This window comes from Streptacidiphilus sp. PAMC 29251 (assembly GCF_054208735.2).
Genome location: NZ_CM135725.2, coordinates 1,076,682 through 1,133,108 on the forward strand (window position 1 = coordinate 1,076,682; position 56,427 = coordinate 1,133,108).

48 protein-coding genes and 10 pseudogenes (2 of these 58 running past the window's edge) are annotated in these 56,427 nt (G+C 68.0%); 26 read left to right on the forward strand and 32 right to left on the reverse strand.

Features of this window, described 5'->3' with window-relative positions:
* Positions 1-784: the 5' portion of an ISAs1 family transposase gene (locus ACXKR8_RS05040; RefSeq protein ID WP_458266617.1), read on the reverse strand. Its footprint begins 311 nt before the window's first position; only the first 784 of its 1,095 coding nucleotides appear in the window; the start codon lies at positions 782-784; its stop codon lies beyond the left edge, outside the window.
* Between the two features lie 620 nt (positions 785-1,404).
* A complete protein-coding gene (locus ACXKR8_RS05045; RefSeq protein ID WP_458271690.1) occupies positions 1,405-1,911 on the reverse strand; it encodes a cupin domain-containing protein in 507 nt (168 codons plus the stop codon).
* A gap of 67 nt (positions 1,912-1,978) precedes the next feature.
* Between ACXKR8_RS05045 and ACXKR8_RS05050 the strand changes: the two genes are divergently transcribed.
* Entirely contained in the window at positions 1,979-2,884 is a 906-nt protein-coding gene (locus ACXKR8_RS05050) for a LysR family transcriptional regulator (RefSeq protein WP_458271691.1), read from the forward strand.
* Between the two features lie 63 nt (positions 2,885-2,947).
* Here ACXKR8_RS05050 and ACXKR8_RS05055 read toward each other — a convergent pair.
* Positions 2,948-4,209, reverse strand: a pseudogene (locus tag ACXKR8_RS05055) (ISL3 family transposase); the annotation flags it as partial.
* A 416-nt stretch (positions 4,210-4,625) separates the two neighbouring features.
* Between ACXKR8_RS05055 and ACXKR8_RS05060 the strand changes: the two are divergent.
* From ACXKR8_RS05060 to ACXKR8_RS05085, 6 genes and pseudogenes are all read left to right on the forward strand, one after another.
* Positions 4,626-4,880 (forward strand): DoxX family protein, encoded by a 255-nt coding sequence (locus tag ACXKR8_RS05060; RefSeq protein ID WP_458274903.1) that lies wholly within the window; start codon positions 4,626-4,628, stop codon positions 4,878-4,880.
* A 304-nt stretch (positions 4,881-5,184) separates the two neighbouring features.
* On the forward strand, positions 5,185-5,466 hold the full coding sequence (locus ACXKR8_RS05065) for a transposase (RefSeq protein WP_458271692.1): 282 nt from the start codon (positions 5,185-5,187) through the stop codon (positions 5,464-5,466).
* 840 nt (positions 5,467-6,306) lie between these two features.
* Positions 6,307-6,837: pseudogene (locus ACXKR8_RS05070) on the forward strand (reverse transcriptase domain-containing protein); the annotation flags it as partial.
* Positions 6,838-7,006: 169 nt separating this feature from the next.
* On the forward strand, positions 7,007-7,474 hold the full coding sequence (locus tag ACXKR8_RS05075) for a group II intron maturase-specific domain-containing protein (RefSeq protein ID WP_462100660.1): 468 nt from the start codon (positions 7,007-7,009) through the stop codon (positions 7,472-7,474).
* A gap of 283 nt (positions 7,475-7,757) precedes the next feature.
* Positions 7,758-8,213 carry a hypothetical protein gene (locus ACXKR8_RS05080; protein WP_458271693.1) on the forward strand — a complete coding sequence of 152 codons (456 nt, stop codon included), beginning with the start codon at positions 7,758-7,760 and terminating at the stop codon, positions 8,211-8,213.
* Positions 8,210-8,461, forward strand: coding sequence for a transposase (locus ACXKR8_RS05085; protein WP_458271694.1), 252 nt, complete (start codon positions 8,210-8,212; stop codon positions 8,459-8,461). Before ACXKR8_RS05080 ends, ACXKR8_RS05085 begins: the two co-directional genes overlap by 4 nt.
* Positions 8,462-8,513: 52 nt before the next feature.
* Here ACXKR8_RS05085 and ACXKR8_RS05090 read toward each other — a convergent pair whose 3' ends face one another.
* Positions 8,514-9,590, reverse strand: coding sequence for a tyrosine-type recombinase/integrase (locus ACXKR8_RS05090; protein WP_458271695.1), 1,077 nt, complete (start codon positions 9,588-9,590; stop codon positions 8,514-8,516).
* Between the two features lie 565 nt (positions 9,591-10,155).
* Complete coding sequence (locus ACXKR8_RS05095; protein ID WP_458266600.1) at positions 10,156-11,556, reverse strand: IS1380 family transposase; 1,401 nt, start codon at positions 11,554-11,556, stop codon at positions 10,156-10,158.
* 549 nt (positions 11,557-12,105) lie between these two features.
* Here ACXKR8_RS05095 and nicT point away from each other — a divergent pair.
* Together nicT and ACXKR8_RS05105 are read left to right on the forward strand one after the other, a co-directional pair.
* Entirely contained in the window at positions 12,106-13,236 is a 1,131-nt protein-coding gene (gene nicT, locus ACXKR8_RS05100) for a Nickel transporter NicT (protein WP_458271696.1), read from the forward strand.
* 300 nt (positions 13,237-13,536) lie between these two features.
* Positions 13,537-14,430, forward strand: coding sequence for an amidohydrolase family protein (locus ACXKR8_RS05105; protein ID WP_458274904.1), 894 nt, complete (start codon positions 13,537-13,539; stop codon positions 14,428-14,430).
* Here the strand turns inward: ACXKR8_RS05105 and ACXKR8_RS05110 are convergent.
* Positions 14,343-14,543, reverse strand: a pseudogene (locus tag ACXKR8_RS05110) (transposase); the annotation flags it as partial. The gene ACXKR8_RS05105 and the pseudogene ACXKR8_RS05110 sit on opposite strands and share 88 nt — an antisense overlap.
* Before the next feature lie 372 nt (positions 14,544-14,915).
* Between ACXKR8_RS05110 and ACXKR8_RS05115 the strand changes: the two are divergent.
* The 4 genes from ACXKR8_RS05115 to ACXKR8_RS05130 are packed head-to-tail and all read left to right on the forward strand — an operon-like array spanning position 14,916 to position 17,920.
* Positions 14,916-16,166 (forward strand): IS256 family transposase, encoded by a 1,251-nt coding sequence (locus tag ACXKR8_RS05115; protein ID WP_458271697.1) that lies wholly within the window; start codon positions 14,916-14,918, stop codon positions 16,164-16,166.
* Positions 16,163-16,633, forward strand: a complete 471-nt coding sequence (locus tag ACXKR8_RS05120) for a hypothetical protein (protein ID WP_458271698.1) — start codon at positions 16,163-16,165, stop codon at positions 16,631-16,633. Before ACXKR8_RS05115 ends, ACXKR8_RS05120 begins: the two co-directional genes overlap by 4 nt.
* Positions 16,634-16,666: 33 nt before the next feature.
* Complete coding sequence (locus ACXKR8_RS05125; RefSeq protein WP_458271699.1) at positions 16,667-17,203, forward strand: hypothetical protein; 537 nt, start codon at positions 16,667-16,669, stop codon at positions 17,201-17,203.
* 12 nt (positions 17,204-17,215) lie between these two features.
* Entirely contained in the window at positions 17,216-17,920 is a 705-nt protein-coding gene (locus ACXKR8_RS05130; RefSeq protein WP_458271700.1) for a 2'-5' RNA ligase family protein, read from the forward strand.
* 168 nt (positions 17,921-18,088) lie between these two features.
* Here ACXKR8_RS05130 and ACXKR8_RS05135 read toward each other — a convergent pair whose 3' ends face one another.
* The 3 genes from ACXKR8_RS05135 to ACXKR8_RS05145 all read right to left on the reverse strand — a co-directional run bounded on the left by ACXKR8_RS05135 (position 18,089) and on the right by ACXKR8_RS05145 (position 21,783).
* On the reverse strand, positions 18,089-18,835 hold the full coding sequence (locus ACXKR8_RS05135; RefSeq protein WP_462100334.1) for an ISL3 family transposase: 747 nt from the start codon (positions 18,833-18,835) through the stop codon (positions 18,089-18,091).
* An 84-nt stretch (positions 18,836-18,919) separates the two neighbouring features.
* On the reverse strand, positions 18,920-20,155 hold the full coding sequence (locus ACXKR8_RS05140; protein ID WP_458271702.1) for a transglycosylase family protein: 1,236 nt from the start codon (positions 20,153-20,155) through the stop codon (positions 18,920-18,922).
* A gap of 128 nt (positions 20,156-20,283) precedes the next feature.
* The gene (locus ACXKR8_RS05145; protein ID WP_458271703.1) at positions 20,284-21,783 is read right to left on the reverse strand and encodes a PLL family lectin; all 1,500 of its coding nucleotides are present in this window, start codon (positions 21,781-21,783) and stop codon (positions 20,284-20,286) included.
* A gap of 764 nt (positions 21,784-22,547) precedes the next feature.
* Between ACXKR8_RS05145 and ACXKR8_RS05150 the strand changes: the two genes are divergently transcribed.
* From ACXKR8_RS05150 to ACXKR8_RS05160, 3 genes are all read left to right on the forward strand, one after another.
* On the forward strand, positions 22,548-23,219 hold the full coding sequence (locus ACXKR8_RS05150) for a hypothetical protein (protein WP_462100335.1): 672 nt from the start codon (positions 22,548-22,550) through the stop codon (positions 23,217-23,219).
* A complete protein-coding gene (locus ACXKR8_RS05155; protein WP_462100336.1) occupies positions 23,170-23,523 on the forward strand; it encodes a helix-turn-helix transcriptional regulator in 354 nt (117 codons plus the stop codon). The genes ACXKR8_RS05150 and ACXKR8_RS05155 overlap by 50 nt, the downstream gene beginning before the upstream one ends.
* Positions 23,524-24,396: 873 nt before the next feature.
* Positions 24,397-25,677 (forward strand): tetratricopeptide repeat protein, encoded by a 1,281-nt coding sequence (locus ACXKR8_RS05160; RefSeq protein ID WP_458271705.1) that lies wholly within the window; start codon positions 24,397-24,399, stop codon positions 25,675-25,677.
* Between the two features lie 2,021 nt (positions 25,678-27,698).
* Here the strand turns inward: ACXKR8_RS05160 and ACXKR8_RS05165 are convergent.
* From ACXKR8_RS05165 to ACXKR8_RS05200, 8 genes are all read right to left on the reverse strand, one after another.
* Entirely contained in the window at positions 27,699-28,172 is a 474-nt protein-coding gene (locus tag ACXKR8_RS05165; protein ID WP_458271706.1) for an iron chaperone, read from the reverse strand.
* A 64-nt stretch (positions 28,173-28,236) separates the two neighbouring features.
* Positions 28,237-28,869: a glyoxalase gene (locus tag ACXKR8_RS05170; protein ID WP_458271707.1), complete on the reverse strand. Its 633-nt coding sequence runs from the start codon at positions 28,867-28,869 to the stop codon at positions 28,237-28,239.
* Between the two features lie 5 nt (positions 28,870-28,874).
* Positions 28,875-29,162, reverse strand: a complete 288-nt coding sequence (locus tag ACXKR8_RS05175; protein WP_458271708.1) for a hypothetical protein — start codon at positions 29,160-29,162, stop codon at positions 28,875-28,877.
* A 128-nt stretch (positions 29,163-29,290) separates the two neighbouring features.
* Positions 29,291-29,722, reverse strand: a complete 432-nt coding sequence (locus tag ACXKR8_RS05180) for an ATP-binding protein (protein ID WP_458271709.1) — start codon at positions 29,720-29,722, stop codon at positions 29,291-29,293.
* A gap of 189 nt (positions 29,723-29,911) precedes the next feature.
* Positions 29,912-32,245, reverse strand: coding sequence for an SAM-dependent methyltransferase (locus ACXKR8_RS05185; protein ID WP_458271710.1), 2,334 nt, complete (start codon positions 32,243-32,245; stop codon positions 29,912-29,914).
* Positions 32,246-32,580: 335 nt separating this feature from the next.
* Positions 32,581-33,402, reverse strand: coding sequence for an ABC transporter permease (locus ACXKR8_RS05190; protein ID WP_458271711.1), 822 nt, complete (start codon positions 33,400-33,402; stop codon positions 32,581-32,583).
* Complete coding sequence (locus ACXKR8_RS05195; RefSeq protein ID WP_458271712.1) at positions 33,399-34,325, reverse strand: ABC transporter ATP-binding protein; 927 nt, start codon at positions 34,323-34,325, stop codon at positions 33,399-33,401. Before ACXKR8_RS05195 ends, ACXKR8_RS05190 begins: the two co-directional genes overlap by 4 nt.
* Before the next feature lie 102 nt (positions 34,326-34,427).
* Positions 34,428-34,784 (reverse strand): VOC family protein, encoded by a 357-nt coding sequence (locus tag ACXKR8_RS05200; RefSeq protein WP_458271713.1) that lies wholly within the window; start codon positions 34,782-34,784, stop codon positions 34,428-34,430.
* A 226-nt stretch (positions 34,785-35,010) separates the two neighbouring features.
* Between ACXKR8_RS05200 and ACXKR8_RS05205 the strand changes: the two genes are divergently transcribed.
* Positions 35,011-37,842, forward strand: a complete 2,832-nt coding sequence (locus ACXKR8_RS05205; protein ID WP_458271714.1) for an ATP-binding protein — start codon at positions 35,011-35,013, stop codon at positions 37,840-37,842.
* Positions 37,843-37,916: 74 nt separating this feature from the next.
* Here the strand turns inward: ACXKR8_RS05205 and ACXKR8_RS05210 are convergent, their stop codons facing one another.
* Entirely contained in the window at positions 37,917-38,813 is an 897-nt protein-coding gene (locus ACXKR8_RS05210; protein WP_458271715.1) for a LysR family transcriptional regulator, read from the reverse strand.
* Positions 38,814-38,934: 121 nt separating this feature from the next.
* Between ACXKR8_RS05210 and ACXKR8_RS05215 the strand changes: the two genes are divergently transcribed.
* Positions 38,935-39,375 carry a carboxymuconolactone decarboxylase family protein gene (locus tag ACXKR8_RS05215; RefSeq protein ID WP_458271716.1) on the forward strand — a complete coding sequence of 147 codons (441 nt, stop codon included), beginning with the start codon at positions 38,935-38,937 and terminating at the stop codon, positions 39,373-39,375.
* 49 nt (positions 39,376-39,424) lie between these two features.
* On the opposite strand, the pseudogene ACXKR8_RS05220 reads toward ACXKR8_RS05215, so the two are convergent.
* From ACXKR8_RS05220 to ACXKR8_RS05230, 3 genes and pseudogenes are all read right to left on the reverse strand, one after another.
* Positions 39,425-39,673 (reverse strand): annotated as a pseudogene (locus ACXKR8_RS05220) (ISL3 family transposase); the annotation flags it as partial.
* A 627-nt stretch (positions 39,674-40,300) separates the two neighbouring features.
* A complete protein-coding gene (locus tag ACXKR8_RS05225) occupies positions 40,301-41,914 on the reverse strand; it encodes an IS1634 family transposase (protein ID WP_462100337.1) in 1,614 nt (537 codons plus the stop codon).
* A 266-nt stretch (positions 41,915-42,180) separates the two neighbouring features.
* A pseudogene (locus ACXKR8_RS05230) lies at positions 42,181-42,324 on the reverse strand (flavin reductase family protein); the annotation flags it as partial.
* A 300-nt stretch (positions 42,325-42,624) separates the two neighbouring features.
* Here ACXKR8_RS05230 and ACXKR8_RS05235 point away from each other — a divergent pair.
* Positions 42,625-43,152: pseudogene (locus ACXKR8_RS05235) on the forward strand (transposase family protein); the annotation flags it as partial.
* 34 nt (positions 43,153-43,186) lie between these two features.
* On the opposite strand, the gene ACXKR8_RS05240 reads toward ACXKR8_RS05235, so the two are convergent.
* Genes ACXKR8_RS05240 through ACXKR8_RS05255 form a run of 4 tightly spaced genes read right to left on the reverse strand, consistent with a single transcriptional unit; the run spans position 43,187 to position 46,228 of the window.
* Positions 43,187-44,809, reverse strand: coding sequence for a hypothetical protein (locus ACXKR8_RS05240; RefSeq protein ID WP_458271119.1), 1,623 nt, complete (start codon positions 44,807-44,809; stop codon positions 43,187-43,189).
* A gap of 14 nt (positions 44,810-44,823) precedes the next feature.
* Positions 44,824-45,153, reverse strand: coding sequence for a helix-turn-helix domain-containing protein (locus ACXKR8_RS05245; protein WP_458271118.1), 330 nt, complete (start codon positions 45,151-45,153; stop codon positions 44,824-44,826).
* A complete protein-coding gene (locus tag ACXKR8_RS05250; RefSeq protein WP_462100338.1) occupies positions 45,150-45,353 on the reverse strand; it encodes a tyrosine-type recombinase/integrase in 204 nt (67 codons plus the stop codon). Before ACXKR8_RS05250 ends, ACXKR8_RS05245 begins: the two co-directional genes overlap by 4 nt.
* A gap of 53 nt (positions 45,354-45,406) precedes the next feature.
* The gene (locus tag ACXKR8_RS05255; RefSeq protein ID WP_462100339.1) at positions 45,407-46,228 is read right to left on the reverse strand and encodes a site-specific integrase; all 822 of its coding nucleotides are present in this window, start codon (positions 46,226-46,228) and stop codon (positions 45,407-45,409) included.
* Positions 46,229-46,399: 171 nt separating this feature from the next.
* On the opposite strand from ACXKR8_RS05255, the pseudogene ACXKR8_RS05260 reads away from it, so the two are divergent.
* The 3 genes and pseudogenes from ACXKR8_RS05260 to ACXKR8_RS05270 all read left to right on the forward strand — a co-directional run.
* Positions 46,400-46,621, forward strand: a pseudogene (locus tag ACXKR8_RS05260) (transposase); the annotation flags it as partial.
* A gap of 556 nt (positions 46,622-47,177) precedes the next feature.
* Positions 47,178-48,674 (forward strand): group II intron reverse transcriptase/maturase, encoded by a 1,497-nt coding sequence (gene ltrA / locus ACXKR8_RS05265; protein ID WP_458271087.1) that lies wholly within the window; start codon positions 47,178-47,180, stop codon positions 48,672-48,674.
* A gap of 81 nt (positions 48,675-48,755) precedes the next feature.
* Positions 48,756-49,574, forward strand: a pseudogene (locus ACXKR8_RS05270) (transposase); the annotation flags it as partial.
* A gap of 111 nt (positions 49,575-49,685) precedes the next feature.
* Here ACXKR8_RS05270 and ACXKR8_RS05275 read toward each other — a convergent pair.
* The 3 genes and pseudogenes from ACXKR8_RS05275 to ACXKR8_RS05285 all read right to left on the reverse strand — a co-directional run.
* Entirely contained in the window at positions 49,686-50,090 is a 405-nt protein-coding gene (locus tag ACXKR8_RS05275; RefSeq protein WP_458271718.1) for a hypothetical protein, read from the reverse strand.
* Between the two features lie 44 nt (positions 50,091-50,134).
* Positions 50,135-51,322, reverse strand: a complete 1,188-nt coding sequence (locus ACXKR8_RS05280) for a polymorphic toxin-type HINT domain-containing protein (protein WP_458274905.1) — start codon at positions 51,320-51,322, stop codon at positions 50,135-50,137.
* 51 nt (positions 51,323-51,373) lie between these two features.
* Positions 51,374-51,592, reverse strand: a pseudogene (locus tag ACXKR8_RS05285) (RHS repeat-associated core domain-containing protein); the annotation flags it as partial.
* A 22-nt stretch (positions 51,593-51,614) separates the two neighbouring features.
* Between ACXKR8_RS05285 and ACXKR8_RS05290 the strand changes: the two are divergent.
* Positions 51,615-52,091 carry a hypothetical protein gene (locus tag ACXKR8_RS05290; RefSeq protein ID WP_462100340.1) on the forward strand — a complete coding sequence of 159 codons (477 nt, stop codon included), beginning with the start codon at positions 51,615-51,617 and terminating at the stop codon, positions 52,089-52,091.
* Here ACXKR8_RS05290 and ACXKR8_RS05295 read toward each other — a convergent pair.
* Both ACXKR8_RS05295 and ACXKR8_RS05300 read right to left on the reverse strand, forming a co-directional pair.
* On the reverse strand, positions 52,071-53,105 hold the full coding sequence (locus ACXKR8_RS05295) for an IS3 family transposase (RefSeq protein ID WP_458274906.1): 1,035 nt from the start codon (positions 53,103-53,105) through the stop codon (positions 52,071-52,073). The two genes, ACXKR8_RS05290 and ACXKR8_RS05295, sit on opposite strands and share 21 nt — an antisense overlap.
* A complete protein-coding gene (locus ACXKR8_RS05300) occupies positions 53,102-53,500 on the reverse strand; it encodes a transposase (protein WP_458266979.1) in 399 nt (132 codons plus the stop codon). The genes ACXKR8_RS05295 and ACXKR8_RS05300 overlap by 4 nt, the downstream gene beginning before the upstream one ends.
* 75 nt (positions 53,501-53,575) lie before the next feature.
* Between ACXKR8_RS05300 and ACXKR8_RS05305 the strand changes: the two genes are divergently transcribed.
* The 3 genes and pseudogenes from ACXKR8_RS05305 (at position 53,576) to ACXKR8_RS05315 (ending at position 54,645) form a co-directional block, all read left to right on the forward strand.
* Positions 53,576-53,872 (forward strand): hypothetical protein, encoded by a 297-nt coding sequence (locus ACXKR8_RS05305; protein ID WP_458271720.1) that lies wholly within the window; start codon positions 53,576-53,578, stop codon positions 53,870-53,872.
* 33 nt (positions 53,873-53,905) lie between these two features.
* A pseudogene (locus ACXKR8_RS05310) lies at positions 53,906-54,463 on the forward strand (IS256 family transposase); the annotation flags it as partial.
* 29 nt (positions 54,464-54,492) lie between these two features.
* The gene (locus tag ACXKR8_RS05315; protein ID WP_458271721.1) at positions 54,493-54,645 is read left to right on the forward strand and encodes an IS3 family transposase; all 153 of its coding nucleotides are present in this window, start codon (positions 54,493-54,495) and stop codon (positions 54,643-54,645) included.
* A gap of 120 nt (positions 54,646-54,765) precedes the next feature.
* Here ACXKR8_RS05315 and ACXKR8_RS05320 read toward each other — a convergent pair whose 3' ends face one another.
* On the reverse strand, positions 54,766-55,665 hold the full coding sequence (locus tag ACXKR8_RS05320) for a universal stress protein (RefSeq protein WP_458271722.1): 900 nt from the start codon (positions 55,663-55,665) through the stop codon (positions 54,766-54,768).
* A 124-nt stretch (positions 55,666-55,789) separates the two neighbouring features.
* Positions 55,790-56,427, reverse strand: partial view of a type I glyceraldehyde-3-phosphate dehydrogenase gene (gene gap, locus ACXKR8_RS05325; RefSeq protein WP_458271723.1) — the 3' portion only. Its footprint extends 379 nt past the window's final position; only the last 638 of its 1,017 coding nucleotides appear in the window; its start codon lies off the right edge, out of view — the gene reads right to left on this strand; it ends in the stop codon at positions 55,790-55,792.

Genomic DNA, 56,427 nt, shown 5'->3' on the forward strand with positions numbered 1-56,427 from the left:
TCTCCCGCGAACGCTTCCCGGTCTTGCTGTCGGTGCGGTGCCGAGTCAGCCGGGCCACCTGTCGCAGGTGCGGAAAGTCGAGATCGTTCCAGGTCACGGCCTGGATGATGCGGGTCTCCACCCGGCCGTGCGCTCGGACCGTGGACCGGGAGGACGTGCTGACCCGTTCCCAGGGCACCGCCCGGCACGCCGTCCACAGCTCGGGCTGGTTGCGCTTGACCGTGAAAACGTAGTGTGCACCGAACTCCTCGACCAGCACCCGGGCATGGTCACGCTGCGTATGCAGAGCATCCGCCGTCACCACCGCCCCCGCCAGGTCCAGCACCGACAGCAGCGCCGCGAACCCGGTGATCTCGTTCGTCTTGTCGGGAACCCGCTGCTGCGCGACCAGTGTGCCGTCCTGCACTATCGCCCCGAGTACCGTCACCGCCTGCCCGGCCTGGTCCCGCGAGCCCCGCAGACATTTGCCGTCCACCGCCACCTCCCGCGCCTGGACCGCAAAGGCTCGCAGCAGCCCCTCCAGCCCGCCGGGCATCACAGCACCGACTACCCGGCGGATTGTGGACGCACTCGGCGCCCTGACCAGCCCGAAGACCCCGCAGCGGCGCAATCCGAGCCGCTCCAGCGTGGACGCCGGCGCCGCGGCCGCCCACTGCCCCATCGCCCGGAACGACTCGAACCGGCACGACAGCGCGCACAGCGCGACCAGCAGCACCGCACCGAGCGGATACTGCCGCCCACGCGGATCACGCGGGTCACGCAAGCCGTTGACCAGCGCGAACACCGTGGCACCAGGCGACACGCTCCCCGCGCCCCATGGAAGCCGACTGGACATGGCAGACTCAGGAATCACCGAAGCTCCGTTGTTTGTCGAGGACTTGTGAGGTCATCGACCACAACGGAGCTTCGTCTATCCCGGACACGGCACGCTGACCAGCGAGTTCACAAGATTACCCGACCTTGCAACAGCCCTGCTCGCCTCCTTCCGCCTTGGCGCTGGAACGAGTCGGGGGTCTCGTCTTTTCATTCACACTTGATTTCACTTCGGTCTCCGATGGGCAGGAAATCGGCCGAGCGGCACAGCAGGAATGCGACCGCGCAGCGTGAGGAGCAGGCCACGTTGAATGAAGTCCGTACCGCAGCGTGGGGGCCTGCGTTACGAAGGCCGGTCCCCGCCGTGCCCTCCATCCGGCCCGGTGTATGGCACGGCGCCCAGCTTCAGCTCCCCATCGGGAGCGGAGCCGGCCGTGTTCATGAAGTCCGTGCGGGCACACGGCACCCGATGAGGAGTCCCGGTCGCGGACAGGGGGTTCCGGGAGCTCGGAGCCGCGGCTCCGCCTTCACCCGGTGTGGGGAGAGGGCGAAGGCGGAGCCGCAGGCTGTCGACGGGGTCCGCGCCGTGGATCAGGGCGCGGGCGGCGGTCCGAGGATCTCGATCCCGTAGTGGGCGGCCATGCGCGCCAGTTCGGCCGGGTCCGGAGGCAGTTCGCCCAGCGGCGGGTGGCCGGACGCATCGGCGGGGCTGCCGGCTTCCAGGATCAAGCCCTCGAAGCCCGCGGGCGTGTGCAGCGTGAGGAAGCGGGCGGTGGGGCTGGTCACGACGAAGGAGTGAGGCAGGGCACGGGGAAGCACGGCGATCGATCCGGGGCCGGCCGCGTGCTGGTGGCCGTCCACCTCGACACGCAGTTCGCCGTCGAGGACCAGGAACGTCTCCTCGTCGGTGGCGTGGCTGTGCAACGGGCTGCTGTACCCGCGCTCGCCCAGGTGCTCGAGCACGGACAGGTTGCCGTGGGTGTGGTCACCCTTGACTCGCAGGCGAACCAGGGCGCCGAGGAACCACACGGCCTGCTGCTCCTCCTGGCTGAGGATCGAAGGGGTGAGTGGATTTGGTGTCTGCGTGAACAAAGTCATGACTCAGATTCAACGCCACCGATCCCATAGCTGTCCAAGACCCAATAGGTCTATTAGCATAGCGAGCATGCATGAGTTGAGCCTTCCTGCGCCTGTCGAGCTACGCCTCCTCCGTGCCCTGGTCGTGGTCGCGGAGGAAGGAGGGGTCAGCGCGGCGGCCGCCCGCCTGCACATCGCCCAACCCTCGCTGAGCAGGCAACTGCAGGTCCTGGAGCGCCAACTGGGCCTGCAGCTCTTCGAACGGGCCGGACGGCGGCTGCGGGTCACCGCCGCCGCCGAGGTTGTCGTCGACGCCGCGCGGCGAGCCCTGTCCGCAGCCGACGAGGTGGGCCACGTCGCCCGCCAGGTCGCCCAGGGACACGCCGGGCGCCTGACCGTGGCCGTACTGCCCGGAGCCTCCCCCGCGATCCTGGTCAACGCCCTGTCGGCCTTCCGCCGGGACCACCCGCACGTGGAAACCACCATCACCGAACTGAGGGACGAGGACCAGTACCGGGCCCTGCGCGAAGGACGCGTCGATGTGGCACTGGCCCGTGTCAGCGCACCACCCGCCGACCTGTGCCACCGGGTCCTGTTCCGCGAACAGCTGTGCCTGGTCGTCTCCACCTCCCACCGCCTCGCCAACGCCCAGCAGGCAACCATCGAGGACCTGCGCAACGAGGTCGTCGCCTTCTACGGCCGCGACGTCCAACCGATCTCCTACCGCTGGCTGAGCGAGTACCTGGCCAACGCCGGCATCAACGCACCCATCCAGGAGGCCACCCTCAGCATCATCCTCGCCACCGTCGCCGCCGACCTGGCCGTCTCGGTGCTCGTCGAGTCCTTCGAGAACCTCCTCCACCCCGTCGGCGTACGGTTCATCCCCCTCACCGACATGCGACTCGACCTCGTCATGCAATGGCACGAACCACAGCAGTCCCCGGCCGCCACGACCTTCCGTGCGCAACTCCTCCACGCCGCCCGCTTCGCCTGAACCTGTGGGGGGCTGTCTTGATCTTGACTCGGTCCCGTAGTCGTTGGCGATGCTTCGAGTTGCCTACTGGAGCAGGATCCGTTGGCGCAGGAGCTGGAAGCAGGCGCGGACGTGCATCTGCCTCGTGATCTTCTTGGTTCGGGTGTCGACACCTTCGCTGCGGCCGTTGTGGTAGGGGAGAGCGAGGCCGGCGTCGACGGCGGCCCGGTCGAGTTCGAGGCCGTTCGCGAAGGAGTGCAGGTGGGGAAGGTCGACGGCGCAGACCTGGGTGATCCGGTCGGTGAGTTCAGCGTCGTTGCCCTCGGCCAGGGACAGGATCCCGGCGAACTCGCCGACGAGGCGGGCGAGTTCGGTCATCTCGACGCAGGTGGCAGTGGGTTCCCGCAGGAGTTCGGCGTCTTCGCCGCGCAGGTTGTCGGGGCGGGTCAGCAGGAGCCGGGACGGGCGCCGCGCGGTCGTGACGGGCTTGTCGCCCTCGGCGCGGCCCTGGGTGATGCAGCGGACCAGGAGGTTCGCGCTCCCGGTGCAGACCAGCTCCTTGATCTCGCGCAGGAGGCGGGCGACGGGCACGCCGGGATCGTCTGCCCGGCGTCGTCGCAGGTGGTCGCGGCAGGGGTCGAACAGGGTGGACCGGTACTGCGGTGCGCGGCCCTCGGCCGGGGGCTCCTGCCTGCGGGCGTAGCGCTTAACGGTGTTCAGGGCGAGGTCCGGGCGGCGGGCGCATTCGAGCAGGCCGACGCCCTTGCCGGGCAGGTCGTGGACCTGCTGCCGACGCTCCCGGGTGGTCTGCTCGTGAACCCTGCCCGGCCGGGCAGGGTTCACGGCGGTGGCCCGGCAGGTGGTGTGCGAGCGGACCTCTGCCAGGGTCTTTCCGCATAGGTTGGACCAGAGCTGCCATCGGTCGCTGACCGCTTCGGGCAGGGCCCGGCGGATCGGCTTGCCATAGGAGCCGGATCCGTCGCGGCACACGCATCCGGCGCCGGGGTGCTCGCGCAGCCACTTCGCCACCGTCTCGGCGCTGCGATCAGGCAGGACGTCGATGCGCTCGCCGGTCTCGGCGTCGATGACGATCCGTGGCGTAGCGGTGCCGGCGCCTGAGGGCGAAGTAATCGATGCCGATCACCCGCGGCACGCGCAGTGGCGGTGTCGGCAGGCGCATGAGCATTCGCAGCGCCATCGAACCGGAGATTCCACAGATCAGGATGCGGGAGAGGCGGGCGCCCGCCCGGCCCCAACTCTTTGACTATCGACCCGAGCTGGCTGGTGAGGCGGTGGGCGCGGCGTTGGTGGCGCTTCACCAGGCCCGGGACCTGCACGCGGAACGTCCCTGGCTGTGGAGGATGTGTCGGACGAGGGTGCGGTGATCCCGGGTGGGTGTTCGGACGCGGGGTGGCCGGCAGAAAGACCAGAAAACACCATGAAAACAAGAGAGTTGACATCAGCCATTCCCGATCATGACATCCGCCACTGATCGTCACCACCGATTACGGGACAGAGCCTTGATCTCTATGTATGGCCGGTGTGGTGGTTCTTGGTGTGGTGCTCGGTGATGCCTATTGCTGGGTGACGCGGTCGCCGCAGAACTCGGCGAGGGTGTTGATGGCTTTCTTTCAGCGAGCTTGGCCTTGGCGCCGGTGCCGGGAGCCAGAAGGCGTGGGCGGCCCCCCTTGGCGACCTGACCGATGGTGCGGTCCCCGTGCCGGCAGCGCTCGACGATGTCGGCCTTGAACTGCGGACCTACATGGCGACCGGTGGCGTGAAGATGCTGCCAATCGAGCAGATACCTCCGCAACTGGAGTGGGCACATGTCGCCCCCGCGCGGCGTGTCCACGCAGTAGGGGTGCGCTGCCTCATGGGGGCTGTTGGCATGGTGCTACCCGGCTGGACCGGTATCTGGCACTGGCTTGGAATCGCCGCAGCGATAGGTCTCGCACTGCTTCAGATCGGGGTATCCGCGTGCACGTCCAACTGGGCTCGATCAAGACGATATCGGTGAACGTGTTCCTGCTTCTCGTTGCGGTGTTCGTCGCAGCGGGACGCCTGGCGGGCTGAGGTAACCTCCCGCCGGACGGTCCCTGACGTACTTTTACTGAGGTTGTAAGCGGGATGTCGTCAGGGTGAGTCCGGTTGCAGCCAGGCATCCGTCGGTGATGTCGCTGCGGCATTGCACCTGGCGCAGCGCCAAGGGACAGTTCGATCGGTTCTGATCCACTTGCTGTGGAGCGATGACTCGGCGTCACGGGCCTCTGGAAGGATGGGTGTTCGCGTGACTGCAGCGTGCTCTTGACCGCTTTTTCCATGTGTACGGAACGATCATTCTGGACATGGAGACGGGCAAGCGTGCGGACATGCTGCCCGACCGCACTGCCGAGACGCTGGCTGCCTGGCTGCGCGCGCATCCCGGGGAGGAGATCGTGTGCAGGGACCGGGCCAGCGCGTATGCCGAGGCCGTCCGCACAGCCTGTCCCGCCGCGATCCAGGTCGCTGACCGGTTTCATATCTGGAAGGTGCGCCGTGAGGCGCTGATTGATCGAGTGGAGGTGGGAGACCTTCGCCGCTGTCCTGTCGCAGCAGGGCGGTGAAGCTGGGGCAGCCTGACCCGGGAGGTGCCGGGGAGGGTGGCAAGCGGCCCTGACGAAGCCGGGACGTGTCAGCACTGCCAGATGGTGCGGGTCCGGCGAGCGAGACGGAGAGGTATACGAGAGGAACCGGTGTTCGAAGCCTCCTAAGGTGACATCAGCTCGAACCTGGCGGATCTGGGCTGGTTGCGGTGCGTGCTCGCCGGTGCCAAGGCGGGCAACTTCCCGGCGGTTTCTGCCAGAGCGCCGGGGAGGCCACGGTGAAGTGCTGCGGGGTAGCCGTGGCGATGCCGCGGGGGTATAGCCGGGTGCCTACTCCGACGATCGATCAATCAGTGAACACGGGAACCTCCCCGGCTCTGCCCGGGTTCCGCGCGGCCAGCGCGGGAACCGGGCTGGGTCCACCGTCGGCCGACCGGGCCGGGGAGGGGCGGAGCCGCCGTAGTACTCCGAGCCGGGGAGAGCCCGGCGCATGGGGAAGGGCGGCAGCGAGATTGCAAGGGAGGAACTGCAATGTCCGAAGACACCGGGGTGGATGCCCTGGTCGCGTGGCCCTCGGTGCTGGTTGCCGAGGCGCGGGTACGGAAGATGCAGACCAAGCTGCACCGTTGGGCGGTAGCCGATCACGGCTTCCGGTTCGACGATGTGTTCAACTTCGTCTGTGACCCGGCCGTCCTGGTGATGGCGTTTGAGCGGGTCGCGGGCAACACCGGAGCCCGGACAGCAGGCGTGGACGGCGTTCGCGCCGCCGACGTCCTGGCGTCCGGAGTGACAGCGCACCTGAACCACATCCGCGACCAGCTCCGGGCCGGGGCCTTCCAGCCCCTGCCGGTGCGCGAACGGATGATCCCCAAGGCGGGCGGGAAACTGCGCCGGCTGGGGATCCCGACCGTTGCGGACCGGGTGGTGCAGGCTGCGTTGAAGCTGGTCCTGGAGCCCGTGTTCGAGGCGGATTTTCGTCCGTACTCCTACGGGTTCCGGCCCAACCGGCGTGCACACGACGCGATCGCCGAGATCCACCTGTTCGGCTCTCAGGGATACCGCTGGGTGCTGGACGCGGACATCGAGGCGTGCTTCGACCGCATCGACCACACGGCCCTGATGGGCCGTGTCCGGGCGCGGGTGAAGGACAAGCGGGTGCTCGCGCTGGTGAAGGCGTTCCTCAAAGCCGGGATCATGACCGAGCTCGGCGAGCGGAACGAGACCGATTCGGGAACCCCGCAAGGCGGGATCCTCTCGCCGCTGCTGGCCAACATCGCACTGTCCGTGCTCGACGACTTTGCCGCCGAGCAGTGGACCAGCATGATGGGCAGTCGGCGCGATCGCGAGCGGCAACGGCGGCGGGGCCTGCCGACCTGGCGACTGGTCCGCTATGCGGACGACTTCGTCGTCATGGTCCACGGCACCCGCGAGCACGCCGAGGCGCTTCGCGAAGCATGTGAGCGAGGTCCTGGCCCCGATGGGCCTGGTGCTGTCAGAGGCCAAGACCCAGGTGGTGCACCTTGCGGACGGGTTCGACTTCCTCGGCTTCCGAATCGTCTGGATGCGGAAACGCGGAACGGACAAGTGGCACGTCTACACGTTCATCGCCGACAAACCGGTCGCGTCGCTGAAACGGAAGATCAAGGCACTGACCCAGAAGTTGTCGCATCTCGATTACAAGATCACGCTGATCCGGATCAACCAGATCCTGCGCGGCTGGGCCAACTACTTCAGGCACGCGGTCGCCAAGCACACCCTGCAGACCCTGCACACCTTCGTCTGGTGGCGCATCGTCCGCTGGGTGATGCACCGGCACCGCATGACGTGGACGGCCATCCGGCGATGGCTCCGCGGCCCCAACGGGCGGTGGAAGCCCATCGAAATGGACGGGATCCAACTGTTCGACCTCGGCAGAGTACCGATCACTCGGTATCGCTACCGAGGCACGAACGGCATCCCCAGCCCTTGGCCGGACGCTCTGGGCAGCCCGTTTCCAACGGATGATCTCGTGGAGAGCCCGGTGCGGTGAGAGCCGCACGCCGGGTTCGGAGGGCGGGTCGGGGAAACCCACCGGGAGTAATCCCGGCAGGGCGCCCCGGCCCGACCCATCAACCTGTGCGAGGCAGTCGAGAAGTGCGTCCTTGCGCACCGCACCTGCCTGGCCGAGACCGAGCCGACCGAGAGTCCGGCATCGGACCCGTCCGAGCAGGCGATGGCCCCCGACACGGACGCACTCGGTTCGGACCTTCCTGTGCCTGCGCAACTGGAGGGCCTGCGCGCTGTCCAGCGACGCGAGCGCCATGCGGCGGTGCATGACCTGTTCGGGCAAGGGGGTGGGGATATCGGCGATCGGCGAGGCGCTGGGTCTGGACCGCAAGACAATCCGCCGCCACGCGCACGCGCCCACCCCGAAGGACGTGCCCGCCGGCTCGAACCAGCGCGAGAACCGGGTCCAGCCGCACCTCGGCTACCTGCACCAACGCTGGAACGAAGGATGCACGGACGCCGTCCGGCTCTGCGGGGAGATCCGCGCCTTGGGCTACCGCGGCAGCGAGCGCACCGTCGGCCGCCACCTGCAGACCCTACACGCCAGCGGCCAGCCCGCCCCGACCGCAAGCCGGGAACTGACCGTCCGCCAGGCCACAAGGCGGGTCACCAGCCACCCGAACCACCTCGACCAGGCCAGCCCCTCCGGCTCAAGGACCTACTGGCCCGCTGCCCGGAACTGGACGCGTTCGCGGACTGCGTACACACCTTCGCCGAGATGATGACCGAGCGCCGGGGCCAGGACCTCGCAGCCTGGCTCGTGCGGGCTGTAGCCACCGGCTTCCCCTCCCTTTCCAACCTGGCCCGCGGCCTGCGCCAGGACTTCGCGGCCGTCACCGCCGGCCTCACCCTGGAGTGGAACTCCGGCCGCGTCGAGGGAAACGTGAACCGCATGAAACGGATCAAAAGGGATGGGTATGGTCGCGCGGGTTTCGACCTCCTCCGCCTGCAGATCCTCCACGCCGACTGACCGAATGTCACGCCCAATCATCGTTCCACAGCGAGTGGATAAGAACCGTTTGCTATGTCCGCTGACAGGCCCCCGCGGACGCCCAGTTGCCGACCGCCTTGGCCACAAGCGGGTCCCCGGAGACTTCGATGTCTTTCGACGTCGTCGTATGCAGGAACTGGAGCGGCTTGATCCGACCTGGCAATTCAGCGCGATCGCCGGCCCGACGCAGCATCCCGCGAACGGCATCGGCGGTCATCGGCTCGCCTCGGCGCGAGCCGGCGAGCTGGATCAGGAGCATGCCGTGGTGACCGGCCGAGGGTCGGTATTCGCCGTCCATGTAGGCGAGATAGGATCTGATCATGGTCGGGCTCGCGGGGTAGATCTCTCCTCCGCAGATAGTCCCGTCACGTAGCCACCAGTCCGGCTTGCGCTTGGCCGCGGCCCGGTTCGGGTTGTCCCAGCGGTGGCAAACGTGCAGATGCGGGTCCCGGTACTCTCCGCAGGCGGCGTCGGCCTGCAGGTGGAGATCGCAAAGGTGCAGGCCTGTGAGTCCTCCGACTTGCAGAGTGGTATCGGACAGCCAGGTGATGATCATGGCGTCGCGGGCGGTGTTCGCCTCCATCAGCAGAATGGGGAGAGCACCCTCAGGCAGCACTTTCGGGTGCGGCCTCCGTGTGCCCCCGCTCCCAGCGTTGAGCGGGTTCGCAGCACTCGACCTGAGCGCATGCTCGACGAGCAGAGCCCGGTCCGGCCGTGTAGGCAGCGGGCGTGCCTGCAGTGCAGCCAACAGGGCATCGTTCACGATGCTGCGGGCGCACTGGTGCAAGTAGAACCCGCGCAGGCACGCCGCCGCTGTCTTCAGGCCTGACGCACTGTACGGACGCTTCGGCAGCGTCCTCCACGGCCGACCGAGCGGCAGTTGCACCTTGGCACCGACGGCGCCCATGTATCGCTGCAGGTCATTCAGCGTGATTTTCGCTGTGGTCAACCCCTCGCGGACCCGCCACCTCAGATGATCAACAAGCGTGTAGGCATAGGTCTTCTGCGTGCCGGAGCCCTCGTACTTCCGCAGGAAACTGTCCGCCTCTTCCTCGACCGCACCGTCCGGCCACACGATCGTGTAGGACCAGCCACCGCCTGCCCGCATCGTCGGCTGAACCCGTAGATCCCCCAGGGGATCCCACCCCGCGCCGACCGTGCCCCCTTCAGTTGGGCCCGAGACATACCTTGATCTCCGCCTGCGCTATGGCCCCCCGGTCGTCCTTCTTGGACGTTTCGATGAGCCCTTCTATGCGTACCCAAGTCCCCGAAGTCTCCAGTATCACCTCGGTCCGTCTTGGCATTCAAACGCATCGAAGCTCCGGCGCTTTCATTCAAGCTTGCTCTCACCACGGCACCCTTGCTTCATTCAGCGGCCAACCGGAACCAGCGAGCCGCATGACCTAACGCTCGTCTTGGACGAGAAAAAAGGAGTGAGGGGATTCAGTCTCTTTATAAAAAATCCCTGCCTCAGCCCGAATCCACCGGCTGATCATTTCGGGGTTGCTCTCCTGCCCGTGGACGGTCGGCCGCTGGGGGCAACAGGTTGAGGGTGTGCGGTAGCCGCCGTGCGCGGGTCGCGGCCTGTCCGAGGGGTTGTGCGGGGTCGGGAGCGGTTGGTGGCGCTGTCGCCGGTGGCCGTCGGGCCGTCGCGGTGCGGGATCTTGTGGCGGTCAGGCCGCCGGGCGCGGCGGTGGGGAGTGGACGGCCTCGAACAGGGCGGTGAAGGCGTCGCGCCAGGGCCAGTGCTCGGGCAGATGCACCGTCAATTTGGTGCGCGCGGTGCGCGCGAGCCGGGCCGGGACGTGGACCAGGTGGGCGCGCAGGGTCGCTGTGGTGGCCTTGGCGTGGAAGACCGAGGTCAGCGCACCGGCGGCCCGCAGCAGGTTGTGCGACATCGCCCACAGGGTCAGCCACGCGGCGTTGGCCTGGAAGTTCCCGGACGGCAGGTGGGCCAGAGGCCCGGACTTCCCGTCCGCGATCACCTGCTCCACCACGGCGTGCTGCCGGTGGTGCAGTTCCGCCTGCAGCACCGCGAAGGAGCTGTCGGTGAAGACGGGGTGGTAACGCCAGGCGGTGAACAACTCGCCCTGACCCTGGGCCACTTCGGCGTTCAATCGGCGGACCCGGCGCACGATCAGCCGGGCGGTGACGTGCTCGGACTTCCTTCGGCCGGTGAAGGCGGTGTAGGGGATCTCGGCGACCTCGGCGTCGGAGACCATCTCGCCGGTGTCGGGGTCGACGAAGGCGTCCGGGTAGCGGATCGCCGTCCAGGACTCCTGCGGGATGCGGGAGATCGCGCCCGCGATGGAGGGGTTCATGCCGGTGGTCAGGGAGAATCGGGCGCCGGCCCGGCGGCAGGCGGCGACCACGTCGGCGGTGTAGAACTTGCTGTCCGCGCGGACCAGGCGGATCCCGGTGCCGCCGGTCTCCTTCGCTATGGCCAGGGCCTCGCTCACGAAGCTCTCGGCTCCGCGGACGTCGGCGGCCTTGCCGCGGCGCAGGCGGACCGCGCCGATCACGGGCCGGGCGATCGGGGTGGACAGGGTGGCCAGGATCGGGTGCAGGGTGCGCTGGCCCTTGAGGCGGCCGACCTGCGCGCCCTGCTTGGCGTGGCCGTACACGCGGCGGTGGGTGGGGTCGATGTCGATGAACATCAGTGTGTCGGCGCCGGGCAGCAGTGGGGTGCTGCGGGCCAGTCGGGCCAGGAAGTCGCGGTGAACGCGGTGGAGCTGGCGGTTGTGGCCGTGGGTGAAGGAGCGCAGGAAGGTGCCCAGGGTGGAGGGCGCGCGGACCGAGGTGAAGGCGCGGTCCATCGCGCCGTGCCGCAGCCGCGCCGCGTCGTCGATGCTGTCCGCGCCCGCGCACATCGCGCTGATCAGCGACATCACTTTGGCGGCCGGGTTGGCTCCGCCGCTGTTGTCGGCGCCCTCGATGCGGAGCGCGGACGCGGCCAGTTGCCGCAGGCCGGCCCGCTCGGCCAGCCGGACCAGCGACAGCAGCCCGGCATCGGCGATCAGGTTCGGCTCGTCGAAGACGGCGGAAACCGCTGTGGCGGCATGGCAGGATTGCATCTCGCGGATGTTCTCTCGTTCTGGCGACTTGGTTCTGTAGGAAGTCCCATCGTCCCAGGTCAGAGGGCATCCGCGTCGTTATGTCCAGGCCTCGGACAGGTCATTCATCGGTGGATTCGGGCTCAGAGTCAACACTATCCATCCAATAACTGTCTAAGACCGATTAGGTCTATTCCCATAGCCAACACGCATGAGACGTCCTTCTACACCCGTTTAGCTACGCCTACCCCTCCCGCATACCACCTCATCGCCGTGGAGAAGGGCGGGGTCAGCGCGGCGGGGGCCCGTTTGCACGTCACCCCGACCCTCGCCGGGCAATCAACAGCAGACCCCGAAGCCCAAACTCGGACTGCAATTCTTCGAACGGGTCGGACGGCACCAGCGTGCGACGGCGACCGCAGGGCTCTTGACCTCGAGGCGATCGGACATCATTTCAACCCCATGCAACGAGGGGCGGAGCACCGACTCCTTATTGCATACGTATTGCAACCAATAAGAATTTGTGTCTAGATTGTTCCGTCGTTGTCCCCGCCGAGAAAGTACACGGCCATGACCACCACCCTGACCACCTCCGACGCCAGATCCCGATGGCACCGCGTCCGCACCTCGATGACCCGTCAGGAATGGCTGCGCGCGGGCGGCATGCTTTCCTTCATCGCTCTGCTGCATATCGTTGGTTGGTTCACGCTGATAGCCGTCGTGGTCCCCCAGCACCTAAGCCTGGGCGCCAAGGGTTTCGGCATCGGGATCGGCATCACCGCCTACACCCTGGGCATGCGGCACGCCTTCGACGCCGACCACATCGCCGCCATCGACAACACCACCCGCAAGCTCATGAACGACGGCAAGCGCCCGCTGTCGGTCGGCTTCTGGTTCTCGCTCGGCCACTCCACCATCGTCTTCGCGCTGGCGTTCCTCCTCAGCCTCGGCGTCAAAGCCCTGGCCGGGCCGGTGCAGAACGACGACTCCGCGCTGCACCACTACACCGGCCTGATCGGCACCAGCGTCTCCGGCGGCTTCCTCTACATCATCGCCGGCATCAACCTGGTGATCCTGGTCGGCATCCTCAGGGTCTTCCGCCAGATGCGCCACGGCGACTTCGACGAAGCCGCCCTCGAAGAGCAGCTCAACAACCGCGGGTTCATGAACCGGATCTTCGGGCGGCTGATGAAGTCGATCACCAGCCCGTGGCAGATGTACCCCATCGGGGTCCTGTTCGGGCTCGGCTTCGACACCGCCACCGAGATCGCCCTGCTCGTCCTGGCTGGCTCCGGCGCTGCCTCCGGACTGCCCTGGTACGCCATCCTCTGCCTGCCGGTGCTGTTCGCGGCCGGCATGTCGCTACTGGACACCATCGACGGTTCATTCATGAACTTCGCCTACGGCTGGGCCTTCTCCAAGCCCGTCCGCAAGGTCTACTACAACATCACCATCACCGGACTGTCCGTGGCCGTCGCGTTCCTCATCGGCACCGTCGAACTGCTGTCGATCCTCCAGGACCAGCTCGGCCTCACCGGCCCGTTCTGGGACTTCGTCGGCTCGGTGGACCTGAACACCATCGGCTTCGTGATCGTCGGCCTGTTCGTCGCCACCTGGATCTTCGCCCTGGTGTTCTGGCACGTCGCCCGAATTGAGGAGAAGTGGACCGCGACGCTGCGCCCGGCCGAGGAAGCCGACTGAACAGGTATTCCCGGGTCGCTCATCAGCACCGTGGGCCGACCATCAGGGCCCCTGCTCGGATGCCACCCTTAGCTTGACTCTGAAGCTCCTTTCATGCTCACTGACGCCTGGGTGGCGATGCGCTGCGCGATCGCGCGCAAGTGGGGGCGCGGCGACGCGTCCGAACACACCGCCGACCCGCGAAGCCGCTACATGGCCCATGAGGAGCTGCGCGCCTGGGAGAAGTCGGCGAAGAAGTTCTCCAAGCTCCCCGACGTCACCCGCAAGGCCCTGGGCCACCACTGGAACGCGCAACTGCGGATGATCAAGACCTTCGCCGACGCCGGGGTACCCATGGTCGCGGGCACCGACGCGTGCGGGGCCATCGGCGTCATCCCCGGATTCGCGCTGCACGACGAGTTCGACTACCTCGCCGAGGCCGGACTGGACCCGCTGGCCATCCTGCGGATGACGACGACCGAACCGGCCCGATTCCTCGGCAGGGAGGCCGCTTTCGGCCGCATCCTCCCCGGCATGCCCGCCGATCTGGTGCTCCTGGCCGAGGACCCGCTGGAGGACCACCACGCGCTTCACAAGATCGCAGGTGTGATGCGAGACGGTTCCTGGTGGTCCCGTGCCGACCTCGACGCCGTCCTGGAGCGCATCGCAGCCAATCCCGGCGCCCACCTGACATCAACGCTCCGCACCCTCGGACAGGAGACAACGACCAGGCCTGGCGCATCAGGCGGGCGACGCGCCGACGGCCGCACCCGCTGGGCCCTGGCCCTGGCACTGCAGGACCGTGTGGACGCGCGGGGCGCCGTAGGTGCCGTACGAGCGGGCATGGACGGCTGCGATCTCCTGAGTCAATTCCAGGTCGCGGGCCAGGCGCGGTCCGATGACGGGGCTGCGGCGTGCGTAGTAGGCGGTCCGGGAGACCTTCAGGAGCTCACAGGCGCGTTTGCCATTGTGGCCCAGCTGCTTCTCCGCCTCGATGAACGGGTGCACGTTCACCGGGTCCCCGCTGCGAAGAAAGCTGTCGCGCGCCGCAGGATCTCCACGTCCCCGCGCAGGCGGCGGTTCTCCCGCCGCAGTGCCGCCAACTCCTCCTGCTCGTCGCTGGTCAGCGCTTCGCGTTCACCAGCGTCGATCTGGGCCTGCTTGACCCAGTCCCGCACCGCACCGTCGGTCAGGTCGAAGTCCTTGGCGACCTGACCGACGGTGCGGTCCCCGCGCCGGCAGCGCTCAACGATGTCGGCCTTGAACTGCGGCGTGAACGACCGCCGCGGCCGAGGCTTCTTCTTCCCCATGCCTTCCATGATGGACATCCCTCCGGGGTCGCGACCCCGGATCTCGAATGTCCGTCAAAGCGAACCAACCTCAGAGGGAAGAAGGGGCTCCGCCGATCAGCGGCCACTACTCAGGTGGAAGCTGCCCCTGATGGAGCCGGAGCTGTGGTTCACCGCGTTGTGGACGACTTCGCTTGCGACCAGCTCCAGGTCAGTCAACACCTCTGCGTCGAGTGGGAGGCTCCAGGCCGCGGCCTGATAGGCGATCCGCGCCACGGCGATGCGAAGAGAGCAATGCTCAAGACTTGTGGATCGGTTCCGGGAGGGCACGCGGAGGGCGTACCTTCCCGAATGATCCTTAAGGTCTCCGAGTAGGCCCGCGTTGCAGCGCGGGTCGGGAAGGTACGCCCAGTGCTCAGCGTAGTCACCGACGACGGCTCCACCCAGTCCGGCTCCCTGATCGACGAGATTGTCCGCGAAGGTGCCCGGCGCATGCTGGCCGCCGCTCTGGAGGCGGAAGTCAACCAGTACATAGCCGAGCTGACTGCCGAGACCGACGAGCACGGACGTCGGTTGGTGGTCCGCAATGGCCGCCACCGGCCCCGGACCGTGGCCACGGCCGCCGGGGCCATCGAGGTCACCGCGCCCCGGGTGAACGACCGCCGCGTCGATGAGTCCACGGGCGAGCGCATGCGGTTCTCCTCGAAGATCCTGGCGCCGTGGTGCCGCAAGTCGCCGAAGGTCAGCGAGGTGCTGCCGTTGCTCTACCTGCACGGCCTGTCGTCGGGGGACTTCGTGCCCGCGCTGGAGCAGTTCCTCGGCTCGGCCGCCGGGCTCTCGCCAGCGACCGTGACCCGGCTGACGAGGCAGTGGGGCGAGGACCACACCGCCTTCCAGGCCCGTGACCTGTCGGACCGGGACTTCGTCTATGTGTGGGCCGACGGGGTGCACCCCAAGGTGGGCCTCGGGCAGGCGCACTCGTGCGTCCTGGTCCTGCTCGGAGTGCGCGTCGACGGCACCAAGGAGCTGATCGCCATCGCCGAGGGACTGCGCGAGTCGACCGAGTCGTGGGCCGACCTGCTGCGGGACTGCCGCCGTCGCGGCATGCGCGACCCGGAACTGGTGGTCGGCGACGGCGCGATGGGCCTGTGGAAGGCCCTGGCCGAGGTCTTTCCCGTAGCCCGCCATCAGCGATGCTGGGTTCATAAATCCAGAAATGTGAACAATGCCCTGCCGAAGTCCGCGCAGCCGGGGGCGACGAAGGCGATGCAGGAGATCTACAACGCCGAGGACCGCGCGCACGCCGAGAAGGCGATCAAGGCGTTAGAGAAGACCTACGGCACCAAGTGGCCCAAGGCCGCCGCGAAGATCACCGACGACCGGGAAGAACTGCTGGCGTTCTACGACTTCCCGGCCGAACACTGGATCCACCTGCGCACCACGAACCCCATCGAGTCGACGTTCTCCACCGTCAAGCTCCGCACCAAGGTCACCCGCGGCGCCGGCAGCCCGGCCGCAGCCCTGGCGATGGTGTTCAAGCTGGTCGAGTCCGCCCAGGACCGCTGGCGCGCGATCACCGGCGCCCACCTGGTCGCCCTCGTTCGCGCAGGCGCCACTTTCGAGAATGGTGTCCTTGTCGAGCGGCAGGAGCAGGTCGCATGACCGACGACGCACTCCAATCGGAGGAGCCGGCCGAGCACCTGCGCTTCTGGACCTACCTGAGCGCGCTGGAACAGGTCACTGACGCCGACGAGCCCGGGCTGATCTGCGAAGTCCTTGCCGATCCGGACCAGATGATGGCCGAGTCCGCCGTCCTACGGCACCTGGACCACCGCGCCAGCGCACTCCACCTCGGACCTGGCTACGAGCCCTGGGCCGAGATGATGACCCAAGCCACGACGAGCTCTCCGTTCCTGGCGCAGCGCCTGCAGGAATGGTCCCTCTTCCGGGCCGTCGCGCTGGGTCAGCCCTGGCGCCCGGACACCCTCCTGGGCTCATCCAACTGGCTTCAGCTCATAGTGGCCACCACATCGAACACCGACGCGGTCAGCCTCCTCGCCGAGCAAGGCCGCACCAAACGGATCCGCAACACCGCCAAGACCACCCTCCAGCGGCACAGCTCACACTGAGCCGCAGGTCACTTCATCCACAAGTCTTGACTATTGCTCGCGATCCGGCTGCCGGTCAACGGCCGAGCACGGGCACTCGGCCGACTCCACGACCGCTACGGTGCCGAGGCAGCCATCGGCCAGGCCATCACCCTGGCCGAGAAGACCGACTTGCCCAACGGCCTGACCTCCTGCATCGCCCTGGACGTCCCGTACTCCCACGCCCGCCTACTCGCCAACGCCGTCACCGCCCGACTATCCCTCGGGGACACCGGCAAGGTGCACTCTCTCGCTGCCCAGATCGAAGGCCAGGTAGACTCCTCGGACTCCGCCTGGAGCCGCGCTCTCGTCCGACTCGATCAAGCGACCGCCTGCCTACGGGGGCCGACGCCCGACCTGGAGCGCGCCATGGAGTTGGGCACGCAGGCGCTGCGCGCCGGGGCAGCCACCCCGATCCGGTCGGTACTCCAGCGAGCCCAGGAACTCCAACAGGCAGCCGCTCCCTGGTACACGCATACGGCCGTGCAGGACTACGCCGAAGCCCTCACCGCCTGGCGCGCGGCCCCCGCCGCCAGCACGCTCACCACCTGATCTAGGAAATCAATGCCCTCACTGGCCCATCATCCCGGTACGTTCCCCCCGCATCCCCCGGCTGACTACGACGACCCTGCCGCCATCCTCTCCACGGACCAGCGGGCCTTCGACCAGCTCGACCAGACCAAGAACCACTGGGACCGCACAGGATGGACAAGGGAGACCCGTGTCGTCTACTGGCTGCTGACCTTCAACGGAAATTCTGAGTTGGCTGACTCCGCTCGAACGCTTCAACACGCCCTGGCACGAACCAGTCTCGACCTGATCCGGCCCGCCGACCTTCATCTCACACTGACCCGGGCAGGCAGACGGAGCGACATCACCGAGCAGCAGATCGACGCACTTGCCGAGAAGGCCGAAGGTCGTCTCGGCCCACCCTTCACGCTCACCGCCCACCCACTGACTGGGTCTGCGGGGGCCGTCCGCTACTCAGTCGTCCCCTGGACGCCCCTCATCGCCCTGCACACTGCCCTCACTCGCTTCCAGGAGGAACTGGGACTCCCCGGAGGGAAACCCACAGAGCGCTTCCGTCCTCATCTGGGGCTGGCATACAGCAAGACCGTCCAAGCCGCACAACCCCTCATCGACGCTGTCAGCAGCCTTCGCAGCCACCCACCTGTCACCCTCGACATCACTCACGTCGATCTGGTCGAACTCAGGCGCGAGCCAGGTCGATACACCTGGGACAGGTTCCACTGCTTGCCGTTGACTTAAGCATTGTTGACGGCCGATTTGATGGCCGGCGGATCACCCCCGCGTCGGCAGGTGTCAACGGTCATTGAGATGCCCAGGTGGGCGGTCGTCTGGTGTCCAGGCTGGTGGCCACCAGAAATGGCTCTCATCCACTTTCCGTGGAGTGGTGACACAGGGTCATGTTCTTCGTCAGTAGGCGTAGAGGACCCGGCGTCTCAGGAGGTCGAATCCGGCTCGGCCGTATCCGACTCTTTTGAGCATTTTGATGCGGTTCACGTTGCCTTCGACCTTGCCCGAACTCCACTCGAGGGTCAGCCCGGCGGTGACGGTGGCGAAGTCCTGACGCAGGCCACGGGCCAGAGTTCGAAGCGGTGCAAGCTGGGTGCGCTCGGCACCGATGAGCCAGTCCTCAAGCTCGGCTCCGCGCTTGTCGCGCATCATCTCGGCGAAGGTGCGGACGCACTCGGCGATGGCATCCAGCTCGGAACATCGAGCCAACAACCCTTTGAGCTGGATTTTCTCGGTCTCGTCGAGCGAGGCCGGGTGGCGGGTCAGCAGTTGGGTGGCCTGGCGTACGGTCAGCGCCTGGGCGACCCTGGGCGCGGGCGTTCCTGCGGCGCGTACCGGCTGCAGATGGCGGCGGACCGTCCGCGTACTGCCCCGGTAGCCCAGTTCTCGGATCTCCTCGCACAGCCTGGCACCGTCCGTGCAGCCCTCGTTCCAGCGTCGGTGCAGGTGGGCGAGGTAGGGCCGGATCTCCGTGTCCCGATGGGCATCACCCGTGGGTATCTCTCCAACTGTGGCTGCGTGCGCGTACTTCCCGACCGTTTTGGGATCCAGCCCCAGGGCCTTGGCGATCGCGTAGATCCCGACCCCCTTGTCGAACAACTCATTTACGCCGAGCTTATGGCATGCAGCGGCCCGTCCTTCTCGCACCGCCGCCCCTGTTCGGGGCACATCGGGAACGTTGGCGGGGTCCGTCGGCGTGGTTGCCGGCGAGCCCCGCCTCCTACGTGTGGGTCAGTTGTTGAAGGATCCGAAGCCGCCGCTGGCGATGCTGGTGATGTAGCCGCTGCTGTCGGCGATCGCGGCGCCGGTCCAGGAGCCGTTGGTGTTGCGCTGGTTGTCGTACACCTTGCCGCCGGTCAGGGTCTGGATGTGCAGGGTGCCGTCGTGCAGGCCGGAGGCCGCGATGTCACTGATGCTGCCGCTGCCGTCCACGATCGCGGCACCGGTCCAGGACCCGTTGGTGTTGCGCTGGTTGTCGTACACCTTCCCGCCGGCCAGGGTGTCCACATGCATCGTCCCGTCGGGCAGCCCCGCGGAGGCGATCGCGCTCACACCACCACCACCGTCCACGATCGCGGGACCGGTCCAGGAGCCGTTGGTGTTGCGCTGGTTGTCGTACACCTTCCCGCCGGCCAGGGTCTGCACGTGCAGGGTCCCGTTGGGCAGGCCGGCCACGGAGATCGCACTCACGCCACCACCACCGTCCACCAGCGCGGCACCGGTCCAACCCCCATTGGCGTTGCGCTGGTTGTCGTACACCTTGCCACCCACCACGGTGTCCACATGCATCGTCCCGTCGGGCAACGAAGCGGAAGCCACAGCGGTGATGCTGCCCGAGCCGTCGAGCAGCGCAGGATCGGACCAGGACCCGCCCGTGTTGCGCTGACGGTCATAGACCTTCCCCGCCACCAGGGTCTGCACGTGCATCGTGCCGTTCGCCAGCCCCGTGACCGCCGACTGGGTAATCCCACCGCCCTGGTCCAACTGACTCGACCCGGTCCAGGACCCGTCACCGTTGCGCTGGTTGTCGTACACATTGCCCCCCACGATCGTGTCCACGTGCATCGTGTCCGGAACCCCGGAGGACGGCGGCGTGGTGGGGTAGGGGTTGGCGTGGTCGGCGCCCAGGCCGGCGGCGGGTCCGCAGACGGGCCATGCGCCTTGGCCCTGGCCGGCCAGGACCTTCTCGGCTATGAGGATCTGCTGCTTCTCCGTGGCCTGGTTGGGGTAGGCGGCATACGCCTGGCCGCCGTAAGCGTCCCAGGTACTCAGGGAGAACTGCAGTCCGCCGTAGTAGCCGTTGTGGGTGTCGATGGACCAGTTGCCGCTGCTCTCGCACTGGGCGACCTTCTCCCAGGTGCTGACCGAGGCGGCGCCGGCTGGTCCGGCCGCAGCCAGCGGGGCAGTGACGGCGGCGGCCAGGGCAGCGGCAGTCAGAATCTTCTTCATGCGGTTGTTCACGGACATCGCGGGTCCTCGGGTCCGGGGCGGTTGGTTCGCCCGGTGTGCACCGCCGCCCCTGTTCGGGGCACATCGGGAACGTTGGCGGGGTCCGTCGGCGTGGTTGCCGGCGAGCCCCGCCTCCTACGTGTGGGTCAGTTGTTGAAGGATCCGAAGCCGCCGCTGGCGATGCTGGTGATGTAGCCGCTGCTGTCGGCGATCGCGGCGCCGGTCCAGGAGCCGTTGGTGTTGCGCTGGTTGTCGTACACCTTGCCGCCGGTCAGGGTCTGGATGTGCAGGGTGCCGTCGTGCAGGCCGGAGGCCGCGATGTCACTGATGCTGCCGCTGCCGTCCACGATCGCGGCACCGGTCCAGGACCCATTGGTGTTGCGCTGGTTGTCGTACACCTTCCCGCCGGCCAGGGTGTCCACATGCATCGTCCCGTCGGGCAGCCCCGCGGAGGCGATCGCACTCACACCACCACCACCGTCCACGATCGCGGGACCCGTCCAGGAGCCGTTGGTGTTGCGCTGGTTGTCGTACACCTTCCCGCCGGCCAGGGTCTGCACGTGCAGGGTCCCGTTGGGCAGGCCGGCCACGGAGATCGCACTCACGCCACCACCACCGTCCACCAGCGCGGCACCGGTCCAACCCCCATTGGCGTTGCGCTGGTTGTCGTACACCTTGCCACCCACCACGGTGTCCACATGCATCGTCCCGTCGGGCAACGAAGCGGAAGCCACAGCGGTGATGCTGCCCGAGCCGTCGAGCAGCGCAGGATCGGACCAGGACCCGCCCGTGTTGCGCTGACGGTCATAGACCTTCCCCGCCACCAGGGTCTGCACGTGCATCGTGCCGTTCGCCAGCCCCGTGACCGCCGACTGGGCAATCCCACCGCCCTGGTCCAACAGACTCGACCCGGTCCAGGACCCGTCACCGTTGCGCTGGTTGTCGTACACATTGCCCCCCACGATCGTGTCCACGTGCATCGTGTCCGGAACCCCGGAGGGATCGTCGACGACGCTGTTGTTGCGGACCGGCTTGAAGGTTCCGAATCCCGCGAAGTAGGGATAGGGGATACTGCGGTAGTGGACCCCCGTGCCGGTGAACTCGTAACCCATGTAGGAGGTCTGCGAGGAGTCGGTCCAACCGGCGAAGATCACGATGTGCCCGGCGCTCCCGGCAGCGTCGTTGAGCAGTGCGTCACCGGGCTTGAGCGCCCCCTTGCTGATCCAGGAGGCCACGCCGTCGGGCACGAAACTGGTGGTGTCGAGCGAGGCACCCAGTTCCCAGGCCATCGAGACATAGCCGGAGCAGTCCTCACGATACCCCTGGTATTCGGCCCCGGTGTGGGTGTAGACGAGGCCGAGCCCGACCCAGCCGGCGGCGCGGGAGAGTACCTGGCTTCGCGTCAGCGTCGGTGCACTGACCTGGGGGGTGGCGAGGCTGCGGACACCGGTCCGACCGTTGGTGGGTTGCCCCACGGGGGTGACCGGCCCCTGGCCGGCGCCACCGCGGTCCTTGACGGAAGAGGAGGCCGGGGATGCCCCGGGGGAGGCGAAGGCGGAGGTCGATCCGCCCAGGCCCACCACGGCTGCGGTGGTCACGGCGATGGACAGCGTGAGAAACGTGCGGGTGCGCTGGGGCACGTGCATGGTGCGGACTCCTTGAGGTGGGTTGGAAAGTGCTTGTTCGCATGCGGCGCTTGCCCAGTTGGCGGTTGCGCCGCAGGAACGTCCGTCCTGGGGCGGTCCCAGGCAAACGGGTAGTGCGTAAGGTGGCGTGGGTGGTTCGGCGCCGTTGGCGCCAGGAAACCGCGTGGGCGCGGTCGTCGGCGTGTAGCAGCCCGTCGCCGGTCACAACGTTGGCCCGCAGTGCGTCTGTTGCGTCGTCAGCTAAGCCGACCGGCACCACGCCCGCCGACGGTGGTGCCGTCCGGCGTGGATGATGTCCACGAGACAGTTCAATTTCAATGAGAACTGTCCGGGTGGTGAGACTACCGGCCGCAGGAACAGTGGTACTTGCCGCCAGGCAGCACATTGCGTCCAATATTGATCTTCACGCTCTGCGGTTTCACTGGTTCACTTGCCATTCCTGTGCCCTCCGGCGACGATGGATCCAGCTTCGTTGCCGATGGACGACAGCGCTAGGGATTACACCTGTCTCCAGTCGGCCAGGCCGACTTCGGACACGGGATCATGGGCATGTCAATGGCAGCACCTACTGCTGCCGGCTACCCCCGACGGGGCAGATCCATGCAATGGCCCTTTGGTCGTCAGAGGGCGCCCTATGTGCCCTCTGCCTGCATGGATGCTCGTCAATGGAGACCTTGTTCGGGCACTGCGCGACCTGTCGGCATGAGTGCGCCGGAGGCTGCTTGCAGGCGGCCTCATCAACATCCTCAGGGGGGGAATCGCGGATGCTGCAGGCAGTGGGGCTGAGCACCCAGGCCGAGGCCGTTTACCGAACCATGCTCGACCATCCGGTCCTGGACACGGATGAACTCGCCGTACGCCTGTGCCTGTCAGACGGTCAGATCCGTGACTGCCTGGACGAACTGGCCGCGTTGAAGTTGGTACGTGCCTCCGGCGAACGCCCCGGCCAGATGTGGGCCGTCTCCCCCGAGGTCGGTCTGGCCGACATGCTCGCCCGCGAAGACGCCGCCCTGGCCGCGCGCCAGGCTCAGCTCGCCGCCTCCCGCGCCGCTGTCACCCGCATGGTCGCGGACCGCGCCACCACCCGCGCCGCCCACGGAGAGCGTCTCCTGGGCATGGACGCCATCCAAAGCCGCCTGGCCCAAATGGGCTGCGCCGCCACAGCCGAAGTCCGAGGTATCCAACCTGATGCGGCTCTGCGCCCCACCAGTATCGCCGCCGCCCGTATCGCCGACGACGAAGCCCTCTCCCGTGGAATCAGGTTCAAATCCCTCTTTCCGGACGCTGGACGGAAGGACCCCCTTCTCGCCAGCCACACCCAGTGGCTGGCCAGTCCGCGGCGCCGAGGTCCGCACAGCCCCAACCCTCCCCCAGCGGATGGTCATCGTGGATCGGGTTCAGGCTCTGGTCCCGGTCAATCCCGACAACTCTCGTGAAGGCGCACTGCACGTCACCGAACCTGGCCTGGTCACCGCACTGATCCAACTTTTCGACCTTGCCTGGAACACCGCGGTCCCCCTGGGCGCAACCCGCTCCGAAGACCCCGAAACCGGCCTGACCGACACCGAACGCCAACTCCTTCAGCTGCTCGGCACCGGCCTGACCGACGACACCGCAGGCCAACGCCTGGGCATCTCCACACGCACCGTCGGCCGCCACATGGCCTCCGTCATGGAACGGCTGAACGCCACCAGCCGCTTCGAAGCCGGCATCAAGGCCACCCAGAAGGGCTGGCTCTGACCAGCTCGATCTGTCAGGACTGCCCACCGGCACCGAGCAGTCCGCAGGTCTCAGAGCTCATGCAACCGCACACCAGGCAATCCGCCACCGCGTCCCGCAGGCCCCTGGTCTCCTTGACGAATCGGAGGGAGGCAGCAGGCCGATCTCCTCGTAGTAACGCAGCGGCGACGGCACCAGACTCCTCTGCACCACCATTCGCAAGGTCGTCCCACACCCATCAGGAATCAAGAAGCGCCGGTTGCCGAGCCGCAGCTAGCGTGATATCCATGGCATTCACCACCTCCCATGCTCACCACCGGCTCGCGATCAGGCGGCCACCTCTGTGCTGCCCCCCTGCACCGCCAACGGGGCGGCCGCACAGCAGAGTCGCCACAACGATGCGCCGCCGTGGAATGGTGTCTTTGCTGGACTCGCTCGCCGTCCCTGCTCATGGGGACATCACCCTGACTGGTGGAGTTCCGTGGCTGCCGCTCTGTTCGCCCGCCGGCACTGACTGCCCCCAGCGCTGATCCGATCGCTGCGCCCACCTGAAATCAACGTGCACAGCAACAGGTGAGAAGGACACAGGGCCGGAACTTGCTGTGCAGCGAGTCCTGCTGTTCGAGGACACACCGGCGGGACCCTTCGGGACGGGTAGGTCCTCGCGCCGGCACGGGCCGCGGTGTGCTGTGCCTGCGTACCTGACCGCGGCGTATGTACCGCTCAACGGCACCCGGCTGACGCTTACGCGTCCACAACCGCGCTCCAGCAGGACCTCGCTCGGCACGCCACCCAGCACGACCCGGAGGAGATCGGCAGTGCTCACCCGTGCTCTGCCGCCGCTACACCTCGTCCCCGGGGTCCACACACTCACATGAACGGGACATCCGCTCCATGGCTCGGCCCTCTTCCCAGATCCACTCACATCCCTTGGCGCTGCTGCGCGCCGAGAGGGGATGGACGCACCAGGACGTGGTCGACCTGCTGGCCGCCCGTCTGGGACTGGCCGCGAACAGGGCGAAGTCCATTCGGTGGGAGGCCGAGGTCAGTGTCCCTGACGAGGACACCCAGCGGGCCCTGGCAGCTGAGATAGGCGTGCCCGTCGAACGGCTCAAGGAAGTGCCGTGGCCCGATTGGCTTCCCAAGGGCGATTCTTTGCACACGGAGGCGTCATGGACGCTACGCGGCTGCGTCGACGCTCTGAACAAGGCGGTGGGCGGCACACTGGACCGGCGCGGCTTCCTCACCCTGCCTTCCGGAGCGGGGACGGCGTTCGCCAGCGCCTGGGCCGCGGCTCCCGCACCGGACTTGAGTGCGACCCACCCGCGGGACAGCAACGTGGGCATTGTCGACACGGTCGAGGAGCGCCTGGACCGGCTGCGGGCGCTGGAGGCAACTCACGGCGGACCCACCACCCGGGTCTACCTGGAGCGCGAGCTTGACGCGGCGTGCGAACTGCTGCGGGCCCGGCTGTGCGGGCCGGCCGAGACGCCGCGGCTGCTGGCCGCCATCGCGGAGATCGCCCGGCTGACCGGCTGGGCCCACGTGGACGCCGGCCGGCTCGCCGCCGCAGAGCGCTACCTGGTGGGGGCACTGCGGGCCGCACACGCGGCCGATGACCCGCTGCTGGGCGCGAACGTCCTCAAGTCCCTGGCGCTGGTGCTGCTCGACAGCGGCCGACCGGCCGAGGCCCTGGAGGTGGCGGAGATTGCCTGCCGACGGATCGCGCACGCACCCGCGGCCATGCAGGCCATGCTGACGGTGCGCCAGGCCCGGGCGGCGGCGATCGCCGGCGACATCACACACTGCGACCGTCTGCTGGTACGCGCGGAGACCCTGATGGCCCGGGTCGATCCCGCCGACCCGGTGCCGGCGTGGGCATGGTTCGACGTGGCCGAGTTCCGGGTGCAAGTCGCAACGTGCCACCGGGCGGCGGGCCGGAACGCGGACGCCGCCCACTGGTTCGAGTGGGCCCTCGCCGACCAACCCGGCACCCGCCCACCCGACCGCGTCACCCTCACCCTGCTCGAAGCCGAGGCCGCCGCCGGCCTGGGCGAGGTCGAGCGCAGCTGCGCCCTGCTGGACCAAGTGCTGCCGAACCTCGCCCGGGGAACCTCGCAACGCAACCTGGACCGCTACCGGCGGGTCCGCCAGCTGCTTCCCCCAGCGGATTGAACTCCGACGGTGCAGGAAGCGGACGAGCGGGTGGCCACCTGATCGCACAGGGGCTGTGGAGGCCTCCGGCCCCGCGCGCGTCACCCTGATGACCGGCTCCAGCCGCGGCGGGCCGAGCGCACGCCCGGTCCCCTGGTGGTGGACCACGAGGTCGTGGTCACCGGCCGTGAACCGGGTCGGCGCAGGTGGCCGCGGAACAGTTGCACGATGAAGGCGCCCGCGAGGTGACGGGTCGAACAACGCGGCCATCGCGATCGACCACCACCGGGCCGCCGTCATCGCACCGGATCTGGATAGATGCCCTGCCCACCGCCTGTCCAAGACGGTTCTCAATGCGCCGACCCGGCAGTTGGCGGCCGAGACTGCGCAGGAGGACATCCTGGTCGACGCCGCGAGCTCCGGCTCCGGCGTCAACACCCGGATGACTTACGGCGCCGCAGCTTTGACGCCTGGTCAAGAGACCGTGACGCCGCTGTGGCTGACGCCCCCGAGCGCAGGATCTCCATTGGTTACCCACGGGTAGGGGGAAGCATCAATGAAGCATCACGCTGGCTCTCGCATGACAAGTACGCGAGGTGGTGGGATAGGGGCGCGCCCGAACGAGGGGCCGGTGCGATGGAGGCACGGCCCCGCGGAAGGGTCCCCCTTGATGCGGCCGCGCCGAAGCCGATCCGCCCGAGGTCTTGTCTGCCGCGCCCCGGGAGCCCCTGCGCACCCTGCCCCGCCCCACACTCCAGAAGGCGAAATTCCTTTGAGCAGCCACCACGTCCACGACCCGCAAGAGCGGATCACGCAGGAGCTTTTGCCCGACCGGCGCCTCCGATGCGGCGATTCCACCGGTCGACGACTATGTCCGGACAGGCAATTTGCTCGCCGGAACGGCCCGGGTGGTCGCCGACGAGGTACCCCAGCACGCGGACCTACCGCCTCAGGACGAGGCCCGGCGGGTGTTGCACTGGACCGGCTCGGGGCAGCGATGCCGATCGACGAGGTGGCCACGGCTGCCTCCCCCTGACCGTCTCCCGGCGCCTCCCCCGTGGGCCCGGGCGACGACGAAGCCCCCGGCAGCCACTCCCGCATTGAGCGCTGCCGGGGGTTTCTCCACGTCTACTGACCAGGTTCGGATACCGGCACGGTGGTGTGTGTTCCAATTCATGGTGTTGCGGGAGAGCCGATCCTCGATCCGGTTCCACTTCGATGTACCCGGCCAATGCCGTTGCTTGAGAGGGCAAGCAGTTGAGGGTCACGCCGGGTGGAGCAGTTTGTGGCCGCGCACTCCACGTCCCCGTGTTCGGCACCTTCGATGGGCTCATGCCTCTGAACTCCGGCCCGTACGGCGTAAAACCACCACCGAAAGCTGTGATCGCCTTGAGCCTCTTTGTGCCGGCAGGCTTCGATCTGTACGAGTTCGACGATCGAAATGTCCCGATAGGTCGAGGCGCACCCAGGAAGAGATGGTTCAGCCACTGGGACGGAATGGTCGGTGCACCGGCTGAAGAGGTCACCCTCGGTTGGTCGGCAGGAGACGCCGTCGCGATCGTTTGCACGTCGGGACGGCACTACGACAGGGCGGAAGCCCGAGCTCGGGCCGCTCACCTGGCACTTGGGGGCGACGCCCTCCCCATTGGGAACCGGCCGGAGGGTCCGCTCGCCACACACCAGGCGATCAGTCTGGTCGGGAGTTCTCCGGGCCTGTGGGCCGAGTCAGGAGACGAAGCAGACCCTGGGCGAACCGCAGAGTCGGCAATCTGTGCGGGATTCTCCATCGGCTACCGGAAGCACGAGGGTGGGTTCGTCTTCATTGCGACCGTAAATATTGACCCGGCTCGCTTCGGCGTCCACATGGTTGAAGACTGGCCTGTCTACGACGTGGATCCGCGGAGCGCTTTCCCGCTCAGTGCGCTCGACAGGTGACAGGATCGAACAGGCCCCGCAAACGCCCGAGGTGGGCCAGGATCTGCGTCAGCTCCAGGTTGATGGCTTCCACCGAGTCGCGGATGGGATCGACGGTGACCTCGGCTTCAGCTCAGAGCCTTCGTGACGAGCGCGCTGATGCGCTTCTCGTCAGCCGCGGTCAACTCCTTTACCGCGTAGGCGCTCGGCCACACGGTGCCGTCGTCAAGTGCGGCCTGGTCGCTGAAGCCGAGCGTGGCATACCTCGACTTGAACTTCTGCGCGCTCTGGAAGTGGCAGATGATCTTGCCGTCTCTGGCGTAGGCGGGCATCCCGTACCAGAGCTTGGGCATGAGGTCCGGAGCGGCGGCCCTGACGATGGCGTGGATCCGCTCGGCGAGGACCCGGTCCGCTTCCGGCATCTCGGCGATCTTCGCCAGTACCTCGTTCTCGGTGTCCGCCTTGGCCACGCGCCGGCTGCGGTGACCGGCATTCACCTCCTTGGCGCGTTCCTTCATCGCGTCCCGCTCATCGGCTGTGAATCCGTCGTGCTGCCCGGCGACCGTGCCGGTGCTCTGGGCGGATGACTTCGTGCGCGTCATGGCGCATTTCCTCTCATGCAGGGATGGAACAGGGTGTGGGTCGCGGGTCAGAGCACCCCGCGGGTCAGGGCACCGCGGCGGCTGGCGACGCGGCCTCCCAGGCGAATCCGTCCGGGTCGACGAAAGGCCCCGCGGAGCTGCCGAGCACGATTCGGTGCGAGCCGCTGCCGTCGGCGGCAACGCCGATGTCCTTGGCCAGGGCACGGCGCTTGTAGAGCGCCAACTTGACGCGGCTGGAGTGACCTGGGGAGAACTCGGCATACGTGCCGCCGAAGCTCTTGGCCACGGTCAGACCCCGGCCGACGTAGAACCGCTTGCTGGCCTTCACGTCCTCGACGCCGAGCAGCAGGACGACCTCGTCGATCTCGCGGGTGACCGGGCCGGCGTCCTTCTTGGCCGAGGTCGCGATCTTCCAGATGGTCCCGTCCCGGGCGCGGACGACGCCGCCGTAACCCCACAGCGACTTCTCGGCGGGCTTCAGCACCGTTGCGCCGGCATCCACGGCGTCGTCGATGAAACTGTCGACGGTCGCCGGCCCGGACACCGTGAGGGCCAGCGTGAACCCACGGAAGCCGGTTGTGGGCGCCTCCGATGCCCGCAGGCGTATCCGCGTGTCCACTCCGAAGGCAGCGGTGTGGAAGCGGCGAGTGGCCGAAGGATCGGCCACCTCGAGGGTGACAGAGTCGATGAACGCCATGCCTGTCACGCTATTCGCAGCTTGGCGACCGGCGCTTCTTGATTCCTGATCAGATGTGTCACCTGTTTCGCCGCGCACGGCGGCAACCCCGCCGCAGAGCTCGTCGCGCGATGCCGGAACGCGCTGGGCGGCAGAACGACCGACTGGGTAAAGCGGCTGCTCAAGGTGCCCAGCAACGAGTAGCCGGCCGCGAAGCACACCTCGGTCACGTTGAGGTCGCCGAGGCGCAGTCGTGCGAGGTCGCTCAGGCGCAGCACCTCGCTGCGTGTGCGCCTCCATTCGGGCTGATACATGAAAAGCACTCTCTTTTCGCTGGTGTGCACGAGAAACCGGGGTGCCACCGAGGCAGGCACCGCAGGTGCTCGACGGGGATGTCCGATCAGTCGAGGGGAATGGCCGGAGCAGGGAGAACTGTGGGTGATCAGACTCTGAGAGGCAGGTGAGCCCAGGCAGTGGTGCAACCGGGGCCAGTGGTGTGGCCGCAGGCGATGGCCAGCGCGGTGACGATGGCCAGTCCCCGGCCGTGTTCGGCCTGTGAGCGGGCCTGTCGGGGGGCTGGGGCGCCGTCGCGGTGGTGGCCGTCGGTCACAGCTACGGCCAGGTGCTCGGGGCGCAGGTGCAGTTCCACTGTCACGGGCGTTGTCCGGCCGCGGCGGCTGCCGTGCAGCACGGCGTTGGTGACCAGCTCACTCACGACCAGCAGCGCGGCGTCGGTGACGGGTCCCGGGGTGGACCAGTCGGCCAGGGCGTGCCGGGTGTGATCGCGGGCGGCGGCCGGGGCCGCCCGGTCCGCGGGAAGCCGCAGTTCCACGTCTCTGCAGGGGGTGGTGCTGGTCGGAAGGTTGCTGGTCATGGGACGCCCCATCGTCGCTCTCGGGTTGCCGTGGTACCTGTACCTGCCACGTTAGGAACCGCCGGGGGCTGCGGGGAGGTGACTGGCGCCTGCCGGTGTCGGGACTGGCGCGGAAAATCTCGTGGGGAAAGGCCGCGGGGCGCGGTCGGAGGAACGGCCGGGCCACGGGGATGGTCCCCCGGAGGGGGGTCAGAGCAGGCGGATGAGCATGGCGTAGGCGTGGTAGGGCGGGGGCGCGACATCGGTTCCGGGATCCGGGCGCCACAGCGGCACTCCGACGATGCCCGGTTCGAGGATCTCCGCGGGGCGGCCGATGCGGTCGGCGAACGCCTGCATCTGCACCTTGTCGCGGACCATGACGGACTGCCCGGCACGGTTGTAGTGGGCGATGACAGCGCCTACGACCTCAGGATCGAAGTCCGCGGTGCCGTGGGTGATCGAGAGGCAGCTGCCGGGGGCCAGCGGCGCAGCCAGGTCGCGGACCAGGTCGTAGCCGCTGTCACCGATGACGAAGTGCAGGACCGCGTGCAGGCTGAGCGCCACCGGCCGGGACAGGTCCAGGGTGCCGCGGACTGCGGGCAGGCTGAGCAGGGCCGCACCGTCGCGCAGATCGGCCTCCGCGTAGTCCGTGGCGCCCTGTTTGCTGGAGGCCGGCAGGGCACGGGCATGGGCCAGGACGATCGGGTCGTTGTCGACGTAGACCACGCGCGCGGCCGGGTTCCGGGCCTGGGCGATCTCGTGGAGGTTCGGCGAGATCGGGATGCCCGAGCCGACGTCGAGGAACTGGTCGATGCCGGTGCGAGCGAGCACCCGTACGGCGCGGTGCATGTAGGAGCGGTTCTCCCGGGCGGAGGTCACCGTGTACGGGGCGTCGTGCAGCACCCGCTCAGCGGCTTGCCGGTCCGCGGCGAAGTTGGTGCGTCCGCCCAGGAAGTAGTCGTACATCCTGGCGGTGTGCGGCTGGCTGGTGTCAATGCTCGCGTCGTCCAACGGCACGGGCCTCCCTGGTGTCAGCCGGTCCAGGCGGCGGGCAGGTGTCGGCAGGTCACTGATGCGCACCTGCCCGGCGATGGCGAGAGCCAGAGCGAGTTCCAGCCGGGGCCCGGGGTAGGACAGGATGTCCAGGTGGGCGGCGGCGCCGGCCTTCCGCAGCCGCCGGTACAAGGTTTCGCGCGCAACGCCGAGTTCGGCCATGGCCGGCTCGGGGCGAAAGTCGGCCGTCACCCAGGCGGCCGCACTGCGCAGGATCGTCGCCCCACCGCGCAGGCCACTGATCGGGCCGAGGATCTCAGCTGCCCAGGCCCGAGCCCCGGGGTGGTCCAGGATCTCCGGCAGACTCACGCGCCGGTCCAGCATCATCGGCAGGGGCAGTCCCGCCATCCGCACTGCCAGGTACACCCCCGCACGCTGCCACAGGGCGCCGCGGTCGGCCCCCAGCCTCGCGAACAGCTCGCCCAGCCGGTCAGTGAGGGTGTCGCGGTGCATGCCGACCAGGCGGGCCCCACCCTCCGGACCCCACCACAGCGTCTGCTGCGCCAAGTGCAGCAGGGCGTCGCGCTCCGAGTCCGGCAGGACGTCCAGGGGTTGCAGGGCCAGGGCAGCCCACATCCGGGCATCCGCGCCCAGGCGCTCGGTCAGCGGAGGCCGCCCGTCGTGTACGCACACCTGTCCTGCCGCCCCGGCCGGCCGGGGCGCAGCACCGCGCGTGCCCCCGCGCGCCCGCGCCAGTGCCGCGACCGCGGCCTCGTAGGCGGTCGAGGTCGAATGCCACGGGGTGACCGTACTGAGGCCCGCTGCCCGTCCCGGCGCACGCCCGCACACCGGCTCCAGCAATGCCTCCAGCATCCCCCGGCCGGCCGGGTACACCACGATGACCTGCCGGTCGGAGACCGGGCACAACACCACGAGCCCGGCGTCGGCCACCGCCACCTCCACCTCCACCGCCAGGCCCGCGCGGGTCTCGCCCGTCGCACCCTCCACGATCGCCACCGTCCCGGCACCGGCCGCCAACAGCCCCGGTACCAGCGGCTCCACGGTACGGCCGGCCCGCACCAGATCGCCGGCCATAAGCTGCTGCAGAGCGGCCACCCGCACCCCCGCGGCGGCCCCGCTCAGCCGTTCCTCGCGCGATGCCACGCCGGCCGCCCATCCCAGCAGGCCCATCCCGCCGGCCACCGTCTCCAGCGCCTCCACCTCCGCGGTCGTGAACGGCGCCCCGCGGCGTTCGGCCACCAGCGCACCTCCCGTCCCCGCCCCGACGAAGCACGGCACCACCACCACCGCGGCACCGTCTCCGACGAGCGGACCCGGGACCCGTCCCCGCACCAGCTGCTCGACCTCCGCCCCGGCCACACCCGCCACCTCCACGCCCCGCACCTGATCGGCCGCCACCAGCTGCACCCGGGCCCCCAGCTCTCCGGCGCACCACCGCAGCAGACCCGCCGCACCCGCCCCGCGACGGCCGGCCCCGAGGCCCGCCGCCACCTGGACCGCGCGCAGCACCTCCCGCGCCGCATCATCCACACCTGGCATAGTAGAAGCATCGCCCTGTCACCGGAGATCCGCGCGAGCGGCGCGGCGGCTGCGCGCGGTCGTCCTGGTCCCGGTGTCATGCCGCCAACGCTGGGACCACAGCCGATCGGAACCAAGCGGGTCCCGGGCTGATCCTCATCGGGACCGTACGTTGTGTCATCTGTCCGGTCCGCAGCCGGACGCGACCGCGTTCCGGCCGGACAAAAACCTGCACTGACGACGAGGGGCGAGAAGTGCTGCCGCCGGTGCCGTTCGCCCGACCGACGGGCCGGATCGCCGACTCCACGCCGGCCGGCGGCAGCCCACGGCTGCTCAATCCCACGGGGTCAGGCGTCCCGGCGTCGAAGCAGCACTGCCGCGACGACCAGCAGCAGTACCGTCCAGAGCGTGAGTACTCCGAAGCCCTGCCAGGGCCCGAGCAGGTCGCCTGTCGCGGCGTGCTGCTGCGTGATCAGGTGTCCGGCCTCTGACGGCAGGTAGGCGTGGATGTGTTTGCCCACGCTGCCCGGCAGTTGCCCGGCCATGGGCGCGATCACCAGGACCAGCGCGATGACGCCGGCTATGCCGGCCGCGGTGTGCCGGACGATCGCTCCGACGGCGAGCGCGAAAAGGCTGAGCATGGCCAGGTAGAGCCCGCAGCCGACGACGGCGCGCAGTACTCCCGGGTCGCCGATCGAGACCGGTGCCTTGCTGTTGATGATCGGCGCGCCGATCAGGAAGGAGGCGAACGAGACCAGCTCACCCACGGCCAGGATCAGCAGCCCGAAGGCTGCGGCCTTGGCCGCCAGCATCGGCACCCGTCGGGGCACCGCCAGCAGGCTGGCCCGGATCATGCCGGTGGAGTACTCGGAGGCAATGACCATCACGCCCAGGACGCAGACCGCGAGCTGGCTGAGGAGCATGCCGCTGCCCAGGATGGTGCCGGTCGGATCGAGCCGCATGGCGGCGTGCTGGGAGGCATCGGCCTTGCTCCACTGTGCGACGCCCATCCCGATGAACAGCGCGGTGCCGGCCAGGGAGAGCACGATCAACGAGATCAGCGACCAGACGGTGGAGCGGACCGAGCGGATCTTGGTCCACTCCGACAGCACCAACCGCGCGAAGCCCGGCTCGTGGAACTCGATGGCGGGGACGGTGGGGGTGGTCATTTCTCGGCTCCAGTAGTCGCGAGGGTGGTGTCGTACTCCACGGTGTGCCGGGTCAGCTCCATGAACGCGTCTTCGAGCGAGCCGCGTCGACGGGTGAGCTCGTGCAGCGTCAGGCCGGCGAAGGCGGCGAGTTCAGCGATACGGGGAGCGTCCAGGCCGGTGACGTCAAGGCCGTCGACGCCGTTGTCGGTGACCGTGCCGCCCTCGGCTCGCAACAGCTCGGCGAGTTGTTCCGGGCCGGCGCACTTGACCAGCACGCTCTGCTTGGTGCTGTGCTCGATGAACTCCTCGGTGGAGCAGTCGGCGACCAGTCGGCCGCGGCCGATGACGACGAGGTGGTCGGCGGTGACGGCCATCTCGTTCATCAGGTGACTGGAGACGAAGACGGCGCGGCCCCTTGCGGCTTGGGCCTTCATCAGGTTCCGGATCCAGACGATGCCCTCGGGGTCCAGTCCGTTGAGCGGCTCGTCCAGGATCAGCAACGCGGGGTCGCCCAGGAGCGCGACGGCGATGCCGAGCCGCTGCCCCATGCCCAGCGAGAAGCCCCCGGCCCGCTTGCGGGCCACCGTGGTCAGGCCGACCTGCTCGATGACGTCCTCGACCCGGCGCTTGCCCAAGCCCTGTGTCTGGGCCAGGCAGAGCAGGTGGTCGTAGGCGCGGCGACCGGTGTGCACGGCACGTGCCTCCAGCATCGCGCCGACCACCCGCATCGGCTGGGGCAGGTCACGGTAGTGCTGACCGTTAACAGTGGCCTCGCCGTGGTCGGGCCGGTCGAGTCCCAGCAGCAGGCGCATGGTGGTGGACTTTCCCGCTCCGTTCGGGCCCAGGAACCCCGTGACCCGGCCGGGCCGCACGGTGAAGGAGAGGTCGTCGACGACGGTTTTGCCGCCGTAGCATTTCGTGAGGTTCTTGGCTTCGATCATGGCTTTTCCTTGGCGTGTGGGGAGTATCGTCGCGAGCGGGGATGTCGTGTCCGTGTGGGCGGGCGGTCCACCCGGCAGCTACCGGCCGGGTGGAAGCGGCAGTCATCGGTCCTGAATCAGGCCCAGGACGTTGCCGTCGGTGTCGGTGACGGTGGCCACCAGACGCCCGCCGCCGACGTCGTGTGCGGGTTCTTTCACGGTGGCTCCGGCGGCGGTGACCTCCGCCAGCTTCGCCTCAATGTCGGGAACATGCCAATAAGTCACCGGTGAGGTCATCCCCTGCGGCCCACCGGAGGGCACGAGCCCGATGTGCTGACCCTGCGCCTCGAAGCCGACGTAGTAGGGCGAGTCCGTCTGAGGCGATACGCCGAGCAGGGCCGCGTACAGCGCCCTGGCACCCGCCAGGTCGGACACGGGGTGCAGGACGGTCTTGATTCCCTGGGTGGGAGAACTGGTCATGTCTGCTCCTGAAAACGTGGGTTGTATCGATCCGGTGCGTCGGTCTGATCGGCCGGATCGGACGTTGCCCACAGCCTCGCCTCCGGCGTGGCCGGTCCACATCCGTGGCGACCACGGAACCGGCCACTGAATCGGACACTGATCGGGACCCCGATCGTGGTACCCACCAGGGGAAATCCCCCGCAATTCGATTGTTGGTGCGAAACGGATGCGGCAAAATGAGTCCATGGCAGCAGCGGTGGAGATCTCGGCTCGGGAAGCCGATGTGCTGGCACTGCTCGGGGAGCATCTCAGCAACGCCGAGATCGGGGCGCGACTGTTCATCTCGGTGCGCACCGTGGAGAGCCACGTCTCCTCGCTCCTGCGCAAGGTGAAGGTCCCGGATCGGCGGGCGCTCGCCCTGCGCGCGTCCGAGCCGACCCGCAACGACCGCCTCCACCTGGCACCGGTTCTGCCGACACCGCTCACCTCGTTCATCGGTCGGCTGAAGGAGCAGGCCGAGCTCACCGAGACGGTCAAACAGCACCGACAGGTGACCGCGGTCGGTCCCGGCGGCGTGGGAAAGACCCGGCTCGCGTTGACGGTCGCCGCCCAATCGGCCGACGAGTACTCCGACGGGGTGTGGTTCATCGACCTCGTACCGATCACCAGCCCGGAAATATGCGTGGTCGCCGGCACGGTCGCCTTTGCGCTGGGCCTGGGCGAGCAACCCGGCCGCGGCATGGACGAGGCGGTGCTGGCCGCGCTGGCAGACCGGCACGCCCTACTGGTGCTGGACAACTGCGAACACGTACGGGACGGGGCGGCGCCTTTCATCGAACGGGTGCTCGCGGCCTGCCCCCGAGTGACGGTGCTGGCGACCAGCAGGGCCCGGCTGATGGTGCCGTTCGAACGGGTCTTCACAGTCCCCCCGATGTCGCTGGCAGGTGACGGTGAATCAGACGCTGTCGCCCTGTTCATGGACCGCGCGGCGGCGGCCGGTTGGCCACCGAATCATGCGCTGCGCGACCAGGTCGCCACCCTGTGCGAGCGCCTGGACGGAGTGGCGCTGGCGATCGAACTGGCCGCGGCCCGCTGGACCACCCTCGGGCTGGATGGCCTCACCGCGGGCCTGTCCGACCAGCTCCGGATGCTCGCAGGCGGTTCCCGCGCCGACGACAGGCACCGCTCGGTGCGAGCGGCACTGGACTGGAGCCACGCTCTGCTGGAGCCTGACGATCAAGCGCTGCTGCGCCGCGTGTCGGTGTTCATGAACCGGTTCACCGTCGAGGCGGCGGCGGAGGTGACCGCGTCGGAGAAGGGCGTCGTCGCCGACGAACTGGCCAGACTCGTCGAACAGAGCCTGCTGGTGGTGACCCCGTCCTCGAGCGGGACCGAGTACCGGGCGCTGGCGACCATCCGCCAGTACGGACTGGAGCGACTCGCCGAGGCCGGTGAGCTGGTCGACGCCCGGTCCCGGCACCTTCGCTGGTCCCTGGCCCAGGCTGCCGACCTGGCAGGGGCACGAGCGGACTGGCGGGCCCGATTCGACGTGGTGGCCGACGACCTGCGTGCCGCGATGGCGTGGGTGTGCGACCGGCCGGGGCAGCGCGCCGACGCGCACCGCCTCGCCCGGTATCTGGCGGAACTGCTGTTCACCCGTCACCTGATCGGCGAGTCCCAGTCGCGCTACGAGCAGGCTGCCGCGCTCGCGGACGACCCGACCGCCACCGCGGCCCTGCTGAGGCACGCCGCTGCCGCCGCCGGATGCCAGATGCGGGGCGAGGACATGTACCGCCTCCACCGCGCGGCCGCGGACGCCGCCCGCCGAGCCGGCGACACCGCCGGTGCCGCTGTCGGCCTGGCGACCGCCGCCACCGCCACGTACCGGTTCCGGAGCACGTTCGAACGCGTTCCACCGCGGAAGGAGCTGGTCGCGGCCATCACCGAGGCGCGGGAGCTCGCCGGCGATGACCTTCCCGCTCAGGCCGCCGTGGCACTGGCCGATGCCGTGGTGCTCACCCACGCGTTCGACGTGCCCCAGCACCCGCCCCGCGACGAGGTACTGGAGATTGACGAAGTACTGGAGATGATCGCGCGCGCCGAAGGGGCTGTTGAACTCGCCCGCCGCACACAGGACCCGCTCACCGAATCCGCCGCCCTCGATACCCTCGGCAGCGCGTTCAACCGGGGCGGTGACCCGCTCGCCGCCGCAGCCACGGCACGCGGACGAATGGCGCTCCTCTCGTCCGCACCGTCCGCACCGGACACTCCGGCAGCCACCCATGAGCTGATCGACGCACTCGGCCAGGCCGCCGAAGCGTGCCTTGGTGCGGGGGACCTGCCGGGCGCCCGCGGGTGGGCACGGCAACACGCGGATCATCCGATGCTGGCCGAGGTCGGCCACCGTGCAGCGAGCTGGCTGCTGGTGGCCGACGCGTTGGCGGGCAACGCCGAGGAGGTGCTGACCCGCAGCGTCCGGTTCATGGAGGCGTGGCGGCGGGCCGACAGCCCCACCGGGTCGGACCTCGGTGCGGCCGTGGCGGCTGTCAGGATGATCCACGGCCTGCGCGAGGACCACGGCGCCCGGAGCGAATGGGACGCGATCCGCGATCGGCTCGATGCTCCACAGCGGCATGCCCACGGCTACCAGGCAGTCTTCGACGCGCTGCTGATGCTCCACCACGGCCGGGCCGGGCAAGCGCTGGAACGGATGCGACCGGACCCTGGCGAGGTGCCGAGATCGGGCCCCTCGATCTGGCTCCACTGGTGTGTGGCACTGCGCGCGGAAGCCACCGTGCTCACCGGGGGTTCCGACGCAGCCGAGCGCCTGGCCCGGGCCCGGACCGTCGTGGCCGGGAACCCCGTCGCCAGTGCCATGGTGGAGCGGGCCGACGCGTTGCTCACCGGCAGTCAGGAGCGGCTGCTCGCCACGGCCGAGGCGTTCGACGCCGCCGGTTGCCGCTACCAGTCGGCGCGGACCAGGATGCTCGCCGGCGGCGACCACGCTGCCCGCGGCGCGGCCGCGCTCGCCGCGCTGGGCCTCCCCTCAATGACCGGCTCCCCCTCGGGCCCCTAGGTGGGCACCGACGGAAGTCGGGAGCGCGAGCATCGAAACGGCCCGGTAGCGGAGCGAGCGAGCAACGGGATGGTTCAAGGCTGCTCGCCGTCGGACCGGAGGTCGGCGAGCACAGTGAGGAAGCGCTGCACGAGGGGATTGCGATCATCCGTCCGCCAGACCAGGTGGAGGGTCGTGCGGGTGCCGGCCAGGGGACGCGGGGTGACGCCCACGCGTCGGAGCGCACGGTGCGAGTCGGAGAGGACAGCGGCACCGAAGCCGGCTGCGACCAGGGCAAGCACGGTCTGGACGCTGCGACCCTCGGCTGCGATCCGCGGCGTGGCCCCCGCGCGCTGGCACAGGGCGAGGACCTCGTCGTGCGACTGCGGCGAGACGTCGCGCGGCCAGAGCACCAGCGGGATCTGGCCGAGCGCCTCGAGCGGCGCGGTGCCCTTGCCGTGGGCGAGCGGGTGTCCTGAGGGCAGGAACAGGGACAACGGTTCCTGCCACCAGATCTGGGTGGTAAGGCGGGCATCACGGATCGGCAGGCGCTGGACGGCGATGTCGCACCGACCGCCGAGCACGCCGGAGGACATCTCGGTGTCACTGAAGCTCTCCTCAAGCCGGAGTTCCACCCTCGGCAGCTCCCGGCGAAGCCGACCGAGCGCCGCGCCGAGCGGACCATTGATCCCGGACCCGGCGAACGTCACGGTCAACTGGCCGATCCGGCCGTCGGCTGCCAGCCTGACGTCCTCCAACGCTGCCTCAGCAGTCGCCAGCACGGTCGCGGCGCGCCGAACGAGCGCCGCCCCAGCCGCAGTGGGGACCACCCCGCGTCCCTGCCGTTCGAACAGCTCGGTCCCCAGCCGTGCCTCCAACTCCCTGAGCTGCCGGCTGAGCGTGGGCTGGGTGACGTGAAGCCGCCGCGCTGCCGCGCTGATACTGGCCTCCTCCGCGATCGCCACCACATAGCTGAGCAGTCGCAGCTCCACCGGCATCTCCTTCCCATACCTTCCAGGCATGGGAAGCATATCCATCGATGCCCATTCGGCAGCCATCGGCCCGATGCGAGGCAGTCTTGAGGCAACGCACAGGACAGAAGGGAACACCATCATGACCACGACCACTGACTCGACCTCGACCACGACCACGACCACGAAGCAGGACCGCTACGAGGTCGGCCTGAAGGTGCTCCAGCAGATCGACGGCGAGGCCGGGCAGCGCGTCGTCGACGCCATGGCCGACGTCTCGCCCGAGCTTGGCCACCAGGTGGTCGCCTGGGCCTTCGGCGACATGTACGCGCGGCCGGAGCTCGCGCCCCGCGACCGACAGCTGGTCACCCTGGGCGTCCTGACGGCTCTGGGCGGCTGCGAGATCGAGCTGGAGGTGCACATCAATGCCGCCCTCAACATCGGGCTCACCCCGGTGGAGATCTCGGAGGTACTCCTGCACGCAGCCGTCTACTGCGGGATGCCGCGCGCGATCAACGCGACGCTCGTCGCCAAGAAGGTCTTTGGCGAACGGGATCTGCTGCCAGTTTGCACCCTCGGCTGACGTCCGGTCGGCCCACTGCACTCGGTGGGTCCTACGATCGGACCACCAGCACGGCCATCGCGGGGTCCGCGGACCGGCGGGTGCGCAGGTGATCGCGGTGGGGGTCGACCAGGGTGGGGCGGTATTACGGGGGCTCAGCGCATGGCCTGGGGTTGCTCGTTGCGGGCGTAGCGTTTGACGGTGTTCAGGGCCAGGTTCAGGCGGCGGGCGCATTCGAGCAGGCCCACAGCCCTGCCGAGCAGGCGGCCCAGCAGGTGCTGTGGGAGCGGACGTCGGCCAGGGTCTTGTCGCAGAGGTTGATGGGTCGGGTCGGGGCGCCCTGCCGGGATTGCTCCCGGTGGGTTTCCCCGACCCGCCCTCCGAACCCGGCGTGCGGCTCTCACCGCACCGGGCTCTCCACGAGATCATGCCGTTGGAGCGGGCCTTCCAGGGCCTCCAGCCAAGGGCTGGGGATGCCGTTCGTATCTCGGTAGCAGTATCGAGTGATCGGTACTCTGCCGAGGTCGAACAGTTGGATCCCGTCCAATTCGCCGGGTTTTGTCTCGGGGCAGCCCAGCCGAAAGCATCCGACGTCTAGACGATCACGGATGGGTCGGCACATCCACCGAAGCCATCGCCACACCAATTGGCCAAGGCCCCTGGCCTTGAGGACTGCGGTCAGATCACGCAGCCGGAGTGGGCGAGAGCCTGCCCTGAGCAGGGAGCCCTGGCCGCCCGGCATCTCTACGACCCCACAGGCATAAAGAAGTCTGCCACCGTGGGTGACCATAACCCTTGGGACCACTTTGGGACCACGTATAGCCACGCGCCCCTCGCAGTGGTTCACGAATCACATCGCAATACACGTCAATCCCGTGCACAACGTGCACCACAATGCGACACATGCCCCAACCCCGGCTAGTCCTGTAGTTCGCACTTGGGGTTTTTAGGTCTCCAGCCAGCGGGGTCGTGTTTCGTCGATGCCGAGGAGTTCGAGCAGGTGTGCTTGGACTCCTCGGTTGATGAGGATGGTGGGTGGGTCCAGGGCGGTGCCGGGGCGCATGGTCAGGCTGGCGAGGTGGTAGAAGATCAGGCGGCCAGTGGGGCGGACGGTGCGGTTGTCGGGGTAGAGGCCGCGCATGGCCTGGGCCGGGCCCAGGGCTTGGCGGACCTGGCGTTCGATCAGGCAGAACACCAGCAGGGCCAGGGCGATCACGGTGATCAGGGCCGTGATGCGGCGGTTGTGCTGCAGGAAGATCGGGGCCACCGCCAGCGGGCCCTTGAAGTCGGCGTACCGGCGTTCCACGACGGCTTGGCCCTTGTAGCGCAGGAGGACCTGCGCGGCGGTGGCGTGCTTGGGGGCGAGGTTGGTCAGCAGCGCGTACCAGCCGTCCACGGCTGCCTGGGCGTCGATGACGGCCTGGTCGAAGGACCAGTCAAGGACCGGGCGCCCGTCGGGGCCGGTGGTGATGGTGGTGTGCAGGCAGGACGCGACCCGGTGGGTCCTGGTGATCACGCCGGTGCGGGCGGTGACGTCCTTGGCGGTTGGGTAGTGGTGGCTGCCGGCCCCGCGCTGGAGTCTGCCCAGGTCCTCGGCCGCGCGGCGCAGGCGCTTGTCGCGGGCTGTGCGCTGGCCGGCGGCGTTGGCGGTGGAGTGGACCAGGATCCGCCGCAGGGACAGGTGGGGGTCCCGCTTGCGCGGCCCGGTGAGCGTGTGGACGTCCTCCAGGACCCGGTAGCTGCCGCACTCCTGGGCCGGCTTGCCCGCGTCGCGGTCGGCCGTGTAGTCGACCAGCTGGGCATCATCGGGGTCCAGGGCGGCGTAGACGCTGTCGGGGACCTTGGCCGCCGGGGCTGGGGCCACGAACGAGACCCCGGCTTCCTGCATTGCCGAGATGTTCGGGTAGGACACGAGCTTGGAGTCTGCGACCAGCAGGAACTCCTTCTCGCCCGCCATGGTGCGCAACGCGGTCATCGCGCCCACGACCTGGGCGACCTCGCCCGCACCGCCGGAGTAGGCGCGGTGGAAGACCGGGATTCCGCCGTCGCCGGACACCGCGATCCCGGCCCGGATCTGCTTCAGATCCACCCGGCGGTCCTTCGAGTGACCGTACTTGACCTGCGGGAAGGCCTCGTCCTGGCTGGCGTGGTCGCCGTGCAGGGAGATCGAGGTCATGTCCCAGTGCAGGCGTGCGACGTCGATGCCGAACTCGGCGATGGCCCGGGCGGCGACCGTGCCCGTGATCTGCTCCAGGCGGGGCGCGATGGCGTCCAGTGCCCGGGCGATACGGTCGTCGTTGAGCAGGCCCGGTTCGATGCCGAAGACCGGTTCGACCGCCCACTCCTGGGCCCAGTCGCCCACCCGCACCAGCGAGGCGGGCGCGGACAGCCGGTTCGCCACCAGCACCTCGATGACCTGCCCGTGCGTCAGATGCGCGACCTCACGCACCGGGCACAGATCGTCGATGACCCCGGCCACGTCCAACCGGCGCAGAAACTCGGCAGAGGCAGGCAGAGCGCCCAGACGCCTCTCCACCACGGAGGGAATCTCCACCGCCATCCGAGGACGGTGAACCCGGGACCTACGCGAACGCGATATCGGCACACTCGAATCAACGACCGGTGCCCCACCAGGACACCGGTCGCATCATCACTTCATCCGATTCAGGCATGTGCGAAGGACAGGGCTAGTGAGGCAGCGGGTCTGCTGGGGACGTTCTGTTCATCCTGCTGGCCAGTGGCGTTCGACTTCAGACTGCCACCAGAACCCTTGTGACCGCTCTTGACCTGCGCTAACGTGACGCCTTCGCGACACCCATTTCCTCAGAACATCGCCGGTGCAAGGTTCGCTGAAAAACCGTCGGCGGACACGGTGGACACCCAGGCGATCGGCCTGGGTACGACCACCGCGGTCAGCAGACGGTAGAAGGCGTGCTGATCCATGGATTGTGGGTCGAAGTCGATGCGCATGACGATCAGTATGCCGCCAGTGCACCGCGCACCCTAGCAGCAGGTCAACGGCATGACCAAGCTGTGAAGTACGGCAGAAAGTGTCCGTTCCCATCTGGAACCGAGACGCTGGAGCTGAGCTGCGATGACCGCAAACGTGGACCATCCGCTGGAAAGCCCCGTTGAACGCCTTCGCGATCGCCTTCGAAGGCCGCATGCCCACCGACATCAAGTAACCATCCGTCTGGGTAGATCAGCCGTTTTCTTGGCTCTGGCCCGTAATCGGTGGTGACGATTAGTGACAGCGTGCCAAGATTGGGCATGATTGACGTCAACTCGCTTGTGGCAATGGTCTTTTCCGGGTTGTCTGCGCTGGTCGTGGAGGATGTGGCGGACGAAGTCGAGGTGATCCGGGTCGTGGCGCGGACGCGGGGCGGTCCGGTGCCGTGTCCGGCCTGCGGGACGTTGACCTCGAAGGTGCACGGCTTCCACGGCCGGACCCTGATGGACGTGCCGGTGGACGGGCGGCGGGTTGTCGTCTCGGTGCGGCTGCGGCGTCTGGTCTGTCCGGTTCTGGGATGCCCGCGGCAGACATTCCGCGAGCAGGTGCCCGGCCTCGTGGAGCGCTACCAGCGCCGCACCCACCGCCTTGACAGACAACTCGGCTCTGTGGTCAAGGAGTTAGCGGGCCGGGCGGGTTCCCGCCTCTCCCGCTCCCTGGCCTTCGCCGTCTCCCGTTCGACGGCCCTGCGCAAGCTCATGCGCCTGCCGATCGCTCCACTGCGCGTGCCGCGGGTGATCGGCATCGACGACTTCGCACTCAAACGCCGCCACCGCTACGCGACGATCACTCCGCCGTGGGTTCCGGCGAACTGAGGGGTTCTCAGCGGGAACCCGAGGGTCTGTTGGTGTGCTGGTCGTTGGTGGACCCGTGGGTTCGGGAGGAAGCTGAGGAGTCGGTTTCCGCGGAGGACTCCAGGATCTGGCGGGCTGCGGTGGCATAGCGGATCGCGGTCATCTCGGCGATGCCGAAGACCTCGGCGAGGTGGAGCGGGTCGGGGCCGTGGGTCAGGGCTTCTTCGAGTTGGCGGTCGATGCGGAGTCGTTCAAGGGTGGCGACCTGGTGGCGGAGGGGGTTGGTGAGCCAGAGCCGGCCGACCGGCTCGGTCCCCAGGGCGGTTCGCCGGTTGATCAGCAGGTGGGGGTTGGCGGTGTTCGGCCATCGCTGTCGGCGGCAGTCGAGCCAGTCGGTGATTGCTTGGCGCGTGGGATCGTCCAGGGGGCGGGCGCGTCCGGCGAGGACGAGTGTGCGCTGGCCGAGGTCGATGTCCTCGAGGCGGAGTTCGGCGATGGTCTTGGACCGGGCGGCGTGGATGGCGGCCAGCAGGATCACGACCCTGGCGGTGGGGGTGGTCGCGGCGGCTACCGCCTGATGGATCTGGCCGGCCTCGAGGGGGAGGATCACTGCGTAACTGCGGCGTCCACGGCGGATCCGGACGGTGGGATCGCGGAAGATGGTCCCGGTCGCTTTGCAGTGCCGGAACAGCGACCGCAGCGAACTGAGTGTGTGGTGGAGTTCGCTGCCCTGGCGCGCTTCGGCGACGGCTCGCAGCTCTTCGCGGGTGACTTCCCGCAGGTGGTCGTGGTCATTCGACCATGCCAGGAGCACGGGTGCGACGCTGCTGAGGTAGTGCCAGACGGTGCTCTGGCCCCGCGGTCTGCTGCGCGGTCCGCCGTCGAGAAGGGTGCGTGCCCAGTCCTCGGCATCGTGGCGGATCCCGGGGGCGACGCCCTGGAGTTTGCGGTCCAGCCATCGGGCGACGGTGGGCTTGTCGTCCTGGAACAGGCCGAGCCGGTTCAGGACTTCGATGGTGCGTCCGGTATTCAGTCCGCGTTCCCGCAGGGCCGGGAGCAACTCGCAGTAGCGCACGGTGTCTCCGGCGGTGAAGCCCGACAGGGCGATGACCAGTGCGCGGTCCACGTCGCGGGCGGTCCAGTGCGTCCAGCCCCGGGCCTCGCCGAACTCCCTCGCGAAATGGCGTGCCTTGACGAGCCAGGGGTTGTCCAGGTCCTGGTCACGGCGTCGATCGAAGCGTCGGTAGTCCCGGGGCGCGTCGAGCAACGACATCTGGATCCATGGGGACGGTGAGCGTGCGGGTTCCGGTGCGTGCCGCGCGGGACGGCGGCCCGCCCTGCCCAGCAGGGGGCCGGGCTGGCGGATGCGATGCATCCTGGCCAGGAACAGCTGCTGGTGCTGGAGCTGTGCGAGGTAGGGCGCGAGAACGACGACATCTCCGTTGGTCCTGGCCTCCAGGCTCGCCTGCAGCCAGCACAGCCGGCAGTAGCCCTTCTTGGTGGGCACCGACCGGTGGCAGGCCGAGCACTGGCCCACCTCGTGGAGGCCGGCGAAGGTGAAGCAGGCCCGGCAGGAGTATCCGGGCAACTGCCCCCAGGAGAAGCAGGCCTTGCAGGAGGACGCCGGTTTGTCCGTTCGCGGTGGTGTCATCGTCTTGTTGCCCGTCACATCGGAGGAAGAGAGCGGCCGTCACGACGCCGGGGCACCACGCTCGGCGCCGTCCCGCCGGAAGCCACCGCCGCCTGCTGCCCGTCGCCGTGTCCTGGCCGGGACACCTTCTCGGGCTCGGGGACCAGGAGGTCGGTGATCTCGCAGCCTAGGACCACACAGATGACGTCGATATCGTCGAGCTTGAGGGAGACCGGCTGACCGGACCACAGACCCGACATCTTCCCCGCTGAGATCACCAGGCCGTGCTCGGCCAGGCTCCGCTGCAGGTCGGAAGCCTTCCAGACGCCATGGTTCGCCGCCGTCAGCCGCAGGTTCCACTTCATCGGACCAGACTTCCCAGCCGCCGTGCGGCCCGTTCGTTGCCGGCCATCCAGGCGTCCTCGACCCGGGTGCGGTGCACGTGGACGTAGCGCATCGTCGTGGCGATCCACGAATGCCCCAGTACTTCCTGGATCGAGATCAGGTCCAGGCCGTTGAGATACAACTCGGACGCGCAGAAGTGCCGCAGCACATGTGGCGTCAACTTGTCTGTCCAGGCGGGAAGATGGGCTGCCGCCGCGTCGGCGAGCCCGGACCTCAGGGCGTCGTCGCCGACCCGTCGCGGTGAGCCGTCCACGCTCTTGCGTTCGGAGGGGAAGAGCGGGACTCCGGGCCGGGTGTGGTCACCCCGAACTGGGCCCATACGTCCTGGATGAACCACTGCAGGGTCCGCCCGGCGTCGTTGATCAACGGCACCATGCGCTCACGCGGGCCCGAACCCCGCGAGCCCTTGCCATAGCGGACGTGTAGTTTCCCGAACCGGCCCAGGTCCCACTTGATGTCACCCAGATCCAGACGGCAGGCTTCGTTGACCCGCAGCCCGACCTCGGCCATAAGCCTGGCAGCCGCGTAGTTCCGGGCCGTCGGGCCGAACTTGCGGCACGTCGCCAACTCCCCGCCCCAGCCCGTGAATAGCGCGGCGACCTCGGCGGTGTTCGGTGGGATCCGGAGCTGGGCGTCCTTGCTCCCGCGAGGCCGGTTCATCTCATCGATCGGGCACTCCAGGACCCGGCCGGTCATCTGGTGGATCTCGATCTTGTGCCGCAGTTCTAGGAACGCGAAGTACGTGGTCAGAGCCTGGGACCGCGCCAGGCGGGTGCCGCTGGGCGACCCTCGCAGGACCTGGCCGAAGTAGGAGTCCGCATGCTTCGGCTCCATGTCCCACAACGGCTGCCCGAACCAGGTCCGCATTTGCTCCAGATTCCCGACGTCGCCGCGGATGGTGCTGTCCGCCAGGCCCGCCGACGCCCGCGCGAGCACGAAGCCGGCCAGCACGTCCGTCTCGAATCGCTCCAGTTCACCCGCCGAGACAGGTGCCCGGAACTCGCGCAGATCCCTCACGACCGCCAGCGAAGCCAACCCGAGCCTCCTCGCCTTCGACCAGACCGCAGATCGGTCAGACAAGATGAGAACGCTTCAGGAATCCCGAAGTTACGTCACCGTCCAGCAAGCCACCCGAAGGAGGAAGAACGCCCTGACCACAGGGGCAATCACCCACCCGACCGCAGGGGAGCTCACGGGATGTGCCACATCATCGACGCCGAGACCGGCGAGCGCATCGATGTCCTGCCCGACCGCAGTGCGGACACGCTGGCGAAGTGGCTGCGCGAGCACCCCGGAGCCGCGTATGTGTGCCGCGACGGATCCGGCTCCTACGGGGAGGCAATCCGCCGATCCCTGCCGGAAGCAGTGCAGGTCAGTGACCGATGGCATCTATGGCACGTGCGCCGTGAGGCGCTGATTGATCGAGTGGAGGTGGGAGACCTTCGCCGCTGTCCTGTCGCAGCAGGGCGGTGAAGCTGGGGGCAGCCTGACCCGGGAGGTGCCGGGGAGGGTGGCAAGCGGCCCTGACGAAGCCGGGACGTGTCAGCACTGCCAGATGGTGCGGGTCCGGCGAGCGAGACGGAGAGGTATACGAGAGGAACCGGTGTTCGAAGCCTCCTAAGGTGACATCAGCTCGAACCTGGCGGATCTGGGCTGGTTGCGGTGCGTGCTCGCCGGTGCCAAGGCGGGCAACTTCCCGGCGGTTTCTGCCAGAGCGCCGGGGAGGCCACGGTGAAGTGCTGCGGGGTAGCCGTGGCGATGCCGCGGGGGTATAGCCGGGTGCCTACTCCGACGATCGATCAATCAGTGAACACGGGAACCTCCCCGGCTCTGCCCGGGTTCCGCGCGGCCAGCGCGGGAACCGGGCTGGGTCCACCGTCGGCCGACCGGGCCGGGGAGGGGCGGAGCCGCCGTAGTACTCCGAGCCGGGGAGAGCCCGGCGCATGGGGAAGGGCGGCAGCGAGATTGCAAGGGAGGAACTGCAATGTCCGAAGACACCGGGGTGGATGCCCTGGTCGCGTGGCCCTCGGTGCTGGTTGCCGAGGCGCGGGTACGGAAGATGCAGACCAAGCTGCACCGTTGGGCGGTAGCCGATCACGGCTTCCGGTTCGACGATGTGTTCAACTTCGTCTGTGACCCGGCCGTCCTGGTGATGGCGTTTGAGCGGGTCGCGGGCAACACCGGAGCCCGGACAGCAGGCGTGGACGGCGTTCGCGCCGCCGACGTCCTGGCGTCCGGAGTGACAGCGCACCTGAACCACATCCGCGACCAGCTCCGGGCCGGGGCCTTCCAGCCCCTGCCGGTGCGCGAACGGATGATCCCCAAGGCGGGCGGGAAACTGCGCCGGCTGGGGATCCCGACCGTTGCGGACCGGGTGGTGCAGGCTGCGTTGAAGCTGGTCCTGGAGCCCGTGTTCGAGGCGGATTTTCGTCCGTACTCCTACGGGTTCCGGCCCAACCGGCGTGCACACGACGCGATCGCCGAGATCCACCTGTTCGGCTCTCAGGGATACCGCTGGGTGCTGGACGCGGACATCGAGGCGTGCTTCGACCGCATCGACCACACGGCCCTGATGGGCCGTGTCCGGGCGCGGGTGAAGGACAAGCGGGTGCTCGCGCTGGTGAAGGCGTTCCTCAAAGCCGGGATCATGACCGAGCTCGGCGAGCGGAACGAGACCGATTCGGGAACCCCGCAAGGCGGGATCCTCTCGCCGCTGCTGGCCAACATCGCACTGTCCGTGCTCGACGACTTTGCCGCCGAGCAGTGGACCAGCATGATGGGCAGTCGGCGCGATCGCGAGCGGCAACGGCGGCGGGGCCTGCCGACCTGGCGACTGGTCCGCTATGCGGACGACTTCGTCGTCATGGTCCACGGCACCCGCGAGCACGCCGAGGCGCTTCGCGAGCATGTGAGCGAGGTCCTGGCCCCGATGGGCCTGGTGCTGTCAGAGGCCAAGACCCAGGTGGTGCACCTTGCGGACGGGTTCGACTTCCTCGGCTTCCGAATCGTCTGGATGCGGAAACGCGGAACGGACAAGTGGCACGTCTACACGTTCATCGCCGACAAACCGGTCGCGTCGCTGAAACGGAAGATCAAGGCACTGACCCAGAAGTTGTCGCATCTCGATTACAAGATCACGCTGATCCGGATCAACCAGATCCTGCGCGGCTGGGCCAACTACTTCAGGCACGCGGTCGCCAAGCACACCCTGCAGACCCTGCACACCTTCGTCTGGTGGCGCATCGTCCGCTGGGTGATGCACCGGCACCGCATGACGTGGACGGCCATCCGGCGATGGCTCCGCGGCCCCAACGGGCGGTGGAAGCCCATCGAAATGGACGGGATCCAACTGTTCGACCTCGGCAGAGTACCGATCACTCGGTATCGCTACCGAGGCACGAACGGCATCCCCAGCCCTTGGCCGGACGCTCTGGGCAGCCCGTTTCCAACGGATGATCTCGTGGAGAGCCCGGTGCGGTGAGAGCCGCACGCCGGGTTCGGAGGGCGGGTCGGGGAAACCCACCGGGAGTAATCCCGGCAGGGCGCCCCGGCCCGACCCATCAACCTGTGTGGCAGAGCCCTGTCCGAGGTCCGCGCCCACGCCGCGTGCTGGGCGACCGCGAATCCGGCCCGCCCCGCCGGGGTCCGCGAGCAGACCACCCTCCAGCGCTGGCGGCACGTCCACGACCTGCTCGGCAAAGGCGTCGGCCTGCTCGAATGCGCCCGCCGCCTGGACGTGGCACTGAACACCGTCAAGCGGTACGCCCGCATGACGGAGCCCGCCCCCCAGCGCCGGGTGCCGCAGTACCGGACCACGCTGGTCGACCCCTACCGCGACCACCTGCGCGAACGCCGCGCCACCGACCCAGCCGTCCCCGCCACGCAACTCCTGCGCGAGATCAAGGAAATGGGCTACACCGGCAGCGCGAACCTGCTGGTGCGGTACCTCACCCAGGGCCGCGCCGAGGGCGACCGGCCCACCATCACCCCCAACCGCCTGGCCCGACTCCTCCTGACCCGCCCCGACAACCTGCGCGACAAGGACACCGAACTACTGCGAAACCTCACCACGTCCTGCCCAGAGATGACCGAACTCACCCGACTTGCAGGCGAGTTCGCCCAACTCCTGACACCCATAGAGGGAAACGACGCGAAACTCACCACCTGGATCAGCCAGGTCCGCGCCGCTGACCTGCCCCACCTGCATTCCTTCGCCAACGGCCTCGAACTCGACCGAGCCGCCGTCGACGCCGGCCTCACTCTCCCGTACCACAACGGCCGCACCGAGGGCGTCAACACCAGCACCAAGAAGATCATGAGGCAGATGCACGGCCGCGCCGCCTTCCCCCTCCTCCGCCAACGGATCCTGCTCCAGTCATAGCCACGGAGGGCCACCACCGATTACGGGCCAGAGCCGTTTTCTTGACACACCCGCACCCGGCTGACGCCGTCGCAGCACGTCACCAACTGGGTTTGACAACTTCATTGGGAATCAGTAGTACATGCCAAGCTCAGCCGGAGTTGACAAAAGGTCAATGGTCTGCGCGACAATTTCAATTTCGGCCGGTCCGACCACCTGAACATGAACCAAATCCGGCAGGCTTTCAGTTTCCGCAGATGAAAAGCCAACGAAAGCTGGCCAACTTTTTTGACCTCCCGCGATATGGCTAATTCTTACGCCATCCACAAGCGAACCGCTCGCCAGCGACAATTCTTCGGCCACCGCGTAACGGACACCACCAAGCCAAAGTACAGTAAACGATCGATCATCAGACGATGAGAAGTACAACTCGAACGACTCCGAACCTCCAACCGAAGTGCGCGAGTAGTGGTCCAGGTACAGCGCTTGCTTAGCCCCCATGATTGACCGGATAGTTCCAATCTTTCGTTCAAACACAGGATGGCATCCCTTCGATTTTCTCCGAGTTCTAGGGCAGCAAATTAATCGCAGGTCTCGCCCTCATTCGAGAGGTACTCGTTAGTGTCGTCGTGGTGCTGACCTGCCGCAGATGTACCGTCAGGATTCCAACGGACAGGACGATTCCTAATATTATCTCCAGGATCGAACGGGGTCGTGCGCGTCACACGCCCATTTTCCGACTTAATAGTAAGAGTTCCACTCCCGTTTCTAAATGTGACGTAACTTCCCGAGTCGCTCACCCATGAAAATCCATTATCGGCGAGCACGCCTACGGCATCAGAGTATGACATCCCGTCCAGACTGGGGAGAGCAGGAAACGGAGGCGGGTTCGGCGTTCCCGTGCTGTTATGAACGAGGATCGGCGTGGAGCCAGCAAGGACATAATACGTGTGGAGCTGCTGCACAGTCAGGTTGTAGCGGTTGGCCGCGCCTGGTGTGGCCTTGATCGTGAGCACGGTGGGGTGCTGGCCTTGGGTACTGGCAAGGGCGTCGCCTGGCTCGAGGTTGCCCGCCGCGACCCAGCTCTGTGTGGTGTCGTCCCAGAAGGGGTGGTTAGCGGTGGTGTGGATGATCGACGTGCGCCCGGAGCCGGTGGTGACAGTGACGTCAAGGAGGTCATTGTCGTGGTTGATCCAGACATGTTGGACCGTTCGTCCACCCTCGTCCTTGCCAGTGTTGGGGTCCGCTGCCTCGACCTGGTCACCGACCTTCAGGTCGCCAATAGGCTTTGCCTTTCCATTGGCTAGGAGGACCGGTGTGGTCGGAGCAAAACTGCACGCACCGGCCGCCCCTTCGCCGTCAACTCCTGCAGCTGCGAGGAGGGCTGGCAGGTCCTGGCACAGGGAGGTGAGGGCGCAGGGATTGTCGGGTATCCCGTGTACGTCCTTGTAGTTGTGGTAGAAGCGGTCGATGAGGTCGCAGTCGACGTCGCTGCCGGCGCATTTTGCCCAGAAGAACAGTTCGACGTTGTAGGAGTAGGACAGGTCGGGGTAGTAGTCGCCTTCCTGCTTCATCATGTTCACGGTTGGGAAGGGGTGGCTAGGATTCCACTTCTTCAGGATCGTGAGCGGTGGCAGGTCCCTGACCGGGGGGCCGGATTGGACTCCGCTGCTGGTCGAGCTGGCACATCCGTCGCAGTAGTGGTGTCCGGTTTCGGTGAGGTCTCCGCCGCAGGAGCCTGATGTGGAGGCACTGCAGCCGACGTCCATGCTGGCGCCGTGGTCCCCATTGCCGCATCCGTCGCAGAACAGGCCGTTGGGGTCGCTGCCGCTGACGGGGTCGTTGCCGGCGTAGGCGTAGCCTCCCAACTGGTTGGCGTCAGTGGCTTCGAAGACGGGGTCGATGCTGATGAAGCGCCCGTTTTGGGGGTCGTATTCGCGGGCGCCGAGGTTTTCCAGCGCCGTGGTGGGATCGGGGGTGCCTCCGACGTAGCCGTTGTCGCCGGGCCAGGTGGTGGGGAGGGTGCCGCGGGTCTGTCCGAAGGGGGTGTACTGGCGCCGGGTGGTCGAGTCCGCCTACTACGCGCTTCGGCACACGTTGCAGGACGGATTCGTACTGCGATCACAGGACCGACCAGGCCTGGAGCAGGAAATTTGGGGCCAGTTGATCGTCTATCAGCTCCTGCGAACAGCGATGGTGGATGCCGTGGAGTCCCGCCCGGGCCTCGATCCTGATCGAGCCAGCTTCACCGTTGCTCTGGAAAGCGCGCGGGACCATGTCGTCCTCGCCCACACACACGCCAGCCGAGCCAGATACGAGGAACTGGACGGTCCGATCGCCAGTGCGGTGCTGAACGGACTACTTCCACGAAGACGACTGCGCACCAGTGTCCGCTCGGTCAAAGCCGGTCGAACCCGGTATCCCACCCAACCGGCGGCAACCCGTCCGCGCCAGAGCCGGACCATCAACCGCCTGACCGTGGCGGAACGTGTCAAGTCAAATGAGACGTTCGTACGGTTATGCGCTCTGTTGTGCTGATTCGGGTTCTCTGCGTTTGGCGGGGTCGTTGATCCACGCCTGATCGGGGATCTTGGGCGGGCGGGGGCGGCGGGCGAAGCGTTCGGGGTGGCGGGCGTATGCCTCGTTGAGCGTGACGGCGCGCTGGTCCTGGACTTGGCCGGCGGTGCCGAAGTGCACGGACGCAGGCGTGTGCAGCCCGATGCCCGAATGGCGATGCTCATGGTTGTAATAGGCAATGAATGAGTCGAACCACTCGCGTGCGTGGTTCAGGGAGTCGAACCGCGCCGGGTAGTCGGCCATGTACTTCGTGGTTTTGAACTGGCTTTCGCTGTACGGGTTGTCATTCGAGACCTTGGGGCGCGAGTGCGAGCGCGTCACGCCCAGATCGATGAGCAACTGCGAGACTTTCTTGCTGGTCATCGAGGTGCCGCGGTCCGCGTGCAGGTGCTCGGGGGCGATGCCGTTGCGTTCGACGGTCTCGCTGATCAACTCCTCGGCGCGCTCGGCCGATTCGGCCATCTCCACGGTGTAGCCGACGACGTAGCGGCTGAAGATGTCGATGATGACGTAGGCGTGGTACCAGATGCCCTTGTCTGGTCCGGCCAGTTTGGTGATGTCCCAACTGAAGACCTGCGAGGGGGCGGTGGCCACGAGTTCGGGGATGGACTTGGCGGCGTGGGTGGCCTGGCGGCGGCGCTCGCCGGTCTGGCCCTGGGCCTCCAGGATCCGGTACATCGTGCGCACTGAGCAGTAGTAGCGGCCCTCGTCCAGTTCGCGCGCCCAGATCTGGGCAGGTGCCAGTTCGGCATAGGCCGGGCTGTTCATCAGTGCCAGGATCCGCGCGCGCTCCGCCGGAGCCAGAGCTGAGGGCGGCGAGGGGCGCGGAGCGCGCTCGCGCGGCGGGGGCGGGTTGAGCCGACGGTAGTGCGTGGCCCGTGAGCGACCGGTCAGCCGGCAGGCCGCAGTGGTGTTCAACTCCCGCTCCAGCGACTGGAAGAGCTCGTCGGCGACCTGCTCGGCCTCGGCTTTCAGCCCGCACTCTTGGAGAGCAGTTCCAAGAGTGCGGAAGCTTTTCCCAGCAGCTCCAGGGCGGCGTCCTTCTGCGCCAGCTCCCGTTCCACGACGGCCAGCCTCTTGCGCAGCCGCTCGGCCTCGGCTGCTTCGGCGGGCCTCTTGGGGCGTGCGGGCGAGGTCCGCCGGTCGGCGAGCGTGGCCATCGCTCCGGCGTCTCGCGCGGCCCGCCACTCGATGATGTGCGAGTGGTACAACCGCTCGCGGCGCAGGACCGCGCCCTTCTCCCCGCTGGGGGCGGCATCGTACTCAGCGACGATCCGCAGCTTGTATTCCGCCGTGAACGTGCGCCGCTTCGGCCGCGGGGCCGGGTCGGGCTCGGGGGCTGTGCGTGAGGTGGTGGTATTGGAAGCCATGCCGGGAATCTCCTGTCTCGCCCATCCAGACTAACCCGGACGAACCGGACGTCTCAGTCGAGACTGTCAGAGAGGGTGGCACTTCGCCCGGCTCCCACGACGGCGCCCCCGGCCATCGACCGGCAAGCTGACCAGCGCAAAGCCGCCACCGGCATCAGAGCCATGGGAGCAGGCAACCGAAACCGGGTCTTCCACCTCATGGCTGCCAACCCCGAGCGTGCCTGGCGCCCCCGAGAGGTAGCCATCGCACTGGACATCCACAATCTGGCCAGATTCGCGACGCAGATGACCCAATGGGCCGCCGAAGGGATCCTGAAGAAGATCGCCTACGGCACCTACACACTCGCCGATTCGTGGAAGCAGACGAGTTGACGGATGCGGGTGGGGCGTAACTCCGTGGCCTTGGGCGTGAACGATGTGCTGATGCTGGTCTGCGACGGGCTCAAGGGACTGCCTGACGCGGTGGAGGTGGTCTGGCCTCGAACGGTTGTCCAGACGTGCATCGTTCACCTGCTGAGGAACAGCTTCCGCTACGCGTCGCGGGCGGACTGGGACAAGATGGCCAAGGCCCTGCGGCCGGTCTACACCGCGCCCAGCGAGGCTGCGGCCACCGAGCGGTTCCTGGAGTTCAGCGAGGTCTGGGGCGCCAAGTATCCGGCCGTGATCAAGCTGTGGTCCGATGCCTGGGCCGAGTTCGTGCCCTTCCTGGCCTTCGACGTGGAGATCCGCAAGGTCATCTGCTCGACGAACGCCATCGAGTCGGTCAACGCCCGGATCCGCAGGGCCGTAAGGGCCCGGGGACACTTCCCGAACCCGCAGGCCGCCCTCAAGTGCGTCTACATGGCGCTGATGTTACTCGACCCGACCGGCAACGGCCGCAAGCGCTGGACCATCCGCTGGAAAGCCCCGTTGAACGCCTTCGCGATCGCCTTCGAAGGCCGCATGCCCACCGACATCAAGTAACCATCCGTCTGGGTAGATCAGCCGTTTTCTTGACACACCCCGTCGAGATCGCCGTCGCCGAGTATGTGGACTGGTTCAACCAGCGAAGGCTGCACGGCGAGCTCGGCCACATCACCCCCACAGAGCACGAAGCCGCCCACTACGCGACCGAACCCCCTGCGTCACTCCAGAAAACCAGCTAACTCACTCTCCACGAAACCCGGGGCTTGACAGTCGCCTGCTCGACCCGCCGCTCCTGATGGCCCGGCTCGAGGCCGGAAGAACCGCTCTCGGCGCCGAGCCACCGCCGGCCCAGGAGCCAGTCAGTTGTGCGGGATGACGGCGACCGGGCAGTGGGCGTGGTGCAGCACCCGCTGGACGACGTGGCCCACCGGCATGGCGAAGGGGTGTTTGCGGCGCTGGGCGCCGATCACGATCAGACCGGCCGTGGCGGAGGCGTCGACCAGGGCCGTCTCCGGTTCGTCCAAGGTCACCACCTGGACCACCTCGACGCCGGGAAAGGCCTTATGACTGCGGGCCAGCACCTCGGTCAGTTCCATGCCCTCGGCGCGATCGCGCTGGGCCCGGTCCTGTGGTGGGACGACGATGAAGCCGGGATAGGACTGCGGGTACATCCAGGTGCGGATCACCCGGAGCGGCACACCCCTGCGCTGTGCCTCCGCGAAGGCGAACTCGATCGGCGCGTCCACCTCACCGGGTGCGGCTCCCAGCACCACGGGGCCGCTGTGCGGGGTTTCCGCTGCCCGCACCACCACGACGGGAGCCGGCGCGTGGGCGACCAGGCTCTGGCTCACCGAACCCAGCATGGTGGCAGCGAAGCGGTTGTGCCCCCGGGTGCCGACGACCAGCAGGGAATTCTCCCCGGCCTTGCGGAGCAGCCCCTGGACCGGCTCCTCCGTCAGGACCGCGGAGTCCGCCTGAAGGCCGCTGTGCTGTTCGAGGACATGATCGCGAGCCTTCCGCACCAAGGCCTCGGCGCCTTCGAAGACGCTCTCGGCGATGTCGCCGCGGTCCCCCTCCGGTACCTGATAGGGCGACAGACTCCAGGAGTGGACGATGTGCAGGGGCACCGATCGGCGCTCGGCCTCGGCAGCGGCCCAGTCCAGCGCCTCCTGTGCGGGTTCCGAGGCGTCGATGCCGACGACGACGCCCTCCAGTGCCGCATGGCCCGCCGCAGTCTCGCGGGGCGATGGATCGATCATGGCTCACTCCTTCAGTCCGGGAACACCGAGGCCAGCATCGAACACACAGCCCCGCCCCGGGCAGGGCCCAATCGGCCCTGGTTACGGGACCACCGGCCTTCGTGGTGCGATGTCGAGCCATCGGTCACAGGCGGTCGGCGACGTACTGAGTGAGGTCGATCAGGCGGTTGCTGTAGCCCCACTCGTTGTCGTACCAACCGAACACCTTGACCAGGTCGCCGTGTGCCTGGGTCAAGGCGCTGTCCAGGATGCAGGAGGCGGGGTCGCCGATCACGTCGCGGGACACGATCGGGGCGGTGGTGACGCGCAGGATCCCGTTCAGCGGGCCGGCCGCGGCGTCGGCGAAGGCGGCGTTGACCTCGTCGGCGGAGACCTCTCGGCCCAGGACCACGGTCAGGTCCGTCAGCGAGCCGTCCTCGACCGGGACCCGGAGGGCGATGCCGTCCAGGAGCCCGTCCAGGGCGGGCAGCACCAGGCCGACCGCGCGGGCGGCGCCGGTGCTGGTGGGAATGATGCTGACGGCTGCCGACCGGCCGCGCCGCAGGTCCTTGTGCGGGCCGTCCAGCAGGGCCTGGTCGTTGGTGTAGCCGTGCACGGTGGTGAGGAGTCCCTTGACGATGCCGAAGTTCTCGTGGAGGACCTTGACCATGGGCGCCACGCAGTTGGTGGTGCACGAGGCGCAGGAGATGATCTGCTCCAGTTCGGGGTCGTAGTCGGTCTCGTTGACGCCCATGACGATGGTGGCGTCCGCGTTCTTGCCCG

Excerpts from the sequence above, each read along its gene's own strand:
- ACXKR8_RS05045 (WP_458271690.1), bottom strand. The coding sequence starts at position 1,911 with ATGACTTTGTTCACGCAGACACCAAATCCACTCACCCCTTCGATCCTC.
- ACXKR8_RS05050 (WP_458271691.1), top strand. The coding sequence starts at position 1,979 with ATGCATGAGTTGAGCCTTCCTGCGCCTGTCGAGCTACGCCTCCTCCGT.
- ACXKR8_RS05060 (WP_458274903.1), top strand. The coding sequence starts at position 4,626 with ATGGCGACCGGTGGCGTGAAGATGCTGCCAATCGAGCAGATACCTCCG.
- ACXKR8_RS05075 (WP_462100660.1), top strand. The coding sequence starts at position 7,007 with ATGCGGAAACGCGGAACGGACAAGTGGCACGTCTACACGTTCATCGCC.
- ACXKR8_RS05080 (WP_458271693.1), top strand. The coding sequence starts at position 7,758 with ATGACCTGTTCGGGCAAGGGGGTGGGGATATCGGCGATCGGCGAGGCG.
- ACXKR8_RS05085 (WP_458271694.1), top strand. The coding sequence starts at position 8,210 with ATGATGACCGAGCGCCGGGGCCAGGACCTCGCAGCCTGGCTCGTGCGG.
- ACXKR8_RS05090 (WP_458271695.1), bottom strand. The coding sequence starts at position 9,590 with ATGCGGGCAGGCGGTGGCTGGTCCTACACGATCGTGTGGCCGGACGGT.
- ACXKR8_RS05095 (WP_458266600.1), bottom strand. The coding sequence starts at position 11,556 with ATGCAATCCTGCCATGCCGCCACAGCGGTTTCCGCCGTCTTCGACGAG.
- nicT (WP_458271696.1), top strand. The coding sequence starts at position 12,106 with ATGACCACCACCCTGACCACCTCCGACGCCAGATCCCGATGGCACCGC.
- ACXKR8_RS05105 (WP_458274904.1), top strand. The coding sequence starts at position 13,537 with ATGATCAAGACCTTCGCCGACGCCGGGGTACCCATGGTCGCGGGCACC.
- ACXKR8_RS05120 (WP_458271698.1), top strand. The coding sequence starts at position 16,163 with ATGACCGACGACGCACTCCAATCGGAGGAGCCGGCCGAGCACCTGCGC.
- ACXKR8_RS05130 (WP_458271700.1), top strand. The coding sequence starts at position 17,216 with ATGCCCTCACTGGCCCATCATCCCGGTACGTTCCCCCCGCATCCCCCG.
- ACXKR8_RS05140 (WP_458271702.1), bottom strand. The coding sequence starts at position 20,155 with ATGTCCGTGAACAACCGCATGAAGAAGATTCTGACTGCCGCTGCCCTG.
- ACXKR8_RS05145 (WP_458271703.1), bottom strand. The coding sequence starts at position 21,783 with ATGCACGTGCCCCAGCGCACCCGCACGTTTCTCACGCTGTCCATCGCC.
- ACXKR8_RS05150 (WP_462100335.1), top strand. The coding sequence starts at position 22,548 with ATGCTGCAGGCAGTGGGGCTGAGCACCCAGGCCGAGGCCGTTTACCGA.
- ACXKR8_RS05160 (WP_458271705.1), top strand. The coding sequence starts at position 24,397 with ATGGCTCGGCCCTCTTCCCAGATCCACTCACATCCCTTGGCGCTGCTG.
- ACXKR8_RS05165 (WP_458271706.1), bottom strand. The coding sequence starts at position 28,172 with ATGACGCGCACGAAGTCATCCGCCCAGAGCACCGGCACGGTCGCCGGG.
- ACXKR8_RS05170 (WP_458271707.1), bottom strand. The coding sequence starts at position 28,869 with ATGGCGTTCATCGACTCTGTCACCCTCGAGGTGGCCGATCCTTCGGCC.
- ACXKR8_RS05175 (WP_458271708.1), bottom strand. The coding sequence starts at position 29,162 with ATGTATCAGCCCGAATGGAGGCGCACACGCAGCGAGGTGCTGCGCCTG.
- ACXKR8_RS05180 (WP_458271709.1), bottom strand. The coding sequence starts at position 29,722 with ATGACCAGCAACCTTCCGACCAGCACCACCCCCTGCAGAGACGTGGAA.
- ACXKR8_RS05190 (WP_458271711.1), bottom strand. The coding sequence starts at position 33,402 with ATGACCACCCCCACCGTCCCCGCCATCGAGTTCCACGAGCCGGGCTTC.
- ACXKR8_RS05195 (WP_458271712.1), bottom strand. The coding sequence starts at position 34,325 with ATGATCGAAGCCAAGAACCTCACGAAATGCTACGGCGGCAAAACCGTC.
- ACXKR8_RS05200 (WP_458271713.1), bottom strand. The coding sequence starts at position 34,784 with ATGACCAGTTCTCCCACCCAGGGAATCAAGACCGTCCTGCACCCCGTG.
- ACXKR8_RS05205 (WP_458271714.1), top strand. The coding sequence starts at position 35,011 with ATGGCAGCAGCGGTGGAGATCTCGGCTCGGGAAGCCGATGTGCTGGCA.
- ACXKR8_RS05215 (WP_458271716.1), top strand. The coding sequence starts at position 38,935 with ATGACCACGACCACTGACTCGACCTCGACCACGACCACGACCACGAAG.
- ACXKR8_RS05225 (WP_462100337.1), bottom strand. The coding sequence starts at position 41,914 with ATGGCGGTGGAGATTCCCTCCGTGGTGGAGAGGCGTCTGGGCGCTCTG.
- ACXKR8_RS05240 (WP_458271119.1), bottom strand. The coding sequence starts at position 44,809 with ATGACACCACCGCGAACGGACAAACCGGCGTCCTCCTGCAAGGCCTGC.
- ACXKR8_RS05245 (WP_458271118.1), bottom strand. The coding sequence starts at position 45,153 with ATGAAGTGGAACCTGCGGCTGACGGCGGCGAACCATGGCGTCTGGAAG.
- ltrA (WP_458271087.1), top strand. The coding sequence starts at position 47,178 with ATGTCCGAAGACACCGGGGTGGATGCCCTGGTCGCGTGGCCCTCGGTG.
- ACXKR8_RS05280 (WP_458274905.1), bottom strand. The coding sequence starts at position 51,322 with ATGGACGTCGGCTGCAGTGCCTCCACATCAGGCTCCTGCGGCGGAGAC.
- ACXKR8_RS05300 (WP_458266979.1), bottom strand. The coding sequence starts at position 53,500 with ATGGCTTCCAATACCACCACCTCACGCACAGCCCCCGAGCCCGACCCG.
- ACXKR8_RS05320 (WP_458271722.1), bottom strand. The coding sequence starts at position 55,665 with ATGATCGATCCATCGCCCCGCGAGACTGCGGCGGGCCATGCGGCACTG.